Below are 57,487 nucleotides of genomic sequence, written 5' to 3'. Positions count from 1 at the left end.
GGTGTACACCAGCCCGGTGACGGTGATGCCCAGCAGCGCGTCCAGCCGGAGCACCCGCCAGCCGCGGCCGTCCTGGTGGGGGTCGCGGGCCAGGGTGGCGGCCGCGGCGACCACGAGCAGGTTGCTCTGGATGGTGAAGTAGCTCAGGTAGCGGATCACCGGGGTCGCCGAACCGGCGCCGTCGACGGTGCGCACCAGGTCGGTGAGCACTGCCGCGCCCACGACGAGGGCCAGCAGGCCCCACCAGGCCCGGGCGAGGGTGGTGCGCGGATCGGCAGCGGTCACCCCGACATCGTCGGCCGGAGGCACCCCGGACTTCAGGTGAGCAGCGGACGCAGCACCGGCAGGGACGCCGCGAAGCCCGGGTGCAGCTCGGGCAGGGCGTCCAGGCCGAACCAGCCCACGCCCAGGCTCTCCTCGTTCAGCGCCAGCTCCGCCGGGTCCAGCGCGCGGGCCGGCGTGGCCAGCACGGTGGTGTAACGCCAGCCGCCGTGGTCGTCGACCGACTCCCGCCCCAGGACGACGTCGGCGCGGCGCAGCCCCAGCTCCTCCCCCGCCTCCCGCAACGCACCGTCGGACGGGGACTCCTGCGGGTGCAGCGCGCCCCCGGGGGTGCCCCAGGTGCCGCCGTGGTGCGACCACTCGACGCGCAGCTGCAGCAGCACCTCCGGGCCGGTGCCGCCCGGCCGGTGCAGCAGCAGCCCGGCCGCCCCGGCGAGCCCCCAGTGCCGGTGGCCCAGTGCGCAGGTGGTCCAGCCGTCGGTCGGGGAGCGCACGGCCCCAGTCTGCCGTGGGGTTGACCCGCCGCCACCCGGGGCACCGGTCGGGCGGACCGATCCGGACGAGCGAGGAGTGGCTGACGTGGCGAGTGGCGTGGCGAGTGTGTGGGTGCCGGTGGAGGACATGGACCGGGCACGGGCGTTCTACCGGGACACCCTGGGCCTGCGCGAGCAGAAGACCACCGAGGACTGGAGCGAGTTCGAGGCCAACGGCCTGATGATCGGGCTCAACGCGCGGGAGAGCGCCAAGCGCGCCGACGGTGGCGCCGTGCTGACCTTCCAGCCCGACGGGGACCTCGACGCCGAGGTGGCGTCGCTGCGGGACAAGGGGGTGGAGTTCACCGGCGGCATCAGCGACCACCCGTGGGGCCGGATCGCGCCGTTCAAGGACTCCGAGGGCAACGACCTGCAGTTCTACGCCCCGCCGGCCTGAGGCACCGATGCCGAGCGAGGACACCGTGCAGGGGGCGGGCGTGGAGACGGTGCAGCTCCGCCGCTACGTGATGGAGCCGGGCCGGATGGCCGACTTCCTGGCCTGGTTCCCGACGTTGGTGCCGGTGCGGGAGCAGTACGGCTTCCGGCTGCTGTTCGCCCTCGTCGACGACGAGCACGAGACGTTCACCTGGGCGGTCGCGCACGACGGCGACCAGGAGGAGTTCCGCCGGGTGGAGGCCGTGTACAACGACGCGCCCGAACGGGCCCGGGTGTTCGAGACCTTCCCGGCGTGCATCGCCGCCAAGGAGATCGGCTTCGCCACCCCGGCGCTGTGACGGCCTGCTGGGGTGGAGACGGCGCGTCTCCACCCCAGCAGGGTCGGTCAGTGCCCGCCCTCGCAGCAGACGTGCGGGTCCTCGATCTCGAACGGCTGCAGCACTCCCCCGGCTGCCCGCTCGACGAGCAGCGTGAGCCGCCCGCCGGAGAAGGTCGGCCGCAGGAAGCCGTTCGGGCCGGTCTCGACCACGTCGGCGTCGCCCGGCGTCACGCCGATGCCGCTGACCTGCTCGATCGCGGTGCCGGCGATCAGGTCGGCCACCGAGATCCGGCCGGTGACCCCGCCCGAGCCCGGGAACCGGACCGCCCGGCCGGCGGTGCCGGCACCGGCCTCGTCCAGCGCGGCCCGCGCCGGGGCGGTGCTGTCGTCGTCGGCGTCCTCGCCGGTGTCACCGGTGACCACCGGGCCGCCCAGCGTCCGGGCCAGGGCCGATCTGGTCGCCGCCGGGTCGGCCGGTTCCCCGGTCAGCCGCAGCGAGACCCCGGCCCGGGGCGCCGGGCCGGAGCGGTCCACGTGGGTGCAGACCAGCTCCGCCCCGGCGCCCGAGCCGGCCAGCGCCTCGTCGACCGCGGCCAGCAGGTGGGCGTCGGGGACCTCGTCGGCCGCCGGCGCCACACCCCACCAGAGCGCGGTCAGCGCTGCCGTCATCAGATCGCGTCGACGAACACCGGGTTGGCGTAGAACCAGAGGTCCTCCCACGGGTTCGCGTCCCCGACGACGTCCATCAGCGGGTTGCCGTTGCTGTCGAGCTGGTTGCCGTCGCTGCCGCGCAGACGCACGTAGAACGAGCGCTCCACGTTCGTGAAGGTGTGCTCGAAGGTCCACTGCGCCCGGCCGCGGCCCACCTCGAAGGTCTTGACCACCGAGGTCTCCGGGGCGACGAAGACGTCGCGGTCGGCCGCGGCACCGGTGACGGCACCGCTGATCAGGTCGACCTTGGCCAGCTTCGGCACGTCGCCGTTGGCGTTGGCGCCACCGGCCACCTTGACCGTGATGGTCACCGTGACGTCGCCGCCGCGGCGGACCCAGGTGCGGCCGCCGAGCGTCGCGCCCTGCGCGTCACCGTGGGCAGCCGAGCGGACCCGCACGTCCAGGCCCTCGATGATCCGGCCGTGCACGGCGACGACCTTGCCGGCCTGCAGGCCCTGCATGATGCCGACGTAGGAGCGGGAGTCCGACCCCACCAGGGTGCTGCTGTACTCGCCGGGCCAGAAGTCGCCGTAGGCGGTGATCGGCCGGCCGGTGTCGACCGCGTCGCCCCGCGTCCCGTAGGTGTTGAAGTCCAGCGGCCCCTGGACGCGGGTGTCGCGGAAGACCCGGTGCGAGTCGGAGGTGGCGGTGACCCACCACGGCTTCCCCTCGGCCAGCAGCGAGTCCCAGAGCCCGCCGACGGTCGCGGTCATCCAGTCGAAGCCACCGAAGGTGCGGTAGGACTCCGGCGGGTACGGCACGAACCGGTCGGCCCGGGTGCCGGCGTTGTCGTAGTAGCCGCGGGCGCTGCCCGGGCCACCCTGCGAGGTGGGGATGCCGGCGGCCTGGTGACCGGGGGCGCCCTCCATGCCGACGGCGACCTGCGGGGCCGCGTCACGCCAGTTGCGGATCTCGTGCGGGCTGTCGATGCCCTGGCGGCTGGGGTGGTTGGCGAACATCAGCGCCATCTCGACGCGGCGGTTGCGCACCTGGTTGTCCAGGTACTTCAGCGCCTCGATGGCGTAGGGCTCCATGTCGCCCCGGACGCCGTTGGCCGACAGCACGCTGCCGTCGTAGCCGGCCTCGAAGGCCTTGAGGATGTCGACGGTCGCCGGGCCCGGGGGCAGCATGACCGTGGCGTGCTCGGCGCTGGGGATGTTCCACTCCAGGCCCTGGTAGATCATCGTGCCCGCGTACTGGCGGCGGACCTGCTCGATCTCCGGGGTGATCTTGTCGATCGAGAGCTTCTGGTGGGCGACGCCACCGTGGTCGGTGATGACCATCCAGTCCAGACCGAACTGCCGGCCCTTGATGACCTGGGTCGAGACGTCGTACTGCGCGTCCGGCGAGTACTTGGTGTGGATGTGGTGGTCGCCGGCGTAGTACCGGGTGCGGCCGGTCCACGCGTTGGTGGTCGTCCCGGCCTCGGCCGCGGCGGCGACACCCTGGCCCAGACCGCCCGCGACAGAGGCAGCACCGGCAGCGGCACCGGCGACGGCGGCCGCGGTGGCCAGGAAGCCCCGGCGCGAGACCGACAACGGGTCGTCGGCCTGCGGGTCGGCCCAGGTGCCCTCGACCCCGGTGGTCGCGTGGTGGTGGTGGTCGTGGTCGCCGTGGTGGTGGTGGCCGTGCTCGTGGTCGTGGCTCATTCGAGGCGCTCCCGCATCGTCGGTCCTGCATCTGTCGGCAGCGACTCTCCGTTGGGGTCGCCACGAACGGGTGACGTGAAGACGAGCATCGGGCCAACAACAGTTGCTCGTGCGAACGACTCGCAACAGCGTCGTGCGGTCCCGCGAGCGTCGGCCCGCCGCCCGGACGGGCGACACCGATGGCAGGATCGCGGCGCCGGACCCCGTACCCCGAGGAGAACCGATGACCGCATCGACGCGGACCACGACCACCATCGCCGAGCTGCCCTCGCTCAAGGGCCAGGAGCTGGGCACCAGCGACTGGTTCGAGGTCACCCAGGAGCGGGTGAACACCTTCGCCGACGCGACCGGCGACCACCAGTGGATCCACGTGGACGTCGAGCGGGCGAAGGCCGAGAGCCCCTTCGGCGGCCCGATCGGGCACGGGTACCTCACGCTCTCGCTCGTCGTGCCGATGTACTCCCAGGTGCTCAGCGTCAGCGACGCGAAGATGGGCGTGAACTACGGCCTGAACAAGGTCCGCTTCCCCGCCCCGGTGCCGGCCGGCTCCCGGATCCGGCTGACCGCGACGCTCAACGACGTCACCGAGATCGCCGGCGGGCTGCAGCTGACCATCGGCGCGGTCATCGAGCGGGAGGGCGGCGAGAAGCCGGTCTGCATCGCCGAGCTGGTGTTCCGCACCTACGCCTGAGGAAGGACCCCGTCCCCCTCGCCCCTCGCAGGCTCGGGGCGAGCCTCTGGACGGGGCCGGACGGCGGTGCGCATACCGTGCGGTGCGTGCGCATCGCCGTCTTCACCGGGTCCCACGCCGGGCCACCGTCCCACCAGCAGGCTGCCGCCGACTTCGCCACCGCCCTGGCCCGGGCCGGGGTGGGCATCGTCTACGGCGGGGGGAACGTGGGCCTGATGGGCGTGGTGGCCGACGCGGCGCTGGCCGCCGGCGGTGAGGTCGTCGGGGTGATCCCCCAGCACCTCGTGGACGACGAGGTCGCCCACCCCGGTCTGCCCCGGCTGGAGGTCGTGCAGACGATGCACGAGCGCAAGGCGGTGATGGCCGACCTGTCCGACGCCTTCGTCGCCCTCCCCGGCGCCGCCGGCACCCTCGAGGAGCTGTTCGAGGCCTGGACCTGGGGGATGCTCGGGCTGCACGCCAAGCCGACCGCCCTCCTGGACGTCGACGGGTTCTGGCAGCCGTTGCTGCAGCAGCTGCGCCGGATGGTCGACGACGGGTACCTGGCCGCCAACCGGCTCGAGGCCCTCGGCGTGGTGCACGACGCCGCGGAGCTGCTGGCCTTCGTCGAGGGCTACCGGCACCCGGCACGGAAGTGGACGCCCCCGGCGACCTGAGGTTGACGGCCCCGACCCGTGGGCACCGGTCGGGGCATGCGACTGAAGAGGACCCTCGTGGCGCTGGTGATCGCCGGGAGCACCGCCCTCACCGGCTGCGCCGGCGAGAACACCGATCTGCAGCGGGGCGAGACCGACTGCGACGGCGGCAACAACAACAGCCACGACGAGAGCTGCGACCAGACGGGCACCCCCGACCCGGCCGAGAACACCTGACCGGTGGAGCACGCCGACGTCGTCGTGGTGGGGGGTGGGCCCGCGGGCGCGGCCTGCGCCGCCGCCGTCCGCCGGGCCCACCCGGACGCCGACGTGCTGGTGCTCGACCGCGCCGACTTCCCCCGCGACAAGGTCTGCGGTGACGGCATCGCCCCCGAGGCCCTCGACGTGCTCGCCGGCCTCGGCCTGGACGTCGCCGCGCTGACCCACGGGTACCCCGTCGTCCCGAGGCTGCGGCTGCGCGGCCCCCGCGGCACCACGGTCGAGCGGGCGACCGCCCGGCCCTCGGTCGTCGTCCCGCGCGCGGTGCTCGACGGCCGGCTGCTGGCCCAGGTGCTGGGCACCGGCGTCCGGTTCCGCCGGCACACCGTCCGGTCGGTCACCGTGCACCCGGGGCACGTGGAGGTGGACGGCGCCGTCCGGGCCGGCGTCCTGGTGGGTGCGGACGGCGCGGAGTCGGTGGTCCGCCGGGCGCTGGGCGTGCCGGTCAACCGGCCGGACCGGCTGGCGGTGGCGATCCGCGGGTACGCGCCGGTGCTGCCCGGCGCCGACGGCGTGCAGGTGGTGACCACCACCGACCGGCGCTGGCCGGCCTACGCCTGGTCGTTCCCGCTCGGCGACGGCCGGGCCAACGTGGGCTACGGCGAGCTCGTCGCGGGCGGGGTGACCCGGGCGGACCTGGTCGCCGGCCTGCACCGGCTGCTGCCGGGTGTGCAGCCCGAGGGGCTGCGGGCGCACCGGCTGCCGCTGTCGACCGGCCGGCCGGCGCTCCCCGGCGGCCGGGTGCTGCTGGCCGGGGACGCGCAGTCGCTGATCAACCCGCTCACCGGCGAGGGGATCTTCTACGCCGTGCTGTCCGGCGCGCTGGCCGGTGCCGCGGCCGGCGCCGGGGCGCGGGCCGGGCAGGTGCACCGGCAGCTGCTGCGCCGCCGGCTCGGCGGGCACCTGCGCGGTTCGTCGCTGGCCTCCCAGCTGAGCCGGGCACCGGTGCTGATGGACGCCGCGGTGCGCGCGGCGCGGGACGACCAGCGGGTGTTCGACGACGTCGTCGCCCTGGGGCTGGCCGACGGGCGGCTCACCGCCCGCACCCTGGCCGCCACCGTGCGCCGGCTCAGTTGACGGCGACCTCGACCCGGCCGCGACCGGCGCGCTTGGCCGCGTAGAGCGCCGCGTCGGCGGCGGCGTACAGCTCCTCCAGCCCGGTGGCGTGCGACGGGGCGTGCGCCACGCCCAGGCTCACCGAGACCGCCAGCAGGGTGCCGTCGGCCAGCAGCAGCGGCGCGGCCCGGACGGCGTCGAGCACCTCCGAGGCGCGGCGGAGGGCCACGTCAGCGGGGCAGTCGGGCAGCAGGACGGCCAGCTCGTCACCGCCCATCCGGCTCAGCACGGCGTCCCCGGCGCGGACGACGGTGCGCAGCACGTCGGCGACGTGCACCAGGGCGTCGTCCCCGACCGGGTGCCCGTACCGGTCGTTGATGGTCTTGAACGAGTCGACGTCGACCAGCACCAGCGAGGTGCCCCGCGGGGTGAGCGGCGCACCCAGCGCGGAGCCGAGGGCCTCGTCGAGCACCCGGCGGTTGACCAGGCCGGTGAGGGAGTCGACGGTGGCCTGCTGCTGGAGCAACGCGACCAGCCGGTCGGTGGTCTCGGCGGCCCGGACCAGCATCATCGCCATCACCACGAGCACGGCGCCGAAGAAGCTGAGGTCGCTGACCGCGTGGCCGATCGGCTGCAGGTGGAAGAGCACCACCGCGTCGCCGGCGATCGCCGCCGTGGCGACCAGGGCGACCGCGCCCCGCCGCAGGTTGACCCCGGCCCACAGCACCGGGAACGCCAGGAAGGCCTGCCCACCGGCCGAGGGGTCCTCGGTGATCCAGTTCATCCCGCAGCACAGCCCGGCACCGATCAGCGCGATGAGCACGTACCCGCCCCGGGCGTCGATCCGCTCGGGAGGAACGGACCGGTAGACCGCCGCCAGCGCGACGAGGACTGCGGCGGTCACCCAGGAGGCGACCATCCCCGCCCGGGTGACCGAGTTCGGGCCGAACAGCGAGAACACCAGCATGACCGCGGCGCAGACCAGCAGCACCAGGACCGCGGTCCGGGCGGCTCCCCGGGGGTCGCGGGCCCGCATGGCCGCTGGTGTCTGCACCCCCTGATGATCGGCGCGGACCGAGATCGACTGTGCACGACCGACCTCGGTCCCCCTCGGGCGGGTGAGGTGGCTCAGTGGCCGCTCAGCAGGTCGGCGACGACCTCGGTGACCACCCGCGCCGCCCCGTGGCCGGCGACCGCCGGCCCGCCGACCAGCTCCAGGTCGGCCGGCACGCCCAGCGCCACCAGCACGGCGTCGGGGCGCCGGGCGGTCAGCTCGCGCAGCCAGTCGCGCTGCCACGGGCTGCGGTGGGCGTCCCGGACGGCGACCACGAGCGGCGTCCCGGCCGCCTGGGCGACCACCTCGGCGACGGAGGAACCGCCCTCGGTCACCGTGCACAGCCCGGCGAGCAGGCCGTGCCGGTCCAGCGGCTCGGCCAGGCTCCACTTCGCGTCGCCCACGGCGAGGTTCGTGCCGGCCCGCAGCTCCGCCACGGTGGCCGGCCCGGGCAGCGGGGTGACGCCCCGGACGGTGAGCGCGGCGCGGGCCGTGGTCCGGCCCAGCGTGAGGTCGGGCGCCGGCGGCACCGCTCCGGCGTGCGCGGCCAGCCGGTCCCGCAGCGCGGTCACCCGGCCGGCGGCCTCCCGCAGCCGCGCCTCGCTCAGCACCCCGTCGCGGACGGCGTCCCCGACCGCCCGGCGGACCGCCGCGCAGTGCTCCGCGCCGTCCTCGGCGCCGAGCAGCAGCAGGTCGGCCCCGGCGCGCAGCGCCAGGACGGCGGCGCCGGCGATCCCGTGCCCGGCCCGCACCCCGGCCATGTCCAGCGCGTCGGTGACCACCACCCCGGTGAACCCCAGCTCGCCACGCAGCAGGTCGGTCAGCAGCCGCCGGCTCAGCGTGGCCGGCTGGTCGTCGAGGGCCGGGACGACCACGTGCGCGGTCATCACCAGCTCCACGCCGGCCTGCACGGCGGCGGCGAAGGGCGGCAGCTCCCGGGCGCGGGCGGTGGCCTCGTCGGCGTCGATCACCGGCAGCCCGAGGTGGGAGTCGACGCTGGTGGCCCCGTGGCCGGGGAAGTGCTTGGCCGCGGCCGCCACCCCGGTCGACTGCAGCCCACGGACGAACGCGGCGCCGTGCCGCGCGACGGCGTCCGGGTCGGCACCGAAGGCGCGCACGCCGATCACCGGGTTGCGGACGTCGCTGTTGACGTCCACCGACGGGGCCAGGTCGACGTCCACCCCCACCGCGCGCAACTGCGCCCCGATGGCGGCGGCCACCGCCGCCGTCACGGCCGGGTCGTCGACCACCCCGAGGGCGGCGTTGCCCGGCCAGCTGCTGCCCACCGCGTACTCCAGGCGGGTGACGTCCCCGCCCTCCTCGTCCAGCGCGACGAGCGCGTCGGGCCGCGCCGCCCGCACCGCGCCGGCGATGGACCGGACCCGGTCGGTCGCCGGCGTGCCGTCGGTGGGCAGGTTCTGGCCGTACAGGCAGACACCGGCCAGGCCGTCGGCCAGCGCCTCCTCCACCCAGCCGGGCACGGCCGGGCCGGCGAAGCCGGGCATGAGACAGGCGTTGACCAGCTGGTCCAGCTCGGACACGGGCTCTCCTCTCGGTCGTCCCGTCCGGTGGGGCGGGTGGGTGGCGGGCACGGTGGGGCGGGCGGGAGGCGCGCACGGTGGGGCGGCTGGGTGACGAGCACGGCTCGGGCGGGGTGGGTGGTCAGGCGGGCACGGCCCGGGCGGGGTGGGTGGTCAGGCGGGCGCGGCCCGGCGCAGCCGGGGGGCGGCGCGGACGGCCAGCGCCGCCCCGATCGGGGCGACCGGCAGCCCGGCGGGCACCAGCTGCACCCGGTCGGCGATCTCCAGGCTGCGCAGGAACGACGAGCCCGCCGCCTGGGCGTGCAGCTGGTGGGTGACCGCAGCCAGCAGCGGCGCGCCGACCTCGGCCACTCCCCCGCCGAGCACCACGTGCTCGACGTCGCAGGTGAGCACCAGCAGCCGCACCGCCGAGGCGACCGCGGTGGCGAAGGCGTCCCGCACCTCGACCGCCGCGGCGTCGCCTGCCGCGGCGGCCTCGAACAGCTCGACGGCGGCCGGCCGCCCACCGCGGCCGGGCCAGGCGGCCCCCAGCGCGGAGCCGGAGGCGTACAGCTCCAGGCAGCCCCGCTGCCCGCAGGGGCACGTCGGCCCGGCCGGGTCGTACGGCACGTGGCCGATCTCCCCGGCGCCGCCCCGGTGCCCCCGGCGCAGGCCGCCGCCGAGCAGCAGCCCGGCGGCCACCCCGGTGCCCAGGGCAAGGAAGGCGAGGTCGCCGTCCAGGCCGAGCACCCGGGCGGCGCCGACCGCGGCGACGTTCAGGTCGTTCTCCACGGTGACCGGGACTCCGTGCAGCTCGGCGGCGAGCAGCGGGGCCAGCTGTACCGACTCGTCGAAGATGCCGAGGTTCACCGCGTGCGAGACCTCCCCGGTGAGCGGGTCGACGACCCCGGGCACCCCGGCGCCGACCCCGGCCAGGTCCCCCGGGCTGATCGCGGCCCCCGCGCACAGCTGCCGCACCACCTCGGCCGCCGTGGCGACCACGCCCGCGGTGCCCCGGCGGGTCGAGCCGCGGACGGTCGCCCGCACGGCGGCCTGCTCGTCCAGCAGGACGCCGAGCACCTTGGTGCCGCCGATGTCCAGCCCGACCGAGCACCGCCCGGCCGTCGGCAGGAGCACGCTCACCCCTTCACCGCCCCGGCGACCAGGCCCGAGCTCATCCGCCGCTGCACGAACAGGAAGAAGACGACCACCGGCACCGTGATCACCGCGGCCCCGGCCATCACCAGGCCCCAGTCGGTGGCCCGGTTGGCCTCCACCAACCCCTGCAGCCACAGCGGCAGGGTCCGCTGCGCCGGGTCGGTCATCACGACCAGGGCGAGGGTGTACTCGTTCCACGCCTGCAGGAACCCGTACACGCCCGAGGCGACCAGCCCGGGAGCCAGCAGCGGGAAGGTGATCCGGAAGAACGCGCCGGTGCGGGACAGGCCGTCCATCATCGCGGCCTCCTCCAGCTCGATGGGGACGCCGGTGACGAAGCCGCGCAGCATCCAGATCGTGAACGGCAGGACGGCGGCGACGTAGACGATCGACAGGCCGATCACCGAGTTGACCAGGTGCCAGCTGTCCAGCATCCGGTACTGGGAGATGAACAGCCCCTCGGCCGGGATCATCTGCACCACCAGCACGGTGACGATGAACGACTTCCGGCCGCGGAAGCGGAACCGGCTGATCGCCAGCGCCGCGACGAAGGCGAAGAGGATCGCCGCGGCCAGGGTGAGCCCGGTGACGGCCAGGGAGACGGTCAGCGAGTCGAGGAACGTCGGGTCGGTGAGCACCCGGCGGAAGTTCGACAGCGTCCCGCCGAACGGGAGGAACGTCGGGTCGGGGGCCTGCAGCCGGTTCGTCGGCAAGAAGGCGCTGTTGATCATCCAGTAGACCGGGAAGACCCAGACCAGGGCCAGGACGACGGCCAGCGCGCCGAGCAGCCGGCGCCGGGCCGAGCCCCGCCGGGGGCTGCGCCGCTGCGCGGCCGGGTGGGTCACGGCGGTGCTCACGCCTCCTCCTCGCGCAGCATCCGGCGGATGTAGGTGGCGGTGAGGGCGAGGGTGATCGCCAGCATGATCGTGGCCATGGCGCCGGCCATCGAGAACTCCTTGGCCAGTGAGTAGATGTAGGTGCCCAGCAGGTGGGTCTCCCGGGTGGGCGCACCCGCCCGCTGCAGGACGTGGATCTGGGTGAAGACCCGCAGGTCCCAGATGACCTGCAGCAGCGCCACCACGAAGAGCACCGGCTTGATCATCGGGATGGCCAGCTGCCAGAGCCGCTGCCAGCTGCTGGCGCCGTCCAGCTGGGCGGCCTCCATGCACTCGTCGGGCACCTGGAGCAGTCCGGCGTAGACGGTGAAGACGACGAACGGCACGCTCATCCAGACCACGATCACGGTGGCCACGCCGTAGAAGGACAGCGGCTCGATCAGCCAGGAGTGGCCGCGCTGGCCCTCCATCCCCAGCGGCCCTGCGAGCAGCCAGTTGACGACGCCGTACTGGGAGTCGAACAGCCACTGCCAGACCGTCATCGTGGCCAGCACCGGGGTGCCCCAGGCCAGCAGCATGCCGACCTGGAGGGTGATCCGGGCGGCCCGGCCGACCTTGGTCATCAGCACGGCGACGCCGATCCCGACCGCCATCGTCAGCGCGGCGTTGACCAGGCAGAAGGCGATCGACCGGGCGATGACGCCCCACACGTAGGGGTCGGACAGCAGGGTGACGTAGTTGTCCAGCCCGACCCACTCGGCCGGCCGGCCGAACTGCTGGGCGAGGCCGTACTCCTGGAACGACCGGACGAACTGGCGGGCCAGCGGCCAGCCGAGGCCGACGCCCAGCGGGACGAGTGCGGGGACGAGCAGCAGGTAGGGCCACAGCCGGGTGCGCAGCGGCCGGCGACGCGGGCGGACCGGGTCGGGTGCGGGGGCGGACGGCGGCGGCGCGGACCGGGGAGGGACGGCGACGGCGGACGGGAGGGGTGGCGCGGACATGGCGGGGCTCCTGGGTCCGGGCAGGCCCGGGCCGGGGGCGCGGTCGCGACCCGTCAGGGACACGACGGGCCGTGGCGCGGCTGCGCCCCCGGCGACGGGACCAGGTGCGTCAGTTGAGCGTGTCGGTGATCAGCTGGTCCGCCTCCGCCGCCGCGTCGGCCGGGTCGGCCCCGCCGGCGATCTGCTGGAAGAAGTCCTCCAGGATGCGGGCCCCCTCGACGTCGGCCCACTTCTCCGCGGCGGGGGTCAGCTTCGCGTCCAGCGCCGCGGTCAGCGTGGCCTGGGCGTAGACGTCGTCCCCGAGCACGTCGGCGAACTCGCTGTTGCCCGGGATCAGCCCGTTCTCGGCGAGCATCGTCTGGTACTCGTCGCTGAAGATGATCCGCAGCAGGTCACGGGCCAGTTCCTGGTTGCCCGACTTCGCCGGGACGGCGATGTTCGAGCCGCCGGCGAACACCGGCGCGGGCTCCCCCTCGCTCATGCCGGGCAGGGCGAAGACGCCGGTCTTCTCCTCGTTGCAGGCCGCCTGCTCGGCCAGCAGCGCCTTCGCCGCCTCGGACTCGTCGGCGGGGTCGACGCCCTTGTTGCACTCGGGCAGGTCGATGCTCCAGCGGGCCCAGGTGGGGGCGGAGAACATCGCCGCCTGACCGTTGTTGAACGCGACCCACGGCTCGTCGGAGTCCGCGTCCCGGGGTGCGCTGGTGGCGGTGGTGAACAGCTCCTGCACCTCGGCCAGCCCCTTCTGGGACTCCGGGCTGGACAGCGCGCCGACCCACTGGTCGCCCTCCTGGACGGCGAGCTCGCCGCCGTGGGCGTTGACCCAGGCGACGCCGTTGTACCAGTCCTGCCCGGGGAGCCAGAAGCCCGACCAGCCCGGCTGCCCGCTGGGGTTGGCCGCGTGCAGCGTCTTCGCGACCTCGTTGAACTCCGCCAGCGTGGTGGGCACCTCGACCCCGGCCGCCGCGAAGGCCTCCTTGTCGTAGAACACCGCCCGGGCGCCGGAGTAGTACGGCACCGCGTACAGGGTGTCGTCGACGGTGCCCGCATCGACGAAGCCCTGCAGCAGGTCGTCCCCGCCCAGCTCCTCGTACATGTCGCTGATGTCGGAGAACGCCCCGGCGTGGGTGAACGTCGGGCTCTGGGTGTTGCCGATCTCGACCAGGTCCGGCGTCTGCTCCTCCGACGCCAGCGCGGTCTGCAGCCGGGGCACCAGGCCGTTCCAGTCCTGTTCCTCGATGACCAGGCTCGAGCCCGGGTTGTCGGCCTCGAAGGTCTCCACGAGGTAGTCGCGGAGCTCCTGCGGCGTGTCGGAGCCGGCCAACCAGAGCCGGAGCTCACCGCTGCCGCTGCCGCTGTCGGCCTCGGCGCTGTCGCCGCCGCCGCAGGCGGTGAGCGCGAGCAGGCCGACGGCCAGGGTGGCCAGGCCGGTCGTGCGTACCCTCGTCATGTTGGGGTTCCTTCCCGATGCGCGGACGGCGCCGGACAGCGCCGCTCCAGGGGTCGTGCTCTCCCGACGTGCATGAGGTCGGCTCGGGGGCTCGTGCGGGTGCGCCAACACCCGGATCACGTGACCCCGAGCTGACCGGACAGCACGAGCACGGCGGCCCCGGACAGGGCCCCGTGCTCGCCGAGCGAGGTCGTCCGCAGCTGGACGTGGCTGCTGACGACCGGGATGGTGCGCTCGCGCAGGGTGGCCAGGGCCGCCTCGCGCAGAGGTCCGTCCAAGAGCTCCACGGGTCCGCAGAGCACCACCTCGGACAGGTTCAGGGCGCTCACCACGGGGGCGAGCACGATGCCGAGCCGCCGGCCGACCGAGGCGAGGGCGGCGTCGGCGGCGGCCGGCGACAGCCCGGCGACCCGGCGGCGCATGGCCGGCACCGACAGCACGGTCTCCAGGCAGCCCAGGCGCCCGCAGGCACAGGGCTGCGGGCGGCCCAGCGGCGCGTGGTCGTGGTCGTCGCGCTCGTCGACGGCGGTGACGTGGCCCAGCTCGCCGGCGGCGTGCTCGTGCCCCTGCACCAGTGCGCCGTCGAGCACGATGCCCGCGCCCACGCCACCGCCGACGGTGAGCACCAGCAGCCCGCTGCCCGACGCCCCGCCGAAGGTGTACTCGCCCAGGGCGGCGGTGTTGGCGTCGTTGGCCACGTGCACCGGCAGCTCCAGGGCCGCCTGCAGCCGGGCCGCCAGCGGGAGGTCGTACCAGCCGCGGTTGGGGGCCTGCAGCACCCGGCCGGCCGGGTCGATGACCCCGGGCGCGCCGACGCCCACGCCCAGCACCGGGCAGGTCGCGGCCGCGACGAGCTCCGAGCACAGCTCGGTCAGCGCCTGGACGGCGGCCTCGCCGGTGCGGCCACCGACCGGGGCCTCGCGCCGGGACAGCACCCCGCCGGCGAGGTCGAGGACGGCGCCGTGCATCCGCTCGTCGTCGGCGAGGTCGACCGCCACCACCTGGAAGGCGTCGGTGCGCAGGCCGACCAGGGTGCCGGGCTTGCCGACCTTGCCCTCGACCCGCTGGCCGAGCTCGGTGAGCAGCCCCTCGGCCAGCAGCGTGGCGACCAGGTCGGAGATGGTGACCCGGGTGAGCCCGGTGACGCGGGCCAGCTCGGCGCGCGAGCGGGGGCCGGCGTGGAACAGCAGCTGCAGCACCATCGCCCGGTTGTGCGCCCGGGCGTGCTCGGGCAGCACCTTGGACGTCGAGCGCAGCACGCGGCGCTGCTGCTGCGGGGTGTCCGAGACGGCCGTCACATTTGTTAGGCAACCGTCCTTACAAACCAGTTGTCAAGGGGGTGGCGCGCGCGTGAGCAGAACGCAACGTGCCGGTGACGAGTCGGCGGGGACAGCGCCGTCGCACGCCGTGACGGCCCCCACCGTTCCCGTGAGGGCCGCCACCTGGGAGGATGCGGAGGGCGTGGGATTCGAACCCACGAAGAGGGGTTACCTCTTAGCGGTTTTCAAGCTTGCTTCAGGGGCTCTTCAGACCAACGACGATCAATCGTTTTCGCAGGTCAAGGCCGAACTCGCTAAGGCCATTGGTTACCGACAACACCCGCTGCGTGCCCGTACTACGGGCACGCAGCGGGCACGAAGGTTCGGCGGCAGCAGCCGTACCGCCGCCGATTTCCGGCGTCGTTGGGCCGGCAGGGGTCGGGCAGCCTCACGGCGGGACCGGGAGCAGTTGCTCGACCGTTGACGCCCAACCGGCTCGGCCTCGGTGCGATACACCCGGCAGGACGGGCCGACCGGCGCCTCCGTTTCGGCGGACAGGTTCCGCCGGTTCACCATCACCGCCGCGGAGCCTGGGACCGGCCTCGACCTGTTCCGGGGATAGCACCTGGCGGTGCTCCACGTGTCCGTCATGCCGGCCAGCCAGCGCCAGAACTACGCCTTGCAAAATCGACCGAGGGGTGATTCGGCACGGTGGGCTGCGACTGAAGACCCGTTCTGACCAGGGCCTTCGCCTTGGTCGTCGACGGACGGTGTTGGCCGTTTCCGCCGTTTTGCGGACCATCTGCGGACTGTGTGCGGATTGCGGGGCGAGCCGCCGCCCGCGTCGACGCCGCTCCGGGAGGCGGCACCCGCCCCCATCCCCGCGGGAGTGTCTCCGACTGCGCCCGGCCGCCGGAAGGGCGCTTGCGCGTCCCTCCGGGATGGGCCTGCGGCCCACCCTTCCCCCGGCGGGCACAGCCGGAGGCGAGCGGGTTATGGGAAGCGGACGCAGTGTTGGTCAGAACCCGAGAGCGACAGCCACGTGTCAGCAATAGCACGAGGCCGGGTATCCGCTGGCGTCTCGGACGTTTCCGCGGATTGAACCTGCTGGCGTCCGCGGGAGTCAGTGGACGCGCAGATCAAACAGCCGCGCGACTGTCTGGAGGCTCGGCATCTCGGGTGTGATCGGTATGAACTCCACGGGCAGCAGGGGAACGCGGTCGAACACGGCCCAGCATTCCCACTGGCTGTTCAGCCGGGATGCGTAGCGGATCCCGGCGTAGCGGGGTTCGTCGGTCACGGGGTCGGTGGCGTTGTAGCTCCACGAGGAGATGAGTCGTGTGACGCGCCGGTCGCCGCTCCTGACGACCGAGGTGTCCAGGTCATGCACGCCCAGCGAGCCGAGACCGAGCGCGAGCTCGTAGCGCAGAAACTGGAGTGTGTCGACCGCGTCCAGGTCGAGGAAAGGCAACGGCCCCCGCGCCTCGACGACGCGTACGGCGGTTCGGTGAAAACGCCAGTCGGCCGGGATCGCCCCAACCTCCATGAAGCCGTTATCCCGCCAGTCCGCCTGCAGTAGGGCGCGCAGATGTGGCGCAGGGCGAAACCGAGCGAGGGTCTCGCCGAAGCAGCCCTCCAGTGTGGAGGCGAAGTAGAGGACGTTGAAGGTGCCGTCCTGGGAGTCGAACCGGTTATCACCGACCGTGCCATCTGCTGGTCGGCGAGGGAGGTGCGGGGTATCGCCCCGCCCGACGCGCCAAATGCCATCGGGCGGGGCGAACACTGACCCCGGCTCAGCCACCTGCGATGAACGCCCGGGCAGCGGTGAGCGCCTCCTTGAAACGCCCCTCCCGGATGGCATCCGCTGGTGGTTCGTCATTGAGCTGCGGGTTGAGGCCCACGAACCAGGCGCGCACCACGTGCACGCTCTCGTCACCCTGCAGCAGGTGGACGATCATCTGAGCGTGCCGGAGTCGGTCTTCAGCGTCCTGCCGGGGCTTGTTCTGCCCGGTGGCCCATGTTCCCACCGTCCTCGGGTCTTTGATCTTGGCGATGTACGCAGTCAGGCGCTGACCCAGAACGTCCTGCAGAAACCGCGCTGTGTCGGCGATGTTGAACGAGACCGACTGCTCATGCGCACGAGCGATCTTCTCCTTGTTCGTGACGGGCACAGGTCCCTCCTCCGGGGGTGACAGCTCCACCATAGGGCGATCTACGGCAATCCGCACCAGGTTCTACAGCGGAATCACCCCAGTTTTCCCCCCTGGTTTCCCCAACTGTGGATCGCGCTCGTTCCCCACAGACCGCCTGGCGAAACAGGATCTCTACCAGCTGCAAACGTGCGCCGGAGGCTCTCGCGGTTCGGGGTCCCGTCGGCAGAGCCACCGGCGTCCAGGTCACAGCCGCGGGTCGACGGGCTCGGACTCCAGGGCCAGGACGGCGAAGACGCACTCATGCACGCGCCACAGCGGCTCGCCGCGTGCGAGCCGCTCCAGGCCCTCCAGTCCGAGCGCGTACTCGCGGAGGGCGAGTCCGCGCTTGCGGCCGAGGGACCGTTCCCGCAGCCGTTCGAGGTGCTGCGGCTCGGTGTAGTCCGGGCCGTAGATCAGCCGCAGATACTCGCGTCCGCGGACCTTCAGGCCGGGCTGCACCAGACCGCGTCGCCCACGGGTCAGGTTGGCCGCGGGCTTGACGACCATGCCCTCGCCGCCGGCCGCGGTCATCTCCTCCCACCACGCGGTCGCCGCGGCCTCGCTCGTCGGGTCGGTCACATCGACGATGAGTGAGCGGGTGCCGCGGATCAGGTCAGGGTCTGCCTCGGCCAGGCGGTCGGCGTTGGCCAGGTGCCAGGCGTGCGGCCGGTCGGAGTATGTCGCGCCGGCGGAGGCGAGCAGCTGGAAGGGCGCGAAGGCGACGCCGCTCAGCCCGTCGGTGGGCCAGCAGTAGCGCCGGTACACCTGTGTGAACGCCTCGGCATCTGCGACGCGCCGCCGCTGACGGTCGAGGACTTCCCCAAGCTCGAGACCCCGCGCGGCCGCCTGTTCCAGCGCTGCCACGGCGGCGGGGAGGGCCGTCCGCGCGGCAGCACCGACCGCGGCGTACTGGCTGCGGATCAGATCACCGGCCTTGACCGACCACGGCAGGAGCTCGGCGTCGAGCAGCAGCCAGTCGGTGTCGAGCTCCTCGAACAGCCCGGCCTTCTCCGCCGCGGTACCGAGGCGGCCCAGGAACGCGGCGGTGAGCTCGGCGCCGAAGAAGGAGCGGCCGGTGCGGGTGTGCAGCACGCCGCTGCCATCTCGGCGGACCAGCGCGACCGCGCGGGAGCCCATGTGCTTCTCCTGGCAGACGACCTCGGCCACCCCCTCGCCGCGGAAGTAGGCGAACGCCTCGGCCGGGTGCTCCAGCAGCCCTGGCCGGCTGGAGGTGGCGGACGGGCTCATCGTCGGCGGCAGGTACAGCAGCTGCTCCGGCGCCACCGCGAAGCGGCTCATCACCTCGATCGCCGCCGCGGCGTTCTCCTCGCGCACGGTCACCCGGCCGGAGAGCCGGGTCTCGACGACCCGCTTGCCGAGCACGTCGGCGACGTCGAGGACGTCGTCCCGGCGCCGCGGCTCGGACAGCGGAGCGGCCTCCCCCTCGGGCAGGAACGGGCGGGCCGGCTCGTAGTAGGTCTGCGTGGCCGCGACGCTGACCAGCTCCCGCTCGGGGTAGCGCAGCGCGGTGAGCCGGCCACCGAAGACACAGCCGGTGTCAAGGCACAGGGTGTTGTTGATCCACTCCGGCGTGGGGACCGGGGTGTGCCCGTAGAGCACCATCGCGCGGCCGCGGTACTCGGTCGCCCACGGGTAGCGCACCGGCAGACCGAACTCGTCGGTCTCCCCGGTCGTCTCGCCGTAGAGGGCGAAGTCCCGCACCCGGGCGCTGGCGCGGCCCTGCAGCGACTCCTTGAGCCCGGCGTGCGCGACGACCAGCGCTCCGCCGTCGAGCACGTAGTGGCTGACCAGGCTGTAGCAGAAGTCCTCGACCTGGCGGCGGAAGTCGTCGTCCTCTGTCTCGAGCTGGGCCAGCGTGCGCTCCAGACCGTGGGTGATCTGCACGTTGCGCCCGCGCAGGGCGCGCACCAGCTTGTTCTCGTGGTTGCCCGGCACGCACAGGGCGTGTCCGGCGGCGACCATGCCCATGACCAGTCGCAGCACGCCGGGTGAGTCCGGCCCGCGGTCGACGAGGTCGCCGACGAAGACCGCCCGGCGACCGGCCGGGTGCTCGGCGTCCACCGGGCGGCCGTGCTCGTCGCGGCGCAGCTCGTAGCCGAGCTCGCCGAGCAGCTCCTCGAGCTCGGCGCGGCAGCCGTGCACGTCGCCGATGACGTCGAACGGGCCGGTGTCCTCGCGGCGGTCGTTGTAGGCCTTCTCGTAGGTGATGACCGCGCGGTCGATCTCCTCGGTGCCGTCCAGCACGTGCACCTTGCGGAAGCCCTCGCGACCCAGCCCGCGCAGCCCGCGCCGCAGGTCCGACCGCTGCCGCCGGATCACTCCGGGGGCGATGTCGCGGTCCGGCCGGGCGGCGTTGCGGGCCAGGCACTCGCTCTCCGGCACGTCGAGGACGATCGCCACCGGCAGCACGTCGTGCTCGCGCGCCAGCGCCACGAGGGAGGCGCGGTCCTCGCGCTTGACGTTGGTGGCGTCGATCACCGTCAGCCGGCCGGCGCGCAGCCGGACTCCGGCGATGTGGTGCAGCAGGGCGAACGCCTCCGGCGTCGCCGACTGGTCGTTCTCGTCGTCGGCCACCAGGCCCCGGCAGAAGTCGCTGGAGAGCACCTGGGTGCCGCGGAAGTGCCGCCGGGCGAAGGTGCTCTTACCGGAGCCGCTCACGCCGATCAGCACGACCAGAGCGAGCTCGGGAACGACGACGGCGCGCGGCTCGCCGGCCGGGCGCTCCTCGGTCGGCGTGGTCATGCCGCCACCTCCGTCGCCGCATCACGGGTGAACACGGCCATCTGCGTGGGCGTGCCGACGTCCGGGTCGTCGTCACCGACGCCGAGCAGCCGCCCCGTGTACCCGTACCGGTCGCCGACCGCGGCGGCCCAGTCGGCGAACTGTGCACGGGTCCACTCGAACCGGTGGTCCCGGTGCCGGAACGTGCCTGCCGGCAGACCCTCGAAACGGACGTTGTACTCGGAGTTCGGCGTGGTGACGACGACTGTGGTGGGGGCAGCGGCACGGAAGACGGCGTGCTCGAGCGCCGGCAGGCGGTCGAGGTCGAGGTGCTCGATGACCTCCATCAGCACCGCTGCGTCGTATCCCCGGAGTCGGGCGTCGGTGTAGGTCAGTCCGCTCTGCAGCAGCTTGATCCGCGCTCGCTGCCGCTCCGGGAGCCGGTCGAACCGCAGGCGCCGGGCGGCCACCTCCAGCGCCCGGGCGCTGACGTCGACGCCGAGGATCTCGGTGAACGCCGTCTCGGCCAGGAGCGCGGGCAGCAGCGCACCGGCTCCGCAGCCAAGGTCGATGACCCGCTGCGCGCCGGCCGAGCGCAGCGCGGCCAACACCGCCCCGTGACGCTGCAGCGCCAGGGGCACCGGTCGGTCGGCCGAGTCCTCCCCGCCGTCTGCGGTCTGTGGGCCGCCGGCCGCGGCGAGCGGCGGCGCGATCGCGTCGTCCAGCGATTCGGGATCGGCGTCGTCGACCTCGGCGAGCCGCTCGATGGCCCGGCGGCTCAGGGCGGTCCGGTGGCCCAGGTACCGGCGGGTGATCAGGTCACGTGCCGGGTGGGTGGCCAGCCAGCCGCTGCCGGCGCGCAGCAGCTTCTCGATCTCGTCGGTCCCGATCCAGTAGTGCTTCGCATCGTCGAGCACCGGCAGGGCGACGTAGAGGTGGTTGAGTGCGTCCGCGAGCCGGAGCTCCCCCGTCAGCCGCAGGTCGACGTACCGGGACTCACCCCAGTCCGGCAGGGTCTCGTCCAGCGGCACCGCCGTCGCGTCGACCCTCCAGCCCAGCGGCGCGAAGAACCGGTGCGCCATCTCGGCGCCACCGCGGCACGACAACGCGGGAATGTGCACCTCCAGGGGCAGAGCTACGTCGACCAGCTCTGGTCGCTCCTTGCTCACCCCACGGCGAGCGCTGGAGAAGGCCTTGCCGAGCGCGACGGCCAGCAGGCTCGACGCCGCGTACGGCCGGTCGTTGACGTACTGAGCAAGCGCGCCGTCATCCCCGCCGGCCCGAGCCGTGCGCACCAGGCCGATCGGGTCGACCTCCAGCAGCAGCGCCGCGGTGCACCGGTGCTCGTCCGCCTCCGGATAGAACACATGCGCCGTGCCGGTCGAGACCTCGACCTGCTGGGCCCGCGCAGGGTTCTTGTGCAGCAGGAAGCCGAGATCGGTCGCCGGCACGTGCGTGGTGGACAGGGTGACGAGCACGCCGAAGTGTCACCGACCGAAGCCGCAGAGTCGAACACGTTTCCCGGCGGGCCGTCGAGGCGAGACGCGAGTTTCTCCGGCGCTTGGAGCAGCCAAGGTCAGACGGGGGAAGCGGCCGACTGGAGCAACCAGTGCCTTCCCACCGACCAGCCCAGCAGGCGGCGTCCGGTGCCACCGTTGGCCACGCCGGTAGACGAGAAGTGACCGCCGGCGTGCACGTGGGCCAGCCCGTCCACAACGGGCTTCAGCTGGCGAGCTGTGCCGCTGGCCGTAGCGTCGAGGAGACGGTTCACGCTCGCTGCTTGCGACTCGTGGTCGCAGTAGCTGAGCAGGTAGATCGCCTGTCGCCAGGCGTAGGAGACGTTCTTCACGGCCTGGAGTGCCGCGTGGTGCTGGCTCGGCAGGTGAGCATGAGTCTGGAGCACCCAGGCGAGGACCCGCTCGGCTAGGTCCGGCGCTCGCTCGCGGAGTGCGGGCTCCAGGTCGAGGCCGACGATCAGAACGGCCAGGTTGTGGGTGGTGAGGATCTGGCTCTGCTCCAGCACGGCGCCGTTGGCCGCCACACTCCATGAGTGCCCGCTCCGGCCAGCCTCGGCCGCGCGACTCCTGCACAGCGCGGTGAAGTCGGTCGCCGTCTCCTTGCCCCATCGCCGCTGCAGTCTCCGCGCCCAGCCGTTCGGCTCCGGCGCGGAGGACCAGAAGTCAGGGCTGGGCAGGTCGTAGTAGCGGGCGTACAGCGAGCCCTGCAGGCCCTCGCTGGCCACTCGCGCGGCGGTCCGCCACTTCGTCGTGAAGGTCCCCATGAAGATGTCCGCGGCCACGTCCTCGACCAGCGCCAGGCGCACGTCCGCCGCGGTGGAGAGTGCGCCGAACTCGCGCACCAGCGGGTTCGGGAGGATTCGCTCCGGAAACGAGTCGAGGGCCAGCAGGACAGCTCGGTGCAGCGCCTGCCGGGTAGCCTGGGTCGAGCGGCCCCGGGCGCGGAAGCCGGACAGTCCCGCGATCCACGGCAGTTCCTCGAACCGCATCTGGTGCTCGAGGTTGAGGAGCAGCAGGCTGCGTCGGCGCCGGAACGCCGTGTAGGTGCGGGCGTACAGCCCGGCGATCACCGGGTCGTCGATGCTCGCGGAGACGTACTGCGCGGTGACCTGTGGCAGCACCCTGGCGAGGACCTCACCGGATCCGATCACCCCCCGCTCGATCAACTCCTCCACGGGTGCCTCGAGGGCACGGCTCACTGTCCGGACGACGGAGGCCGGCACGGCCACGCCGTCACCGATCGCCGGCGCCTCCGCGTCCGTGACGTCCCCGACGACCGGATCGAGGGCCGGGAGCCCGCCGTCGGCGGGGAAGCGGTCGAGCCGGCCGGCGACGACGTGCGCCAGGGCGGCGTGCGTCGGTCGGCCCGCAATGACGGCCTGCACGGCCCGCAGGGCGGCACGAGCCTCGCTACCCGGGGCGCCGTGCCGGGTGACCGTGTTCGCCAGCGCCCGCCGTACCCAGCCCACGTCACGGCCGGACAGACGGGCGCCGTCATCACCGGCCGACTCCAGCGTGCGCCGGAGCCGGGCGAAGTTGCTCTTTGGGTGCTGGTGCCGGGTGGACGCGGTCGCCTGGTCCACGGTGGCCGCGTAGCGGGTCAGCCACTCGGCGCGCCGCTCCGCCCAGCCGTCCGGGAAGCGGCGGGCCGGCCAGCCGCCCTCGACGCTGACGGCACCGTCGCCGGTGACGAGGTGCGGTAGCTCGCCGTCGACCGTCTCCGCCCACAGGGCGACGAGGTCGTCGTAGAGCGGGTGCCACAGCGTGAGCGTCTCCCGCATGGCGATCAGCTGCGCCGGAGGTGTGGCTGCCCGCAGGGTGGCGGCGACCGCACCGACCGGCTCCAGGTGGACCGAAGTCCCCGTCGGCACCGGACGGTCGGTCAGCGGGGGAGTGAACCGCAGCCGGTGAAGGTACGGCCGCAGGGCTGCGACGAGGTCGAGCGCCGCCTCGGCGTGACCTCGGTCGACGAGCAGAGCGACGACGGCCAGCGCCGCGTGCTCGGGCAGCCCGATCCGGTAACGCTCACCGGTCAGCGCCGCCAGCAGCTCGGCCTGCCCGGCGTCGCCGAGGTACCAGAGGTTGAGCCGCTCGCGCGGCGTCGAACCGGGGCCCGGGGGCAGTTCGGCCAACCGGGCGCGTTCCTCTTCGTCCGGCGGCTGCTCGGCCAGGTACCGCCCGGTCGTGAAACCACCGGTGACCACCTCGAGAGTCACCCAGGCCGGCGTGTCCGCCACCGGCGTGCGGGAGCCGACCGTCAGCTCGCCGCTCGCCATGCCGTCGAGCACCGCCCGCCAGCGGTCGACCTTCGCCGCGGCGCGCGACCGCGTCTCGGCGTCCCCGGACGTGGCAGCCGTGTGGAGCGCGTCCCCCAGCCGCCCCAGCGCGTAGTACGGCGAAGCTTCGGCCCGGGGCTCCTCGTGCATGGGGTTCCTCAACTTCGCGAGATGGACCTGAAGGCGAGGATCGAACTCGCGCCCTCCCGGATACAGCCGGGTGATCTACCACTGATCTACTTCAGGACGGGACGTCAGACATGGAGGCAGGACTCGAACCTGCGCCCTCCCGGTCCGAAGCCGGGCGATCTACCGCTGATCTACTCCATGCAGTGCGACGCGCACGGTAGGCGGAGGGCCAGCCGGCGTCACGCATGTGCTGCGAGACACGCCGCCCATTCGCGGCTGGCCCTCAGCAGTCGCCAGTGTGCGCGATCGATGCCCTTGCTGGCGACCGACTTCCTCAGCGCGACCTTCTTCTGCCCCGCCGACGCTTGACCCGTCCCGCATCGACGCCGACCCCTCCCCTGCAGCGGCCAGCCTCCGCGCTCGCTCAACTTCTTCCGCGACTCAACCATTCAATAGTTTCCAATCCCCACGCCAATCCAGAACGCGATCACTTGTGCACCGACCGGGGACCGGCCAACTCTGTTGCATCGGAGGCCCTCCCAGACAATCGCCAGACAATCGGCACGAATGCTACCTTCGGGGTAGTTCGGGCCCCGCTTCGCGGGGCCCATCGGCGTTTCTAGGGGTGACTTGTTGGTCATTGTCGGGTGGCGTTGAGAATGCACGGTGGAATGAAGATCTACGCCGGCGCGCCGGCGGCTGCCCGGCACTACGTGGAGGCCGACCGCGGCCGGGCGGACGACTACTACCTCACCGAGGGCACCGGCCTCGCCCGCCGCTTCACCGCCACCGACGGTCGGGTGAGGGAGTTGGCGGCGCTGACCGGCGACGGCTACGAGACGTGGGTGGCCGGCTGTGACCCGGAGACGGGTGAGCCGCGGGGGCAGCTGCGCAGCGACGAGCACGCCGTTCGGTTCGCCGAGGTGGTGGTCAACGGCCCGAAGACGTGGTCGCTGGCCGCCGCGCTCCATCCGGACATCGCGAGGGCGTACGAGGCGGCGCAGGACCGCGCCGCCGTCCAGATCATCACCTGGCTGTCGCAGCACGCGACCACCCGGGTCGGGCCGCGCGGCGGGCAGGTGCAGGTGCCGCTGGAGGTGCTGGAGGCGGCCACCGTGCGGCACTACACCTCCCGGGCGAACGACCCACACTGGCACCTGCATCTCCAGTTTCTGTCCCGGGTGTTCGCAGCCGGCAAATGGCGGGGCCTGCACACCGTCGGGGTTCGCGATTTCCTGGGCGCAATCAACGGGATCGGGCATGCGGCGATGGCGTGTGACCCGGAGTTGAACGCCGCCTTCGCCGCGCGCGGGTACCGGAAGGACGGTACGGGAGAAATACGGGAGCTCGCCGAGTACACGGGGCCGTTCAGCGCCCGGCACGCGCAGATCGCCCGGAATGTGGACCGCTATGAACGGGAATGGACCGCGGCGCACCCCGGCGAGCACCCTGGGCCGGTGCTGCGCCGGGTGTGGGACGCCCGGGCGTGGGCGGACGGGCGCCCGGATAAGGTCACTGCCCAGCCCGGGGTCGGGTTGGAGGAACGCTGGCGGGCCGACCTGTCCGCCCTCGGCTACCGCGACCCGGGTAAGCCGGTCACCCTGACCCCCACCCCGGTCGGCGCGCTCGATCGAGACGAGCTGGTGCAGCGCGCGCTGGCCCGGCTCGCGGCCGGCCGGTCGGCGTGGAACGCCGCCGACATCCGCGGTGAGGCCGAGCGGCTGATCGCCGCCGAAGGCGTCGTCGCCGACGACGGGGTGCGGATCGAGCTGGCCGAGGACCTCACCGCCCGCGCCATGGACCGCTGCCTGCCGTTGCTGGACCGCGACGGGGTGCCCGAGCACATCCGGGCCTGGACGTCGCAGCCGGTCCTGGACGTCGAGGCTGACCTGACCGCCCGGCTCGCCGCCCGCGCTACGCACGGCGTACCGGACACCGACCTGGCACTCCCGGTCGAGCGCGCGGGCCCCGCCGGCCGGCTGGATGCCGGCCAGGCCGCGGCGGTGGCCGCGCTGGCCGGTGACCGGCCGCTGGTGGTGGTCGAGGGCGCCGCGGGGGCGGGCAAGACCACCACGCTGGCCGCCACCCGCGGCCTGCTCGAGAACCAAGGCCGCCGGCTGGTGGTGGTCACCCCCACGCGCAAGGCGGCCAAGGTGGCCGCCGGCGAGCTGGGGACGGCCGCCGGGTCGGCGGCGTCCCTGGCCTTCGGGCACGGCTGGCGCTGGAACGACGAGGGGCGTTGGGCCCGGCTCACTGTCGGCGAGATGGACCCGGTGACCGGCGGTGTCTACGCCGGGCCGAGCGAGGCAGCGCAGCTACGGCCCGGCGATCTACTGCTGGTGGATGAGGCCGGGATGCTCGATCAGGACACCGCCCGTGCCCTGCTCACCGTCGCCGACGAGTGCCAGGTCCGGGTGGCGCTGCTCGGTGACCGGCACCAGCTGCCGGCGGTCGGCCGCGGCGGCGTCCTCGACCTCGCCGCCGACGCAGTCGACCCGGCGGCGCATCTGACCCTCGACGGCGTGCACCGCTTCACCCAAACCGACGAGCAGGGCCACACCACACCCGACACCGGCTACGCCGCGCTGACGCTGGCCATGCGCACCGGCGAGGACCCCGGCGCCGTCTTCGACGCCCTGCTCGCCCGCGGCCAGATCCAGCTGCACCCCGACGCCGCCGCGCTGCAGGACACGATCGCGGCGGCCGCCGCCGCCTCGTATGCCGCAGGCCGCCGGGTGGCCGTGGTGGTGGACACCCGCGACCAGGCCGCCGAACTCAACAACGCCATCCGCGAACGGCTGGCCGCCGCCGGCCGGGTCGATGACCGGACGGTGGTCATCACCGGGGCCGGGGAGCGGATCGGCGCCGGGGACCGGATCGCCACCCGCCGCAACGACCGCCACCTCGACGTCGCCAACCGCGACGTCTGGGTCGTCACCGCCGTCGGCCGCCGCGGCGGGCTGCTCGTCACCCCCGCTGTCACCCCCACCGGCACCGACCCCGGTGACGGGTCCGGCGGTGTCACCCCGGCCGGCCCAAGGATCCGGGTACTGCCCGCGGACTACGTCACCGAGCACGTCGAGCTCGCCTACGCCACCACCGCGTACGGCGTGCAGGGCGACACCGTCACGGCGTCGCACGTGATGGTCGGCGAGCACACCGGCGCCTCCTCGGCCTACGTCGGCATGACCCGCGGCCGGGAAAGCAACACCGCCCACCTCGTCGCCGCCGACGCCGATCAGGCGCGGCAGCAGTGGCTCGCCGTATTCGCCCGCGACCGCGCCGACCTCGGCCCCGCCCACGCCGCCCAGCTCGCCGCCGCCGAAGCCGCCCGCTACGCCCCATCCCGACCGCTGGAGCAGGTGCTCGCCGAGCTGCGCGCGGCGTGGACCGTCGAGCAGCGCTGCCTTCAGCAACTCGCCCATTGGGAGCCCCAGCGCGACACACTGCGCGAGGTCATCGCGCTCGAAGCTCCCCACGCCGGCGAACTGACCAACCTCCAGGCCGCCCGTGAGCAGAGGGCGATCACCGCCGAACAGGCCAAGCAGCACGCCGCAGCCAGCGGCGCGGCCGTCACCGCCCACGCCGACCGGGTCCGCGACACCCTGCTTGCGCGCTGGGACGGCGAACGCGACGCCGCACGCGCGGCCGCAAGAGTCGTGCTCGATGGTCCGGGCAGGTTCGGACTCCGGCGAGGCGCGGTGGCGCGGGCCGGCGAGCAGCTCACCGACTGGGCCGAGCGGTGGCGGCCACACGTGCCGTCGCTGCCCACCGAACCCGGTGAACTGGCGCCGGTTGCCGGCTGGTTCGACGACCGGCCCGCACTGTGGAGGGCGCTCGACGCCTCCGCCCGCCACGCGGCCGAACACGCTCACCCAGGACACGCCCAGCTCTGCGCGGCCGCCGACACCGCCCGGCACGCGGCAGAGCAAGCCAGGCGCGCACTGGCCGAGGTCGGCCGCCGGCGCGAGGAGCGGCTCGACCCGTTCGGGCCCGTGGCATGGACCCCCGACCCGGCCGGACGGCTCGCCGACCTGCAGCGCGACATCGCCACCACCCGCCAGGAGCTCACCGACGCCCGGACGCGCATCGCCACCCTCACCGCCGAACCGGCCCTCCGCGCCCAGCCGCCCGACCACCTCACCCGCGCACGCGACGCCTGGCGCACACGGCGCACAGCCGGGCCCGAGCAGCCCGGATCGGCGAGCCCGGGGCCAACCACCCCGGTCCCCGACATCCCCCGGCCCGAAGCAGAGCGGCGCGGACCATCCCTCGCCCGCGGAGGCGCCGCGCCGGGCATCGGCCGATGAACAGGGGCGCCTCCACCGGCCGGCCGCGGGCCCGGACACCAGCAACAGGAGGAAAACCGGAGAATTCCGGAAGCAATCGCTGGTCGGCTGTCACCAATCGCCCCCAAATGGCGCTTTCTCCCGTGACGGAGCACAGCCCACCCAGCCCACCGGAGCCAGCCATGTCCGACGATCCCACCGGCCGCGAGCCCGAACTGCTCACCATCACCGAGGCCGCCGACCTTCTCCGCACTCCGGTGGCCACCCTCCGGTACTGGCGCCACCTGGGCACGGGTCCGCGCAGCTTCCGCCTCGGCCGCCGCGTCCTCTACCGCTCCGACGAGCTGCGCAGCTGGGTCGACGCACAGCACGGCCAGGCCGCCAGCGACTCGGGGAGCCGGCGGTGAACCACCGTCACCGCCGGCGCCCTCACCGGGATGCAGGAGGCGTTGCTCGCTGGGCGACTGCGTCCCTCATCGGTCCGCTCGGGCCTCGCTGGAGGACCTCAGGAGATCATCGGGCCACCCTCTCGGCAGGCGGTCGCTGACCGTGGCTCGTACGCCCGCTGGAGGAGCAATACCACAGGCGGCCGCCTGCGGGTATGCGCCCCTCGTCGACTGCCCTCCGCTGCTCACCATCGACCAGGCTGCCGAGTACCTGGGCACCGGGCAGCGCTTCGTCCGCCGCCTCATCAGCGAACGGCGGATTCCCTACGTCAAGCTCGGCAAGCACGTGCGTCTCGAGCGGTGCGCGTTGGACGCCTTTGTGGCGGCAGGCCGTGTGCCCTGCCGTTAGGACGTCGGCCGCGCGTCCACAGAGGAGTTCCGTGCTGAGCCGAAGGCGGCCAAGGTTGGGTTATGCCAGCAAGCAGCAGTAGAAGGCGCTTCGGTCGTGTGCGCAAGCTGCCCTCCGGCCGGTGGCAGGCCCGCTACCCGGGCCCGGACGGACGGGACCGGGCAGCACCGAGCACATTCGCCACGAAGACCGACGCGGCACGCTTCTTGGCCGCGGTAGAGGTCGACATGGGTCGCGGCGTCTGGCTCGACCCGTTGCGCAGCGGCGTCACGCTCCGCGAATACAGCGAGGCTTGGCTGGCACAGCGGACCGTTCAAGGTCGTCGCCTGGCCGTGCGAACTCGGGAGACCTACCAGCACTCCCTCGACCGCTGGGTGCTCCCCGCGCTCGGGAGCCTGCCACTCGACCGCATAACCCCGGCAGCCGTGCGGCGATGGCATGCCGAGACCAGCGCAGCCACCGGTCCTACGGCGACGAGACAAGCCTATGCCCTCCTCCACGCCGTCCTGGCCACGGCCGTTGCCGATGACGCGCTCCCCCGGAATCCCTGCCGGATCACGGGTGCGGGCCAGGCTCGCAGCGACGAGCGACCGCTGCTGGACCTCGACCAGGTGCAGCACCTATCCGCCAACATGCCGGAGAACCTCCGGGGCTTCGTCGACCTGGCCTTCTGGGCTCACCTTCGCCTCGGCGAGCTGCTGGCTCTCCGCATCGGCGACATCGACATGGACGACGGCACCGTGACCGTGCAGCGGCAGGTCGTCGAGACGGACGCCGGGCCCGTGGAGAGCCCACCGAAGGTGGGTAGCCAGCGCGTCGTCCACCTCCCGCCTCAGGGGGTCTGGGCACTGGCCGAGCACCTGAAGACCCGCTCCCCGGCGCTGCCAACGGCTCGGCTGTTCGTGCGGAGAGACGGGAGAGCTCTCCGCGCCCATCACGTCCACGCCGCCTGGAGCACAGCCCGGCGTGCAGCCGGCCTGCCCGACGTCCATCTGCACGACCTGCGGCATGCGGGCCTCACCCTGGCGGCGCAGAGCGGGGCGACCCTCGCAGAGGTGATGCGGCGCGCAGGCCACTCGTCGTCCCGCGCGGCGATGATCTACCAGCACGCGGCCGAGCGGCGCGATGCCGAGGTCGCGGCCCGCTTCGGACACCTCGCGGCGGGCACGACGCCGAACCGTACGGGCACGTAGCGGGCACGTGGGCGTCTCCTGGCAATGTTCGCCAGCGTTCTTAGCCGTTCAGGGCCGACGAAACCGCAGGTCACAAGCGGAGGGCGTGGGATTCGAACCCACGATGGGTGTTACCCCATAGCGGTTTTCAAGACCGCCGCCATCGGCCACTAGGCGAGCCCTCCTGGCGGCGACGAGCCTAACCCCGGGCCCAGTTCTCCCCGCCGTCCCCGGCATGAACCGCCGCCGGCCGGCGTTGCACCCCCAGATGGTCCGCGAGGCTCGCGTCGACCTCCCACTGCCTGTACGTCAACCGAAGGACACTCCCTGTCTGTGACCGCCCCCCAGCAGTCCCCCGCACGTCGCCGTGAGCGCAGCGCCGCCCGTCAGGCCGCCGCCCGCGACGCCGACCGGGCCGCCGCCCGCGACGAGCAGCGCGCCCAGCAGGTCTGGGTCGACGGCGCCGCTCCCGAGCTGCCCACCCGGGCCACCCGCCCGCAGAAGGTGGTCTTCCACCTCGGCCCCACCAACTCCGGCAAGACCTACGAGTCGCTGCAGGCGCTGGCCGCCCTCGGCTCCGGCGTCTACGCCGCCCCGCTGCGCCAGCTGGCGCACGAGGCCTACGCCAAGCTCTCCGCGCAGCTGCCCCCGGGCACCGTCGGCCTCTCCACCGGCGAGGAGGAGATCGACCCGTTCGCGCCGATCGTCTGCTGCACCGTGGAGAAGGCCCCCGACCGCGGCGAGATGCTGGTCCTCGACGAGTCGCACTGGGTCACCGACCCCGACCGCGGCCACCACTGGGCCCGGCTGCTGCTCACCGGCGAGTACCGCGAGATGCACCTGATCTCGGCCGCCGAGGCCTACCTGGTGCTCAAGCCGCTGGTCACCGACGCCCAGCAGGTGCAGGTCGTCAACCACAAGCGGCTCTCCCGGCTCGACGTCCTCAGGGCGCCGGTGCGCAGCGACGGCGTCCGGCCGCAGACCCTGGTCGTGGCCTTTTCCCGCAAGGCCGTCTACGCCGTCGCCGCCGAGCTCGACCAGCACCGGCCGGGCAAGGTCGGCGTCCTCTACGGGGCACTGCCGCCGGCCACCCGCCGTGAGGTCATCGACCGCTTCACCCGCGGCGAGCTCGAGGTGCTGGTGACCACCGACGTGATCGGCCACGGGATCAACGTGCCGGCCACCACCGTGCTGTTCGCCGAGACGACCAAGTTCGACGGCCAGGAGCTGCGCCCGCTGCGCACCTGGGAGGCCGCGCAGATCGCCGGCCGCGCCGGTCGGTACGGCATCACCGGGCACGGCGCCGTGGGCATCCTCATCGGGGTCTCCGGCCTGAAGCCGGTGGGCGCCCTGGTCGGCGCCGGCGCCGCGGTGGCCCGTGGCGAGGAGATGAGCGACCTCCCCAAGCGGCGTCCGCGGCTGCGCCCGGAGCTGGAGGACCTCGGCGCGTTCGAGCCGGTGGACCTGCCCGAGGCGCTCATGCGCTGGCAGGCCTGGGCCCGGGCGGCCACCAAGGACGAGGGCATGACCGCCGACGACGTCACCAGCCTGGTGCTGCGGGTGCACGCCCTGCTGCCGATGCTGCGCGGCCCGCTCGGCGAGGCCGGTGACCTGCGCACCGTCTGGCGGCTGGTCAACCTGGCCATCGACTACAACCCGCCGCGGCGCACGCGCTGGCTGGTGCTGGCCCGCGCCGCTCTGCAGCACGCGATCGGCCTGCCGGTGCCGGTGGAGACGATCCTGCCGGAGTACCCCGCGAAGGGCACCGTCGAGGACTACGAGCAGACCGCCGCCGCGGCCCGCGACGCGCAGACCCTGTTGCGCCAGTTCCCCGGGGTGGCCGGGCTGGACGCCGAGGACGCCGCCGAGCTCGAGGAGGCGTGCGCCACCACGATCACCGAGCTGCTGCCCGACGCCATCTCGATCGGCCGCTCCGGCACGTGCGTCGAGTGCGGGACGTCGATCGCCCCGTGGTTCAGCACCTGCCGCCCCTGCAGCTCCGGGCCCACCGGCGGGCGCGGCCCCGGCCGTGAGGGCGCCAAGCGCGAGGGCGCCGGCCGCAACGGCCGCGGTGGCCGACCGGCGTCCCGGTCGGGCTCGCGGCAGGGGCGCCGTCCCAGCCGCAGCGGCCGCTGACCGCCTGAGACGAGGGCGGGCTCCCACCGGGAGCCCGCCCTCGCTGCGTCCCTGCCAGAGTGGGCCGATGGGACCTCTCGACGGGCTCCGCGTGGTCGAGCTGGCCGGCATCGGCCCCGGCCCGTTCGCGGCCATGCTGCTGGCCGACCTGGGCGCCGACGTGCTGCGCGTCGACCGGCCGGGCGCCCCACCGACGTTCGGCCGGCCCGAGGTCGACCTGCTGGCCCGCGGCCGCCGGTCGGTCGCCGTCGACCTCAAGCACCCGGACGGCGTCGCCACCGTGCTGGCCCTGGCCGAGCGGGCCGACGTCCTGCTGGAGGGCTTCCGGCCCGGGGTGACCGAGCGGCTGGGGATCGGACCCGAGGAGTGCCTGGCCCGCAACGGGCGGCTGGTCTACGGCCGGATGACCGGCTGGGGGCAGGACGGCCCGCTGGCGCACACCGCCGGGCACGACGTCGGCTACATCGCCGTCACCGGGGCGCTGCACGCCATCGGCCGGGCCGGCGGGCCGCCGCAGGTGCCGGTGAACCTGCTCGGCGACTTCGGCGGCGGGGCGGTGTACCTGGTCGTCGGCGTGCTGGCCGCGCTGCTGGAGAGCCGCACCAGCGGTCGCGGGCAGGTGGTGGACGCCGCGATCGTCGACGGCACCGCCCACCTGTCCACGATGCTGCTCGGCATGCTCGCCGGCGGGCTGTGGCAGGACCGGCGCGGGGTGAACCTGCTCGACACCGGCGTCCCCTGGTACGACGTCTACGAGACCGCCGACGGCGGGCACCTGGCCGTCGGGGCGCTGGAGCCGCGGTTCTTCGCCGAGCTCACCGACCGGCTGGGCATCCCCGGCGCCTCCCGCGACGACCCGGCCGCGCTGCGGGCACTGCTCACCGAGACCATCCGCACCCGGACCCGGGACGAGTGGGCCGCGGTGTTCGACGGGTCCGACGCCTGCGTGGCCCCGGTGCTGTCCTACACCGAGGCGCGCGAGCACCCGCACCTGAAGGCGCGGGGCACCTACGTGGAGGCGCACGGGGTCACCCAGCCGGCGCCCGCACCGCGCTTCTCCCGCACCCCCGGTGCCCTCGACCGGCCGCCCCCGAGCCCGGGTCAGCACACCCGCGAGGCGCTCACCGACTGGGGCGTGCCCAGCGTCGACGCCCTCCTGGCCACCGGCGCCGTCCACCAGCCCTGACGCGCGGTGCGGAGAGCCGGTCAGGCGGGGCGGACGGTGCCGATCAGGTGCTCGGTCCCGGCCTTCGCGTTGCGGACGGCGAGGTCCCAGCCGCCGCCGGTCTCCTCGGTGGAGAGCGTGACCGTCGAGGGCAGGAACAGCGGCTTGCGGAACGCGACGTCCACGGCGACCGCGTCCGGGAGCCGGCCGGACAGCGCGGCCAGCGCGCGGGCCTTCACCCACATGCCGTGCGCGATCGCCCGCTTGAAGCCGAACGCCTTCGCGGTCAGCCCGGACAGATGGATCGGGTTCACGTCGCCGGAGACCCTGGCGTAGCGGCGGCCGGCGTCGTCCGGCACCCGCCACTGCGCGGCCGGCCGCTCCAGCTCGCCGACCTCGACGTCGACGTCCGACGCCGGGGCGCCCTCGGGAGCCGACGCCCCGCGGGCCAGGTAGGTCGACCGGCTCCGCCACACCTCCGCACCGCCGGCGGAGACCGACGCGCACAGGTCGACGGTGGCGCCGCTGCGGTGGGTGGCGAACCGCTCGGCCCAGACCTCCAGGTCCAGCTGCTCGGCCACGCCGATCGGGCGGTCGGCCTCGATCCGGTTGCGCACGTGCACCAGGCCGGGCAGCGCCAGCGGGAAGGCCCGGTCGGTCATCAGCGCGACCTGCAGCGGGAAGGCCAGCACGTGCGGGTGGGTCAGCGGCAGCACGTCGGCGAGCGGGAACCGGCAGACCTGCGCGTAGTCGGCCAGGGCCGCCGGGTCGACCGGCACCCCGGTGCGGGCCAGCCGGGTGTCGGGGAGGTCGCCGCCCCGGCCGCGCGCGGTGAGCGCGGCCCGGGCGAACAGCGCCGGCATGGCGGGCGCGGCGTCGAGCACGGTGCGGGCCATCTCAGGCACCCAGCACCGACTGGCCGCAGACCCGCACGACCTGGCCGCTGACCCCGGCGCTGCCGGGCTGGGCGAGGAAGGCGATCGTCTCGGCGACGTCGACCGGCAGCCCGCCCTGCTGCAGCGAGTTCAGCCGGGAGCCGACCTCGCGGGTGCCCAGCGGCATCTTCGCGGTCATCTCGGTGACGATGAAGCCCGGCGCGACCGCGTTGATCGTCGCCCCGCGCTCGGCGAACTGCGGCGCCCAGGCGCGCACCATGCCGATGATCCCGGCCTTGGACGCGGCGTAGTTGGTCTGCCCGCGGTTGCCGGCGATGCCCGACTGGGAGCTGACGCTGACCACCCGGGCGCCCGGCTTCAGCGCGCCCTCGGTGTCCAGCAGCGCCTGGGTGATGTCCAGCTGCGCCTGCAGGTTCACTGCCATCACCGAGTTCCAGCGGGCGGCGTCCATGTTGACCAGCAGCTTGTCCCGGGTGATGCCGGCGTTGTGCACGACGACGTCCACCCCGCCGTGCCGGGCGATCAGCTGCTGCGCCAGCCGGGTGCCGGCGTCGGCACCGGTGATGTCCAGCGCCACCGCCGTCCCGCCGATCTCGTTGGCCACCTGGGCCAGCTGCTCCCCCGCCGCCGGCACGTCGACGGCGACCACGTGCGCGCCGTCCCGGGACAGCACCGTCGCGATCGCGGCGCCGATGCCGCGCGCGGCACCGGTGACCACGGCGACCTTGCCGGTCAGCGGCCGGTCGCGGTCCTCGCCGGCCGGGACGTCCGCGGCGGTCACGGTGAGCACCTGGCCGTCGACGTAGGCGGCGCGGCCGGAGAGGAAGAAGCGCACCGGGCCGGCCAGCGACGCCTCGGCACCGGCGGGCACCTGCACCAGGTTGGCCGTCGACCCGCCGCGCAGCTCCTTGGCCAGCGAACGGACCAGTCCGTCCAGCGCCTGCCGGGCCGCGGCCTGGGCCGGGGAGGTGGCGCCGGCCGGCGGGTCGGCGAGCACCAGCACCCGGCCGCCGGACGCCAGCCGCTTGACCGCCGGGGCCAGGAAGTCGTGCGCCGCGGCCAGGTCGGCCGGCCCGGTCAGCCCGGTGGCGTCCAGCAGGACGGCGGCCAGCCGCTCGCCGTCCGTGCCGCCGTCGACGGTGACCGGGGAGACGACGGTGACGCCGTCGTCCTTGAGCAGCCGGGTGAGCTCGTCGCGCAGCCGGCCCTCGCCGGCCGAGCCGATGACGGCGGGGCCGGGCAGCAGCGGCTGGCCGGGCTCGTACCGGCGCAGCACCGCCGGGCGGGGCAGGCCGAGCTGCTTGGTGATCGTCGCGCCGACGCCGGAGTTGGCGAAGTCGCGGTACCAGTCGCTCACGTGGATTCCTTCCGAACGGAGAGGGCGATTCGGTCGTGCGGCCCCGAACTGGAGCGGGTTGACCCAGATGAGGCGGGGTTGAGCCGGGTGCGCGCGCGGCTCAACCCCGCCGTCCCCGGGTCGACCCGGGAACGGCGGGCCGGGCGGGCAGCCGCCGGGGGCCTCAGGACTCGAGGATCGCGACGACGCCCTGGCCGCCGGCGGCGCAGATCGAGATCAGGCCGCGCTTGCCCGGGCCGGCCTCGTGCAGCAGCTTGGCCAGCGTCGCCACGATCCGGCCGCCGGTGGCGGCGAACGGGTGCCCGGCGGCCAGCGACGAGCCGTTGACGTTGAGCTTCGACCGGTCGATCGAGCCCAGCGGAGCGTCCAGGCCGAGCTTCTCCTTGCAGAACGCCGGGCTCTCCCACGCCTTCAGGGTGGCGAGCACGGTCGAGGCGAACGCCTCGTGCACCTCGTAGAAGTCGAAGTCCTGCAGGGTCAGGCCGTTGCGCTCCAGCAGCACCGGGACGGCGTAGGCGGGGGCCATCAGCAGGCCCTCGCCACCGTGCACGTAGTCGACCGCGGCGGTCTGGGCGTCGACCAGGTGGGCGAGCACCGGCAGGTCGCGCTCGGCGGCCCACTCGTCGCTGGCCAGCAGCACGGCCGACGCCCCGTCGGTGAGCGGGGTCGAGTTGCCCGCCGTCATCGTGGCGCCCTCACCCTGCCCGAACACCGGCTTCAGCGTCGCCAGCTTCTCGACCGAGGTGTCCGGCCGCAGGTTCGCGTCGCGGGACAGGCCCAGGAACGGCGTCACCAGGTCGTCGAAGAACCCGCGGTCGTAGGCGGCGGCGAGCGCCTGGTGCGAGCGGACGGTCAGCTCGTCCTGCTCCGCGCGGCCGATCTCCCACTCCCGGGCGGTGATCGCGGCGTGGTCGCCCATCGCCAGGCCGGTGCGCGGCTCGGCGTTGCGCGGGATCTCCGGGGCCAGCTGACCCGGGCGCAGGCCGGCCAGCGCCTTGAGCCGCTGCTGCACGGTCTTCGCCCGGTTGAGCTCCATGAGCACCCGGCGCAGGTCCTCGTTCAGCGCGACGGGGGCGTCGGAGGTGGTGTCGGTGCCCCCGGCGATGCCGGACTCGATCTGCCCCAGCGCGATCTTGTTGGCGACCAGCACGGCCGCCTCGAGCCCGGTGCCGCACGCCTGCTGGACGTCGTAGGCCGGGGTGGCCGCCGACAGCCGCGAGCCGAGCACGGCCTCCCGCGTCAGGTTGAAGTCACGGGCGTGCTTGAGGACGGCGCCGGCGACGACCTCCCCCACCTGCTGACCCTGCAGCCCGAAGCGGGCGACCAGCCCGTCGAGGGTGGCGGTGAGCATGTCCTGGTTGCTGGCGCGGGCGTAGGCGCCGTTGGACCGGGCGAACGGGATGCGGTTGCCGCCGACGATCGCGGCCTTCCGGGTCTGTGCAGCCATGCGGGGGCCTCCAAGAACCCCCTGAGGGGCCAAAGTCGCGACTTTGGCCCCTCAGGGGGAGTCGTTGCGGGAGTGGCTAATCGATACCAAGAGTATCAGGTACCGTCGGTTGCGTGAACACGGAGACGGCCCCCGCACCGCGGGACCGGCGCGACTCGCGCTGGGACGAGCACCGCCGCGCCCGGCGCGAGCAGCTGGTCACGGCCACCCTCGCCGCGGTCGGCAGGCACGGCGCCGGCGTGGGCATGGACGAGATCGCCGCCGAGGCCGGCACCAGCAAGACCGTCGTCTACCGGCACTTCGCCGACCGCAGCGAGCTGCACGTCGCCGTGTGCGCCCGGGTCGCCGAGCAGCTGACCCGCAAGCTGCGCGAGGCGATCGGCAGCAGCGACCACCCGCGGCAGATGGTGACCGCGGCCGTGGAGACCTACCTGGTGTTCATCGAGGCCGACCCGGAGGTGTACCGGTTCGTCGTCGGCCACGCGGCGGTCGACCGCCCGGCCGGCCTGGTCACCGACGACGACAGGGACCCGATCAGCAACCTCTCCGACCTGGTGGGTGACGAGGTCGGCGCGCTGGTCGGCGCCGCGCTCACCCGCGCCGGCCAGGACACCTCGGCGGCCGCCCCCTGGGGCCACGGCGTCATCGGCCTGGTGCGGGCCGCCGCCGACTGGTGGCTGCGCGCCGACCGGCCCATGCCGCGCGCCCAGCTCGCGGCCCACCTCACCGACCTGGCCTGGACCGGGTTGCGCGGCGTCGTGACCCCCGGCCCCTCAACCCAGACCCCCGCGAGTCCGATGGAGGAAGCGTGACCAGCACCCCGACCCCCCTCACCCCGGTCGACCCGGCCCGGCTCACCGAGGTCCTCGACGGCCGCTGGGCGCACGTGCGCCGCGACGCGCGCGAGCAGCTCGGCACCGCCCGCTACGCCACCGTGCACGGCGAGACGATGGCCGAGGCGCGTGAGCGGGTGACCCGGCTGGCCGCCGAGCTCGCCACCACCGGCAGCGTCGGCCTCGGCTACCCGCGGGCGTACGGCGGGTCCGACGACAGCGGCGGCTCGGTGGTCTCCATCGAGATGCTCGCCCAGGCCGACCTCTCGCTGATGGTCAAGGCCGGCGTGCAGTGGGGGCTGTTCGGCGGGGCTGTGCAGGCGCTGGGCACCCAGCGGCACCACGACGAGTTCCTGCCGGCGATCATGAGCTTCGAGCTGCCCGGCTGCTTCGCGATGACCGAGACCGGCCACGGCTCCGACGTCCAGCAGCTGCGCACCACGGCAACCTACGACCCGGCGACGCAGACCTTCGACCTGCACACCCCGCACGAGGCCGCCCGCAAGGACTACATCGGCAACGCCGCGAAGGACGGCCGGATGGCGGTCGTCTTCGCCCAACTGGTCACCGGCGGGCAGCGGCACGGGGTGCACGCCTGGCTGGTGCCGATCCGCGACGCCCAGGGCGACCCGCTGCCCGGGGTGACCATCGGCGACGACGGCCCCAAGGCCGGGCTGCTCGGCGTGGACAACGGCCGGCTGAGCTTCGACCACGTCACTGTCCCGCGGGAGATGCTGCTCGACCGGTACGGCCAGGTGGCCCCCGACGGCACCTACTCGTCGTCCATCGAGAACGAGACCCGGCGCTTCTTCACCATGCTCGGCACCCTGGTGCGCGGGCGGGTCAGCGTCGGCGGCTCGGCGTCGTCGGCGACGAAGGTGGCCCTGGAGATCGCCGTCCGCTACGGCGACGTGCGCCGCCAGTTCTCCGCCCCCGGCGAGGAGCGCGAGGTCGTCGTCAACGACTACCTGGTGCACCAGCGCAAGCTGCTGCCGGCCCTGGCGCGCAGCTACGCCTTCTCCTTCGCCCAGGAGGAGCTGCTCGGCACCATGCACGACGTGCTCGGCGCCGAGACCGTCGACGAGGCCGCGCAGCGCGAGCTGGAGTCCCGGGCCGCCGGGCTCAAGGCACTGCAGACCTGGCACGCCACCCAGACCATCCAGCTGTGCCGCGAGGCGTGCGGCGGCGCCGGCTACCTGCAGGAGAACCGGCTGCCCGGGCTGAAGGCCGACACCGACGTCTTCACCACCTTCGAGGGCGACAACACGGTGCTGATGCAGCTGGTCGCCAAGGGCCTGCTCACCGGCTACCGGGACGCCTTCGGCTCCCTCGACGGCTGGGGCAAGGCCGCGTTCGTCGCCGAGCAGGTGCGGGAGACGGTGCTCGAGCGCACCGCGGCCCGCGCGCTGATCCAGCGACTGGTCGACGCCGTCCCCGGCCGGGAGGACGACGTCCCGTTCACCGACCGCGGCTGGCAGCTGAAGATGCTGGAGGACCGGGAGGAGCACGTCCTGGCGGGCGTGATCAAGCGGCTGCGCAAGAACGCCGCCACCCACCGGGACGGCCGGCAGTTCGACGTCTTCAACGACGTGCAGGACCACGCGCTCAAGGCCGCCGAGGCGCACATGGAGCGGGTCGTGCTGGAGGCGTTCGTCGCCGGCATCGAGCGGACGACGGACCCGGCGGCGCGGGCACTGCTGTCCCGGGTCTGCGACCTGTTCGCGCTGACCACCATCGAGGCGGACAAGGGCTGGTACCTGGAGCACTCGCGGATCAGCCCCACCCGGGCCAAGGCGCTCACCGGCGCGGTGAACGAGCTGCTGGGCGAGCTGCGCCCGCACATGCGCACCCTGGTCGACGCCTTCGCGATCCCCGAGGCGTGGCTGAACTGCGCGATCCTGGCCGAGGAGCCCGGCCGCCAGGAGACGATGGCCGCGCACGACGCCGCGCTGCGCGCGCGGGGCACCGAGCCGCAGGCCGGCGAGACCGCCACCGACCTGGAGCTGGCCCCCGCCCAGTGACCCGAGGCGGCCATGTCGGCCGACACGGCCGCGCACCGGAGGGGACGGCGGACGGGCCGGGGCCGGATGATGTGCGGTCGTGGAGATCGTGGCCGCTGCGGCGGAGACGCTGCGGGTGCCGGCCGTGGTCGACCTCGCGGCGGTGGTCGTCGGCGCGCTCACCGGTGGCCTGCTCGCCGCCCGGGAGGGCTTCGCCGTCTCGGGGGTGCTGCTGCTGGCGGTCAGCACCGGGCTGGGCGGGGGGCTGATCCGGGACGTGCTGCTGGCCGGTCCGCCGCCGGTCGCGCTCACCAACCCCGCCTACCTGCCGACCGTGGCGGTCACCGCGATGGTGACGTTCTTCTTCTCCGGGTGGCTGTCCCGGCTGACCGGCCTGCTGGTCGGGCTGGACGCGCTGACGCTGGGCTTCTTCACCGTGATCGGGGCGCAGAAGGCCGAGCTGGCCGGGCTGCCCAGCGCCTCGGTGGTGTTCATCGGCACCCTCACCGGGGTCGGCGGCGCGGTCATCCGCGACGTGCTGCTCGCCCAGCGGGCCGACATCGTGCAGCCCGGCCCCTACAACGCCGTCGCCGCCCTGCTCGGCGCCACCGCGCTGACCGTGCTCGCCGGGCCGGTGGGCCTGCCACCACTGCCGGTCGCCGCGCTGGTCATCGGGCTGGTCGCGGTGCTGCGGGTGGTCTCGGTCTGGCGTGGGTGGGAGGCCCCGGTCGCCGTCGACCTGCCGCAGCGGGCCCGCAGCCGGCTGGTGCGCCGCACCCCGCGCCGTCGCCGCCGCGGCTGACCCTCAGCCGCGCGCCGTCCCCGCGCCGGGCACCACCGGCGGCGACGGGCTGATGCCCGGGGGCACCCGCTGCGGGCCGGCCTCCGGTGGGCGCAGCCGGTCCTGCGGGTGCACCCGGACGGCGAGCAGGGCGACGTCGTCCTCGGTGTCGGGGAGGTACATGCGCTCCAGCAACCGGTCGCACAGCTGCTGCAGCGGCAGCTCGGTGAGCCCGTCCAGCACCCGGCACAGCTCGGCGATCCCGGCGTCCAGGTCGCGGTCGCGGCGCTCCACCAGGCCGTCGGTGTAGAGCAGCAGCGTGCCGCCGCGCTCGATGACCGCGACCCGGTCGTGCCGGGGGCGGCGGGGCTCGACGCCGAGCAGCAGGTCCGGGTGGTCGCCGTCGAGCAGGGTGACCGTGCCGTCGCCGCCGATGAGCACCGGCGGCGGGTGCCCGGCCGTCGACCAGCGCACCCGGGTGTCGGCGAGGGCGAGCTCCGGGTCGTCCTGCTCCAGCCGGGCGACCAGCGCGGTGGCCATGGTGTCCAGGTCGAGGCCGAAGCTCGCCCGGTCCAGGCCGGTGAGCACCTCGGCGGGGGTGCCACCGGTGTGGTGGCCGATGCCGCGCAGCAGCCCGCGCAGCTGGCCCATCGCCGCCGCCGCGCGGCTGTCGTGGCCCACCACGTCGCCGATCACGAGCATCGTCGCCCCGTCGGGCTGCACGAACGCGTCGTACCAGTCGCCGCCGACCTCCGCGCCCGCCGCCGCCGGCACGTACCGGACGGCGATCTCGCAGTGGTCCGGCGCCGGTGGGGCGGTGAGCATGCTGCGCTGCAGGGTCTCGGCGAGCTGGCGCTGCTGGCCGAACAGCTGCGCCTGCTGCAGCGCGACCCCGGCCCGGCGGCCCAGTTCCAGTGCCGTGCCGAGCTCGGCGTCGGTGTGCCGGCCGCGCTCGGCGCCGGCGTAGAGGCCCAGGGCCCCGAGCGTGACACCGCGGGCGACCAGCGGGACGACGATCCCCGACCCGGGGGCCAGCCGGGCGAGCAGCTCCTGGGCCCCGGCGTCGGGCAGCGCGCGTTGCACGTACCCGGCGTCCAGGTCGGTGACGACCATCGGCCGGCCGCTGCGGATCACCCCGCGGGCCGCCGCCTCGTCGGTCATCCCGGCGACCATGGCGCGCACGTACTCGGCCAGCTCGGCGGCGCGGGCGGGGTCCCGGTGGGCGGAGGCCACGTCCCGCATCCGGCCGTGCTCGTCGGCGACCACGACCCAGCACCAGTCGCCGAGCCCGGGCACCACCAGCTCGGCCAGCCGGCCCAGCTGCTCGGTGATGTCCAGCGTCCCGGACAGCACCCGGCCGGCCTCGGCGAGCAGCTCGAGCCGTGCGTTGGCCGCGGCCATCTGGGCCACGGCGGCGTCGCGCTGGGCGTCGGCCTGCAGGCGGGAGACGGTCAGCCCGATCTGGGCGGTCAGGGCCTCCAGCAGCGACGCGTCGTCCTCGTCCAGCGTGTGGTCCTCGGCCCAGACGACGACGAAGCTGCCGAGCACCCGGCCCTCCACCCGCAGCGGCAGCGCGGCCAGCGCGCGCACGCCCACCAGGTCGCCGACCTCGGCCATCCGGGGGAACCGGGCCACCGCCGCGTCCCGGTCGGCGAGCAGCACCGGGACGCCGTGCCGGGCCACGTACTGGGTGGGCAGCGCGTCGTCCAGGGGCAGCTCGACCCCGCTGCTGGGCAGGTCGACGTCGGCGCCGGACTCGACCGCGTCGACCAGCCGGCGGGTCATGTGCAGCCGCAACGGGCCACCGTCGGGGTCGAAGACGGCCAGCGCACCGGCGTCGACCCCCAGCACGGCCGAGCAGCCCCGCAGCGCCAGCTCGGCGAGCTCGGACGTCCGGGTCGCGTTGGCCAGCTCCGCGGCCACCCCGCTGATCGCCGCGGCCCGCTGCACGGCGGCCAGCCGCCGCTGCGCCTCCTCACGCGCACCGGTCACGTCCACCGTCGTCCCCAGGACGCGCACCGGCTCGCCCCGCTGGTCCCGGAGCACCCGGCCCCGGGAGACGGTCCAGCGCACCGCGCCGTCGGCCCGCAGCGCGCGCATCTCCACGACGAACTCACCGGCGTCCCCGCGCAGCGCGGCCTCCATCGCCGTCCTGGCGGGGAGACGGTCGTCGGGGTGGATGCGGGCCGCGAGCTCGTCGGCACCGTCGAGCACCTGCGGCCCGGGCAGCCCGAAGATCGCCGCGTTGCGCTCGTCCCAGTGCACCGAGCCGGTGCGCAGGTCGTGCTCCCAGATGCCCACCGCCCCGGCCTCCAGCGCAACCTCCAGCCGGGCGGTCGAGGCGCCGACGGCGGACTGCGCGGCGGCGAGCTCCAGCTCGGCGACGACCGAGGCCGCCAGCTGCGCGACCAGCTGGGCGTCGTCGTCGGACCAGCTGCGCGGCTGGTCGTCGTAGACCGCCAGCACGCCCACGACCTGCCCGGACGCCGCGGTCAGCGGGGCGCCCAGGTACGCCTGCACCTGCCCGGAGGTCACCGCCGGCAGGTGGGCCACCCGCTCGTCCGCGGCGGCGACCGGGACGTTGAGCGGCAGACCGAGGCGGACCGTGATCGCCGACAGCGAGCCGGTCAGCAGGGCCGGCCCACCGACCGTGCCCTCGGGCAGGCCGTGCCCGCCGATGACGACGTCCCGGTCGGTGAAGATCGTGACCTTCGCCTGGCCGGCGCCGACCAGCCGCGCGGCCAGACCGGAGAGCCGGTCGAACGGCGCGCCGGCGGAGGCCTCCTCCAGCAGCCGGCGCGCAGCGGCGACCCGCTGCGGGTCGGTCAGCGGGTCGGCACCGGTCGCCGCGCTCGCTGGAAGCACGCTGGTCGACCTCCCCCGTCCACCGCACCGACCGCCCCGGGCCGGCCGCCCACCACGCGGCGGGCGGCACCATGCTGGCACGCCGACGCCGCGTCCCGCGGGACCGCCGGACGAGCGGTGGCCACCCGACCGGGCGGCGGGCCCTCAAGGACCGGCCGCGGCCGACCGATCTGGAGGAGGTGACGTCGACCCTCTCGGACCGCTGGGACTGCCGGCCGCTGCTGTCCGGCGCCGATGACCTGACGATCGTCTTCCAGCCGATCGTCGACCTGGCCTCCGCCTCGGTGGCCGGCTACGAGGCCCTCGCCCGCTTCCCAGGGACGGCCACGCCGGACGTGTGGTTCGCCGCCGCCCACGAGGCCGGTCTGGGCGCCGAGCTGGAGGGCCTGGCCCTGCGCAAGGCCCTCGCCTCGTTGCCCGACCTCCCGCCGAACACCTTCCTCACCGTCAACGTCAGCCCGCACCTGCTGGGCTCGGCTCCGGTCGCCGCCGCCCTGGCCGAGCCGGCGACGTTGCGCCGGGTCGTGGTCGAGCTGACCGAGCACATGCCCACCCCCGACCTGACCCGGCTCCGCGCGCAGACCGCCGCGCTCCGCGGCCGCGGTGCGCTGATCGCCATCGACGACGCCGGCTCCGGCTACGCCGGGCTGCAGCAGCTGGCCGAGGTCCGCCCGCAGCTGGTCAAGCTCGACCGCGCGCTGGTCAGCGGCGCCGACACCGACCCGGTGAAGACGGCGCTGGCCGAGATGGTCGGCGCCTTCGCCAGCCGGATCGACGCCTGGTTGCTGGCCGAGGGCATCGAGACCCCCGGCGAGCTGGCGGCCTTCGCCCGGCTCGGCGTCCCGCTGGCCCAGGGCTGGCTGCTCGGCCGCCCCGCACCGCACTTCGCGCCGCTGTCGGCCGAGGCCGCCCAGCTGGTGCGCACCCAGGTCGCCCGCGCCCAGCTGTCGGAGTCGGTGGCCAGCCTGCTCAGGCCGCTCCGGCAGCACGGCGCCGGGGACGACGACGGCGCCCCGCCGCCCTACGTCGTGCTGGACGACGCCGAGGTGCCGGTCGAGCTGGTGCTCGCCGACCCGCGCACCGGCGCGGCCTACCGGGCGCCGGTGTCGCTGCGGGTCCCGCCGTCGGCCGGCGTGACCGAGACGCTGCAGCGCGCCCTCACCCGCCCGCCGGTGCACCGCTTCGACCCGGTGCTGTGCACCGACCGCACCGGGACCGTCGTCGGTCTGCTGCGGGTCGAGGACCTCGCCTCGGCCGCGGCCGCCGGCCGCTGACCACCGGGCCGCCCCGACCCGCGGCCCGGCCACCCCGACCACCGAGCACAGGAGCCGCCATGAAGACCTTCGCCTGCGGGGACGTCGTCCCCGGCTGCACCAGCACGTTCACCGGCCCCGACGAGGACGCCGTCCTGACCCAGGTCGCCGCCCACGCCGCCGCCGACCACGGGCTGGGCAGCGTGCCGCCCGAGCTCGTGGCCCAGGTGCGCGCGCACATCGTCACGGCCTGAGGGAGGGCCGCGCTGCCCCGGCGGCGGCGCGGAGCCGGGTGGGCCGCCTGCCGGCGGCCCGCCCGGCTCAGGCGCTGGCGTCGGTGAGGCGCCGGCGCTGCTCGTCGGTGAGCACCAGGTCGAGCATCGGCAGCAGGTCGGCCAGCTGCTCGACCGAGCGGCCACTGGCGATCGGCGCGGTGACCGCGGGCTGGTCGGCCAGCCAGCGCAGCGCCACGGCCGGCCCGGTCACGCCGTGCTCCTCGGCGACCTCGGCCAGCGCCGACAGCACCCGGTCACCCTTCTCCCCCACGTACTTCGCCGCGCCCTCGGCCCGCGGCGAGTCGATCGTCTCCCCGGCCCGGTACTTGCCGGTCAGGAAGCCGCGCGCCAGCCCGAAGTAGGGCATCGAGCCCAGCCCGCGCTCGGTCACCACCGCGGCCAGCTCGGCCTCGTAGACCTCGCGCTCCATCAGGTTGTAGTGCGGCTGCAGCGCCACGTACCCGGTGACCCCGAGCTGCTGGGCGGTGTCCAGCGCCTCGGTCAGCCGCTTCGCCGAGTAGTTCGACGCCGCGGCGTAGCGGACCTTGCCGGCCTGCACCAGCTCGTCGAAGGCGGTGAGCGTCTCCTCCAGCGGCGTCGTCTCGTCGTCGTAGTGCGCGTAGTAGAGGTCGATGGTGTCGACCTGGAGGTTGCGCAGCGACCGCTCCGCGGCCGCCCGGATCTCCGGGGCCGACAGCGGGTGCTCCTTCTCCCCGGGCGAGGCCTTGGTGGCCACGACCATCCGGTCGCGCACGCCGCGCTCGGCCATCCAGTTGCCGAGGATCGTCTCGGAGACGCCGTTGCCGTACATCTCGGCGGTGTCGACGAACGGCGACTGGGTGCTGGGGACGGCGTCGAGGAAGCGGTCGAGCAGGGCGAAGGACGTCGGCTCGTCGGCCGTCCACCCGAACACGTTGCCGCCCAGGCAGAGGTCGCTGACGGTCAGGTCGGTCCCGGGGAGCTGAGGCATGGGCTCCACGCTAGGCGGGCTCCCGGGACGTCGCGCGGCGGGCGCCGGGGTGCCGGCGGGGCCGGAATCCGTGACGCTTGTGACCAACGAGCAGGAAAACCCCGGAAATCCGGGGGTACGGCTCGCCAACACCCAGGTCGGCATGGCAACGTGCCCGCCGTTGCTGGTCGACGACGGGGTCGGCCAGATCCGCCCACCGGGCCCCCGCCGCGCTGTTCGTCCGCGGCGAGTCGGCACGGTGGAGGCCCCGGATGTCCGCCAGGTCGGCCGGGGGACGCGACCGGCCAGCCGGACGCGACACCAGACTGCGCCCGCCCCGCACCGGGGCAGGCTGCTGATCACACCGTGAGAGGAACACCATGAACAAGGCTGAACTCGTCTCCGCCATCGCCAAGCGCGCCGACGTCCCCTCGTCGACCGTCGACTCGGTGCTCAACGGCCTCCAGGAGGAGCTCGTCGAGGCCATCACCCGCGGCGAGAAGGTGGCCGTCCCCGGCCTGCTGACCGTCGAGCGCTCGCAGCGTTCCGCCCGCACCGGGCGCAACCCGCAGACCGGTGAGTCGATCGAGATCGCCGCTGCGCACACCGCCAAGGTGACCGCCGGCTCCAACCTGAAGAAGGCTGCTGCCGCCGTCCCCGTCGACTGACGCGGGGCCCCGTCCCGGGGCCGCACCCTCCGGCGCCCCCGTCGCGCTCCTGGCACCCCGTGCCAGGATGCGCGGCGGGGGCGTCGTTCATCGTCGAACGAGCCGGCGAGGAGGACCCGTGACCGCAGTGCAGACAGACCTGTCGATCACCACCGACCCGGCCGAGGTCGGGCTGGACGCCGGCCGCCTGCAGCGGTTGGACCGCCGCCTGGCCCGGTACGTCGACGAGGGCCAGCTGCCCGGCTTCCTGGTCACCGTCGCCCGGCACGGCCGGCTGGTGCACGTCGGCATGGGCGGGCAGCGCGACGTCGAGGCCGGCCGCCCGGTCACCGCCGACACCCGCTGGCGCATCTACTCGATGACCAAGCCGGTCACCTCCGTCGCGGCGATGTCGCTGTACGAGGAGGGCGCCTTCGAGCTCACCGACCCGATCAGCCGCTGGCTGCCGGAGTTCGCCGAGACCCGGGTCTGGGCCGCCGGCCCGGCGCAGAAGCCGGTCACCGTGCCGCTGATGGAGCCGATCCGGGTCTGGCACCTGCTCACCCACACCTCCGGGCTGACCTACGGCTTCCACCACGCCCACCCGGTCGACGGCGCCTACCGGCTGCGCGGCCACGAGTGGGGCACCCCGCCGGGCGCGGACTCCGCCGAGGTGGTGGGCCAGTTCGCCGAGCTGCCGTTGCTGTTCCAGCCCGGCACCGAGTGGAACTACGGGGTGTCCACCGACGTCCTGGGCCGGCTGGTCGAGGTGATCGCCGGCAAGCCGCTGGACGAGGTGTTCGCCGAGCGGGTGTTCGGGCCCCTGGGCATGACCGAGACGTCGTTCGGGCTGCGCCCCGAGGACGACGTCGACTCCCTCGCCCAGCTCTACGGCCCCGGCGTGACCCTGCTGCCGGCCCCGTTCGCGCAGGCCGCGCACCGCAAGCCCACCTTCCTCGCCGGCGGCGCCGGGCTGGTCTCCACCGCCGGTGACTACCTGCGGTTCGTCGAGATGCTGCGGGCCGGTGGGGTGGCGCCGTCCGGGGAGCGGGTGCTGGGCCCGCGGACGCTGGCGCACATGCTGCGCAACCACCTGCCCGGCGGCCTGGACCTGGAGACCGCCGGCCGGCCGCTGTACGCCGAGACCCCGCTGCGCGGCGTCGGGTTCGGGCTCGGCTTCTCGATGGTGCTCGACCCGGTGCGCTACGGCGGGGTGGCCAGTGTGGGCACCTACGGCTGGGGCGGGGCGGCGTCCACGGAGTTCTACGTCGACCCGGTCGAGGACCTGACGGTCACCTTCTACACCCAGCTGCTGCCCTCCAGCACCACGCCGGTGCGCAACCACCTCCGCCCCCTGGTCCAGCAGGCCCTGGTCTGACCATGGAGGGGCCGAAGTCGCGACTTCGGCCCCGCCAGCGAGGATGAGGACATGGAGCCCAGCCACGTCCTGCTGCCCGACGAGCGCACCCTGCACGGGCACTGGGACCGCTCGCTCCCGCCGGCGCTGACCGTCGAGCCGGGGACGACGGTGCGCATCGGCACCCTGGACTCCGGCTGGTGGACCGGCGCGCACACCGACGAGCACGGCCTGGACATGGTCGGCCGCCCGCGGCACCCGGTGCACGACCCCGCCTACGGGCACGCGCTCACCGGCCCGGTCGCGGTCGCCGGCGCGCAGCCCGGTCAGGTGCTCAGCGTGCGCATCGACGACGTCGTCCCGGCGGCGTTCGGGACGACGTACGTCGGCCTGCGCTCGACGCCGCTCAACGAGCGGCTGGGGGTGACCGCGGAGCCGGTGGTGCACAGCTGGCGCCTCGACCCGGTCGCGGGGATCGGCCGCAACCAGGCCGGGCAGTCGGTCGCGCTGCGGCCGTTCCTCGGGGTCATGGGGGTGCCGCCGGCCGAGCCGGGTGCGCACTCGACCATCCCGCCGTACTGGCACGGCGGGAACATCGACTGCCGCGAGCTGGTCGCCGGGTCGACGCTGTACCTGCCGGTGACGGTGCCCGGCGGGCTGCTGTCGGTGGGCGACGGGCACGCCGCGCAGGGCGACGGAGAGGTCGGCGGGACGGCGATCGAGTGCCCGATGGACGCCGTCGACCTGACCCTGGACGTGCTGCCCGACCTCTTCGGCGCCCCCGTCACCACACCGGTCGCCCGGACCCCCGCCGGCTGGGTCACGATGGGCGTCGCCGACGACCTGGACGAGGCGATGGCGATCGCGCTGGACGCGATGCTCGACGTGATGGCCGCGCTGCACGGCATCGGCCGCTCCGACGCCCTCGCCCTGGCCAGCGTGGTGGTCGACCTGCGGGTCACCCAGGTCGTCAACCAGGTGGTCGGCGTGCACGCCGTCCTCCCCTGGGGCGCGCTCCGCTGAGGCCCCTGGGCCTCAGCGGGTCGGCCCCGTCGCAGGGGCCCGCCGCGAGCCGGCGAGTGGTGGGGGGCGACGGGGTCCTTCCTCACTCGCCGGCGGTGCCGTCGATGCGCTCGCGGAGCAGGTCGGCGTGGCCGTTGTGCCGGGCGTACTCCTCGATCATGTGCAGGTACACCCAGCGCAGTGAGACCTGCTCGCGGCTGCGGCTGGTGCGGCCCCGGCTCAGGTCGTCCAGCGACCCGAACCCGTCGGCGATCGCCCGGCTGCGCTCGCACTCCTCGGCGAACCTGGCGAACTCCCCGGCCACGACCTCCGGCCCGCCCGCGTCCCGGCCCACCCCGTCGAAGTCGCCGTCCGGGTCGTCGGGCGAGCAGTACACGTCCGGGAGGTCCTCGCCGTCGAGCACGTGCCGGAACCAGCCCTGCTCCACCTCGGTCATGTGCCGCACCAGCCCGCGCAGGCTCATCGACGACGGCGGCACGGACCGCTCCCCCAGCTGGTCGGGTCCCAGCCCCGCGCACTTGGTCAGCAGCGTCGCCCGGTGGTACTCCAACCAGGCCTGGACGGCGGCCCGCTCACCGTCCAGGTACGGCGGGTCGATGCGCACCGGCGTGTCCACGAAGTCGTCCATGACCGCAGATCATGGCGGCTGACCGGCCCCCGGGGCGCGCGTCGGCGCCCGCCTCACAGCAGGGACAGCCCCAGCCGCTCGCTGAGCAGGTGCAGCGCGGCGCGGCCGGCCCGGGAGTTGCCGGCGCGGTCCAGCGGGGGCGACCAGGCACAGACCCCGAACCGGTTCGGCACGTCGCCCATCACCGCGCCGGCCACCCCGCTCTTGCACGGGAAGCCCACGTCGTAGGCGAACTGCCCGGCCGCGTCGTAGGTGCCGCAGGTGAGCATCACCGCGCTGACCCGCCGGGCCAGGGGCTCGGTGAGCACCCGCCGGCCGGTGCGTGGGTCCACCCCGTCGTGCGCCAGGAAGCGTGCGGCGCGGGCGAGCTGCCGGGTGGTCACGGTCAGCGCGCACAGCTGCGCGTAGGCGTCGACCACCTCGTCCACCGGGTGGGTGAAGTTGTCGAAGGAGCTCATCAGGTGGCCCATGGCCGTGTTCATGGCGGCGCTGGCGCGCTCCTCGGCGAGCACCTCGGCGTCGGGCTCGAGCCGCTCGCCGACCAGGTCGGACAGCAGGTCGGTGACCGCCTCGACCGCCGCACCGGGTGACCCCATGGCCTCCACCAGCACGTCGCACACGACGACCGCGCCGGCGTTGATGAAGGGGTTGCGGGGCACCCCGTGCTCGCGCTCGAGCTGGACCAGGGAGTCGAAGGGGTCGCCCGAGGGCTCCCGGCCGACCCGCTGGAAGAGGTCCTCGCCGACCAGGCGGAGCGCGGTGGTCAGCGTGAACACCTTGACCACGCTCTGCACGGGGAAGCCGACGTCGGCGTCCCCGGCGACGTGCTCGGTGCCGTCGAGCTCGCACAGCGCCAGGGCGAACCGCTCCGGCCCCTCCCCGGGCTGGGCGACCTCGTCGTCCTCGGCGAGCGGCCGCGCCTCGGCGGCCACCCGGTCGAGGACCTCGGTGAGGTCGTCGGGCAGGTCGGCGGGGGTGGTGGACACCTCCGCACGGTGTCACGGCGCGCCCGAGCGGGCTGGTTGAGTGGGCGCGTGCTGCGCATCGGTGCCCTGGACGTCCCGGACGGCGGGCTGGTCGTGATGGCGATCGTCAACCGCACCCCCGACTCGTTCTACGACCGCGGCTCCACCTACGAGCTGGACGCCGCGCTGGCCCGGGTGGACCGGGTGGTGGCCGAGGGCGCGGACATGGTGGACGTCGGCGGGGTGAAGGCCGCGCCGGGCGCGGAGGTCGACCCGGCCGAGGAGATCCGCCGCACCGTCGACCTGGTCGCGGCCATCCGGGCGGCGCACCCGAGCCTGCCGATCTCCATCGACACGTACCGCGCCGAGGTCGGCCGGGAGGCGCTGGCCGCCGGCGCCGACGTGGTCAACGACGCCTGGGGCGGGGTCGACCCGCAGCTGGCCCACGTGGCCGCCGAGGCCGGTGCGGGCATCGTCTGCACCCACGCCGGTGGGCTGCCGCCGCGGACCCGGCCGCACCGGGTCACCTACGACGACGTGGTCGCCGACGTCGTCCGGCGGACGACGTCGCTGGCCGACGCCGCGGTGGCCGCCGGGGTGGACCGCGAGCGGGTGCTGATCGACCCCGGGCACGACTTCGGCAAGAACACCCGGCACTCGCTGGAGGCGACCCGGCGGCTGGACGAGCTGGTCGCCACCGGCTGGCCGGTGCTGGTGGCGCTGTCGAACAAGGACTTCGTCGGGGAGACCCTCGACGTGCCGGTCGACGGCCGGCTGACCGGCACCCTGGCGGCCACCGCGGTGAGCGCCTGGCTGGGCGCCCGGGTGTTCCGCGCGCACGACGTCGCGGCGACCCGGCAGACGCTGGACATGGTGGCCTCGATCCGCGGCGACCGCCCACCGGCCCGCACCACCCGCGGCCTGGCCTGACCGACCGCGGCCGGGACCGCCGAGCCGGGGCCGGCTACGACCGACCGGCGAACGTGTCCGCGGCGGCCTGGACACGGGCACGGTGGGCGGCCCGCCCGCCGAGGTCGTCGGTCCGGAGGTTCGGGACCGTCGGCAGCAGCCCCACCGCGCCGTCGACCAGCTCGCGGACGACGTCGGCCTGCCCCGCGTGCCGCTGGGTCTCCGCCACCAGGTGCACGAGCACCCGGTGGAGCGTCGGGTGCCGCCGCTCCTCCGGCCACCAGGGCACCGTGCCGGTGGCGGTGAGGTCCAGCTCGGTGATCGTCGCGTCACCGTGGACCCACACCCGGCGGTAGAGCGCCAGCAGGTCCGCCCGGGACTCGTCGGCAGTGGCCCACATGTCCGCCTCCGGCTCGGCGTCCTCCGCGGCCCACGGCATCGGCTCGGGGAAGGGCCGGCCGAAGACCTCGCCCAGGTAGCCCGCGTCGACGGCCGCCAGGTGCTTCACCACGCCCAGGAGGTTGGTGCCGCTGGGCGTCAGCGGCCGCCGGACGTCGTGCTCCGACGCCCCGTCCAGCTTCCAGACCACTGCGTCCCTGGCGCGCTGCAGGTAGATGCGGAGGTCGTCCTTCAGCTCGTCCACACCGGCAGCATGCTCGTGACCTCCGACAGGAGCGAGCTACGTTCACCCGCATGGCCGCCACCGGGTTCCTCACCGCCGACGAGCTCAACGCGATCCTGCCGGGCACCCTCCCCGGGCTGCTCGGGATCGTCGTGGACACCCACGAGCCGGGCCGGCTCACCTCGCACCTGGACGTGCGCCCCGAGCTGCTGGCGCCCAACGGCTACCTGCACGCCGGCACCGTGGTCACCCTCGCCGACACCAGCTGCGGTCTGCCCACCCGGGCGCTGCTGCCCGAGGGCTCGACCGGCTTCACCACCATCGAGCTGAAGAGCAACCACCTGGGCACCGCCCGCGAGGGGCGCATCACCGCGGTCGCCACCAACGTGCACGCCGGCCGGACGACGCAGGTCTGGGACGCCGTGGTGACCGCCGAGGCCACCGGGAAGACGCTGGCGCTGTTCCGCTGCACCCAGTCCGTCCTCTGGCCGCGGTGACCCTCTCGCCTCCGGCGGTGACGACCTCTCGACTCCAGCGGTGGTGACCCTCCCGGGCTACCGACGGGTAGCCCGGCTGTGGCGCACGACACGCCGGGTGTGAGACTGGCGTCACCGCACCTGAGTCGAGGAGGACCCCGTGCCGCTGGCCAGCCGCTATCCCGATGTCGAGATCCCGGAGCTGTCCGTCCCGCAGTTCGTGCTGGCGGGCGCCGGCGAACGCGCCGACCGCCCTGCCCTGATCGACGGCCTCTCCGGCGAGACGATCACCCACGGTGAGCTCGCCTACTACGTCGAGCGCGTGGCCGCCGCGCTGCACGCCCGCGGCCTGCGCAAGGGCGACGTCGTCGCCGTCTTCAGCCCGAACACGATCTGGTACCCGGTGGTCTTCCACGGCACCGCCGCGGCCGGCTGCGTGATCAGCCCGGTCAACGCGCTGTACACGCCGGAGGAGATCGCCTTCCAGCTGAAGGACTCCGGCGCCAAGGTGCTGGTCACCGTCTCCCCGTTCCTGGACCGCGCGCTGGCCGCGGTGGAGAAGTCGCCGGTCGACGAGGTCATCGTGATGGACGGCGCCGAGGGCCACGCCTCGCTGCGCGACCTGATCACCGCCGACGCCCCCGCCGTGCAGGTCGACATCGACCCGGCCGACGACCTGATCACGCTCCCCTACTCCAGCGGCACCACCGGGCTGCCCAAGGGCGTCATGCTGACCCACCGCAACCTGGTGGCCAACGTGACCCAGTCGCGCCCGCTGGCCGGGGTCGACGAGGGCAACGAGCGGATCATCGCGGTGCTGCCGTTCTTCCACATCTACGGCCTGACCGTGCTGATGAACCAGGGCCTGCAGTGGGGCGGCGCCGTCGTCACCCTCCCCCGCTTCGACCTGGAGCAGTTCCTCCGGGTCATCCAGGACCAGAAGATCACCCGGGCGTTCGTCGCCCCGCCGATCGTGCTGGCGCTGGCCAAGCACCCGCTGGTCGACCAGTTCGACCTCTCCTCGCTGCGCAGCATCACCTCCGGCGCCGCGCCGCTGGACGAGTCGCTGGCCCAGGCCGCGCAGGACAGGCTGCGCAAGGGCGCGAGCGAGGGGGTCAGCGTCGGGCAGGGCTACGGCATGACCGAGCTCTCGCCGGTCTCGCACACCACCCCCGAGGTGGGCCTGGAGCCGGCCGGCGCCGGCCCCACCCCCAAGGGCACGGTCGGGTACGCGCTGCCCAACACCGAGTGCCGGCTCGTCGACCCGGCCACCGGGGAGGACGCCGCCCCCGGCGAGCGCGGCGAGCTGTGGGTGCGCGGGCCGCAGGTGATGAAGGGCTACCTGAACAACCCGCAGGCCACCGCCGAGACCCTGGACGCCGACGGCTGGCTGCACACCGGCGACGTGGCGATCGTCGACGACGAGGGCCGCTACACCGTGGTCGACCGGGTCAAGGAGCTGATCAAGTACAAGGGCTACCAGGTCGCCCCGGCCGAACTGGAGGCCGTGCTGCTGAACAACCCGCAGATCGCCGACGCCGCGGTGATCGGGGTGCTGGACAAGGAGAGCGGCGAGGAGCTGCCCAAGGCCTTCGTCGTCCGGGCGCCGGGATCGGAGATCACCGAGGACGAGATCAAGGCCTACATGGCCGAGCACGTCGCCCCGCACAAGAAGATCCGGCTGGTCGAGTTCATCGACCAGGTGCCCAAGTCGATGGCCGGCAAGATCCTGCGCAAGGACCTCAAGGCCCGCTGACTCGCGACCTCGGGACGACCAGGGGTGCCGCCACCGGCGCCCCTGGTCGTCCAGGGGCGGGTCGACCTGCGTCCTCCTAGGGTCGGGGCATGCGTGCGGTGACGATCTCCTCCCCCGGTGGCCCCGAGGTGCTCGGCTGGGGTGAGGTGTCCGACCCGGTCTGCGGGCCCGGCGAGGTGCTGGTCGACGTCGCCGCGGCTGCGGTGAACCGGGCCGACCTGCTGCAGCGGCAGGGGCACTACCCGCCCCCGCCCGGCGCCAGCGAGGTGCTCGGCCTGGAGTGCAGCGGCGTGATCAGCGAGGTCGGCGAGGGTGTCACCGGCTGGTCGGTGGGCGACGAGGTCTGCGCGCTGCTGTCCGGCGGCGGGTACGCCGAGCGGGTCGCCGTCCCTGCCGGTCAACTGCTCCCCCGCCCTGCCGGCGTCGAGCTGACCACCGCGGCGGCGCTGCCGGAGGTCGTCTGCACGGTGTGGTCGAACGTGTTCATGCTCGCCGGGCTGCGCACCGGCGAGGTGTTCCTGGTGCACGGCGGCGGCAGCGGCATCGGCACCATGGCCGTCCAGCTCGCCGTGCGGGCCGGGGCACGAGTGGCGGTCACCGCCGGCAGCCCGGAGAAGCTGGCGTTCTGCCGCGAGCTGGGCGCGGAGGTGCTGGTCGACTACCGGGAGCAGGACTTCGTCGAGGTGGTGCGCGAGGCCACCGGCGGGCACGGCGCGGACGTCGTCCTGGACATCATCGGGGCCAAGTACCTGGCCCGGAACGTCGACGTGCTGGCCACCGGCGGCCGGCTGGTCGGCATCGGCATGCAGGGCGGCACCAAGGCCGAGCTCGACCTCGGCAAGCTGATGCGCAAGCGGGCCTCGGTGGCCGCCACCACCCTGCGCTCCCGCCCGGCGACCGGCCCCGGCGGCAAGGCCGAGATCGTCACCGCCGTCCGGCACGACGTCTGGCCCGACGTCGAGCGCGGCGTCATCCGCCCGATCGTGGACCGTCGCCTGCCGATGTCCCGCGCCGCCGAGGCCCACGCCCTCCTGGAGTCCAGCGGCGCCATCGGCAAGGTCCTGCTCGTCCCCTGAGCACCCGGCCCCGGACGCCGACTCGAACCTCGGCCTGCTCGCAGGGCCCCGCGGCGAGTTCGCGAGTCCGGCCCCGGTCGGAGGCTCGTCACCAGCCTGCGAGTGATGAGGGGACCGGGGTCCTTCCTTCAGCGGAGGGCGGAGACGTGGTCGATCAGGTGACCGACCTCCTCCGGGGTGTTGTAGTGCATCAGCCCCAGCCGCACCGCCCCGCCGGTCTCGTTGACCCCGATCGCGTCGAACAGCTCCCGGGAGTAGAAGTCGCCGTCCCAGGCGCAGACGCCGCGCCGGGCCAGCTCGCTGACCACCTGCCGGGGGCGCATCCGGGAGACGGTGAACGACAGGGTCGGCGTGCGCTGCAGGGGTGAGCCGAGCACCTGCACGTGCGCCATCGACCGCAGCGCGTCGTCCAGCCAGCCGAACACCCCGGCCTCGTAGCGGTCCACGGCCGCCATCGAGGTGACCAGCCGCTGCCGCCGCGTGCCGCCGGCGTCCGGGCACAGCGCGGCCAGGTGGTCGACCGAGGCGGCCACCCCGGCGTACAGCTCGAAGGCCGGCGACCCCACCTCGAACCGGTCGGGCACCCGGTCGGGGGCCGGGGCGAGCTTGTCCGGGTGCAGCTCTCCCAGCAGGCCGGGGTGGGCGACGACCGCGCCGACGTGCGGGCCGCACCACTTGTAGGCCGACAGCGCCAGGAAGTCCGCGCCCAGCTCGTCGGCGTCCAGCAGCACGTGCGGCGCGGCGTGCGTGCCGTCGACGTACACCAGCGCCCCCACCCGGTGTGCCCGGACCGCGATCGCCGGGACGTCCGGGCGGGTGCCGATGGCGTTGCTGGCGGCGGTGACGGCGACCAGCCGGGTGCGGCTGGTGACCAGCTCGTCGTACTGCCAGTCGGGCAGCTCGCCGGTCTCGATGTCCACCTCCGCCCAGCGCACCACCATGCCCACCTCGGCGGCCACCTGCAGCCACGGGCGGATGTTCGCGTCGTGGTCGAGCCGGCTGAGCACGATCTCGTCGCCGGCCCGCCAGTGCTTGGCCAGCGCGCGGGCGAGCGTGTAGGTCAGCGTCGTCATGTTCGGCCCCAGGACGACGCCCGACGGCGTGCCCCCGACGAGGTCGGCCACCGCGGACCGGGCCCCGGACACCAGCGCCTCGGCCCGCGCGGAGGCGGCGAAGACCCCACCGCGGTCGGCGATCGGCACCCGCATGGCCTGGGAGACGGCCCTGATGACGCTCTCCGGGACCAGCGCACCGCTGGGGCCGTCGGCGTGCAGCAGCCCGTCGGACAACCCGGGGAAGAGCCCCCGGACCCGGGCCACGTCCAGCTGGCCCCCGCCCGACGACATGCCGGGAGCCTAGTTCGTCCGGCTGCGGCCCGGCCGGTCAGCGGGGTACCGGGCGCTCGGCGGCTCGTGCCCGGCGCGAGGCAGGATGGAGGGCATGACAGCACCAGGCACCGGTGAGCCGCGTCCGCAGCAGGTCCTCGTCGTCGGACCCGACGGTCAGCCGGTCGGGGCCGTGCCGATGCCGCAGGACGGGGTGGACGGCGACGACGGGGCGATGGCCGGGGTCGGCGACCTGGTCGAGCAGCCGGCCAAGGTCATGCGGATCGGCACGATGATCAAGCAGCTGCTCGAGGAGGTGCGGGCGGCGCCCCTGGACGACGCCAGCCGCAACCGGCTGCGCGACATCCACGCCTCCTCGATCCGCGAGCTCGAGCAGGGCCTCGCCCCCGAGCTGCGCGAGGAGCTGGCCCGGATCACCCTGCCGTTCACCGAGGGCGAGACGCCCTCCGACGCCGAGCTGCGGATCGCCCAGGCCCAGCTGGTGGGCTGGCTGGAGGGCGTCTTCCACGGCATCCAGACCGCGCTGTTCGCCCAGCAGATGGCCGCCCGGGCCCAGCTGGAGGAGATGCGCCGTAAGGCCCTGCCCGGCGGTGCCCCGGCTCCCGAGCAGCGCCACGGCGGCGGCCAGTACCTCTGAGCGCCGGCAGCAGTGATCAGGTCACCCGGTGTCAGGGGGTCGTCGCATCACCCCAGCTGAGGGGTGCTGTCGATGGTGGCGACGCGGGCGAACATGCGGGTGTTCTGGGCGGGAATTGCTGAGGGGCTGCCGACGGCGGCGGCTTCTGCG

Annotated in this window: 50 protein-coding genes and 3 tRNA genes (1 of these 53 cut by a window edge); 25 read left to right on the top strand and 28 right to left on the bottom strand. The window is 74.2% G+C overall.

Annotated elements, in window-relative coordinates:
* Positions 1–285, bottom strand: partial view of a Pr6Pr family membrane protein gene (locus tag ACJTNH_RS01805; protein ID WP_458172538.1) — the beginning only. It extends 372 nt beyond the left edge of the window; 285 of the gene's 657 nt are visible here — the first part of the coding sequence; its start codon is at positions 283–285; the stop codon falls past the left edge of the window.
* Positions 286–317: 32 nt separating this feature from the next.
* A complete protein-coding gene (locus ACJTNH_RS01800) occupies positions 318–776 on the bottom strand; it encodes an NUDIX domain-containing protein (RefSeq protein ID WP_458172537.1) in 459 nt (152 codons plus the stop codon).
* An 85-nt stretch (positions 777–861) separates the two neighbouring features.
* On the opposite strand from ACJTNH_RS01800, the gene ACJTNH_RS01795 reads away from it, so the two are divergent.
* Both ACJTNH_RS01795 and ACJTNH_RS01790 read left to right on the top strand, forming a co-directional pair.
* Positions 862–1,212 carry a VOC family protein gene (locus tag ACJTNH_RS01795; protein WP_458172536.1) on the top strand — a complete coding sequence of 117 codons (351 nt, stop codon included), beginning with the start codon at positions 862–864 and terminating at the stop codon, positions 1,210–1,212.
* 7 nt (positions 1,213–1,219) lie between these two features.
* On the top strand, positions 1,220–1,549 hold the full coding sequence (locus tag ACJTNH_RS01790) for a hypothetical protein (protein ID WP_458172535.1): 330 nt from the start codon (positions 1,220–1,222) through the stop codon (positions 1,547–1,549).
* A 47-nt stretch (positions 1,550–1,596) separates the two neighbouring features.
* Here ACJTNH_RS01790 and ACJTNH_RS01785 read toward each other — a convergent pair whose 3' ends face one another.
* Together ACJTNH_RS01785 and ACJTNH_RS01780 are read right to left on the bottom strand one after the other, a co-directional pair.
* Positions 1,597–2,199 carry a hypothetical protein gene (locus ACJTNH_RS01785; protein ID WP_458172534.1) on the bottom strand — a complete coding sequence of 201 codons (603 nt, stop codon included), beginning with the start codon at positions 2,197–2,199 and terminating at the stop codon, positions 1,597–1,599.
* Positions 2,199–3,890: a hypothetical protein gene (locus ACJTNH_RS01780; RefSeq protein ID WP_458172532.1), complete on the bottom strand. Its 1,692-nt coding sequence runs from the start codon at positions 3,888–3,890 to the stop codon at positions 2,199–2,201. Before ACJTNH_RS01780 ends, ACJTNH_RS01785 begins: the two co-directional genes overlap by 1 nt.
* Positions 3,891–4,113: 223 nt before the next feature.
* Here ACJTNH_RS01780 and ACJTNH_RS01775 point away from each other — a divergent pair, with 223 nt between their 5' ends.
* The 4 genes from ACJTNH_RS01775 (at position 4,114) to ACJTNH_RS01760 (ending at position 6,572) form a co-directional block, all read left to right on the top strand.
* Positions 4,114–4,581 (top strand): MaoC family dehydratase, encoded by a 468-nt coding sequence (locus ACJTNH_RS01775; protein ID WP_458172531.1) that lies wholly within the window; start codon positions 4,114–4,116, stop codon positions 4,579–4,581.
* Positions 4,582–4,667: 86 nt separating this feature from the next.
* Positions 4,668–5,237, top strand: a complete 570-nt coding sequence (locus ACJTNH_RS01770; protein WP_458172529.1) for an LOG family protein — start codon at positions 4,668–4,670, stop codon at positions 5,235–5,237.
* Positions 5,238–5,273: 36 nt separating this feature from the next.
* Complete coding sequence (locus ACJTNH_RS01765) at positions 5,274–5,453, top strand: hypothetical protein (protein ID WP_458172528.1); 180 nt, start codon at positions 5,274–5,276, stop codon at positions 5,451–5,453.
* A gap of 3 nt (positions 5,454–5,456) precedes the next feature.
* Positions 5,457–6,572: an NAD(P)/FAD-dependent oxidoreductase gene (locus tag ACJTNH_RS01760; protein WP_458172527.1), complete on the top strand. Its 1,116-nt coding sequence runs from the start codon at positions 5,457–5,459 to the stop codon at positions 6,570–6,572.
* Here ACJTNH_RS01760 and ACJTNH_RS01755 read toward each other — a convergent pair.
* From ACJTNH_RS01755 to ACJTNH_RS01690, 14 genes are all read right to left on the bottom strand, one after another.
* Entirely contained in the window at positions 6,565–7,605 is a 1,041-nt protein-coding gene (locus ACJTNH_RS01755; protein WP_458172526.1) for a GGDEF domain-containing protein, read from the bottom strand. The two genes, ACJTNH_RS01760 and ACJTNH_RS01755, sit on opposite strands and share 8 nt — an antisense overlap.
* Positions 7,606–7,679: 74 nt before the next feature.
* Positions 7,680–9,146, bottom strand: a complete 1,467-nt coding sequence (locus tag ACJTNH_RS01750; RefSeq protein ID WP_458172525.1) for a glycoside hydrolase family 3 protein — start codon at positions 9,144–9,146, stop codon at positions 7,680–7,682.
* A gap of 153 nt (positions 9,147–9,299) precedes the next feature.
* A complete protein-coding gene (locus ACJTNH_RS01745; protein WP_458172524.1) occupies positions 9,300–10,268 on the bottom strand; it encodes an ROK family protein in 969 nt (322 codons plus the stop codon).
* Entirely contained in the window at positions 10,265–11,140 is an 876-nt protein-coding gene (locus ACJTNH_RS01740; protein ID WP_458172522.1) for a carbohydrate ABC transporter permease, read from the bottom strand. Before ACJTNH_RS01740 ends, ACJTNH_RS01745 begins: the two co-directional genes overlap by 4 nt.
* Entirely contained in the window at positions 11,137–12,120 is a 984-nt protein-coding gene (locus tag ACJTNH_RS01735) for a carbohydrate ABC transporter permease (RefSeq protein WP_458172520.1), read from the bottom strand. Before ACJTNH_RS01735 ends, ACJTNH_RS01740 begins: the two co-directional genes overlap by 4 nt.
* Before the next feature lie 109 nt (positions 12,121–12,229).
* Positions 12,230–13,567, bottom strand: coding sequence for an extracellular solute-binding protein (locus ACJTNH_RS01730; protein ID WP_458172519.1), 1,338 nt, complete (start codon positions 13,565–13,567; stop codon positions 12,230–12,232).
* 116 nt (positions 13,568–13,683) lie between these two features.
* Positions 13,684–14,865: an ROK family protein gene (locus tag ACJTNH_RS01725; protein ID WP_458172518.1), complete on the bottom strand. Its 1,182-nt coding sequence runs from the start codon at positions 14,863–14,865 to the stop codon at positions 13,684–13,686.
* A gap of 1,084 nt (positions 14,866–15,949) precedes the next feature.
* Positions 15,950–16,609, bottom strand: coding sequence for an RES family NAD+ phosphorylase (locus tag ACJTNH_RS01720; protein ID WP_458172517.1), 660 nt, complete (start codon positions 16,607–16,609; stop codon positions 15,950–15,952).
* Positions 16,610–16,619: 10 nt separating this feature from the next.
* Entirely contained in the window at positions 16,620–16,997 is a 378-nt protein-coding gene (locus tag ACJTNH_RS01715) for an XRE family transcriptional regulator (protein WP_458172516.1), read from the bottom strand.
* Between the two features lie 225 nt (positions 16,998–17,222).
* Complete coding sequence (locus tag ACJTNH_RS01710) at positions 17,223–19,781, bottom strand: polynucleotide kinase-phosphatase (RefSeq protein ID WP_458172515.1); 2,559 nt, start codon at positions 19,779–19,781, stop codon at positions 17,223–17,225.
* A complete protein-coding gene (locus ACJTNH_RS01705; protein ID WP_458172514.1) occupies positions 19,778–21,238 on the bottom strand; it encodes a 3' terminal RNA ribose 2'-O-methyltransferase Hen1 in 1,461 nt (486 codons plus the stop codon). The genes ACJTNH_RS01710 and ACJTNH_RS01705 overlap by 4 nt, the downstream gene beginning before the upstream one ends.
* Before the next feature lie 98 nt (positions 21,239–21,336).
* Positions 21,337–23,703, bottom strand: a complete 2,367-nt coding sequence (locus tag ACJTNH_RS01700) for a hypothetical protein (RefSeq protein WP_458172513.1) — start codon at positions 23,701–23,703, stop codon at positions 21,337–21,339.
* A gap of 22 nt (positions 23,704–23,725) precedes the next feature.
* Positions 23,726–23,799 (bottom strand) — tRNA-OTHER (locus ACJTNH_RS01695).
* A 12-nt stretch (positions 23,800–23,811) separates the two neighbouring features.
* Positions 23,812–23,883: transfer RNA gene (locus ACJTNH_RS01690), tRNA-Arg, on the bottom strand.
* Between the two features lie 470 nt (positions 23,884–24,353).
* Between ACJTNH_RS01690 and mobF the strand changes: the two genes are divergently transcribed.
* From mobF to ACJTNH_RS01670, 4 genes are all read left to right on the top strand, one after another.
* Positions 24,354–27,992 (top strand): MobF family relaxase, encoded by a 3,639-nt coding sequence (gene mobF, locus ACJTNH_RS01685; protein ID WP_458172512.1) that lies wholly within the window; start codon positions 24,354–24,356, stop codon positions 27,990–27,992.
* 161 nt (positions 27,993–28,153) lie between these two features.
* Positions 28,154–28,378, top strand: a complete 225-nt coding sequence (locus ACJTNH_RS01680; protein WP_458172511.1) for a helix-turn-helix transcriptional regulator — start codon at positions 28,154–28,156, stop codon at positions 28,376–28,378.
* 142 nt (positions 28,379–28,520) lie between these two features.
* The gene (locus tag ACJTNH_RS01675; RefSeq protein ID WP_458172510.1) at positions 28,521–28,766 is read left to right on the top strand and encodes a helix-turn-helix domain-containing protein; all 246 of its coding nucleotides are present in this window, start codon (positions 28,521–28,523) and stop codon (positions 28,764–28,766) included.
* Between the two features lie 98 nt (positions 28,767–28,864).
* Positions 28,865–29,959, top strand: coding sequence for a site-specific integrase (locus ACJTNH_RS01670; protein ID WP_458172509.1), 1,095 nt, complete (start codon positions 28,865–28,867; stop codon positions 29,957–29,959).
* Positions 29,960–30,036: 77 nt separating this feature from the next.
* Here ACJTNH_RS01670 and ACJTNH_RS01665 read toward each other — a convergent pair.
* Positions 30,037–30,123, bottom strand: a tRNA-Ser gene (locus tag ACJTNH_RS01665).
* Between the two features lie 148 nt (positions 30,124–30,271).
* Between ACJTNH_RS01665 and ACJTNH_RS01660 the strand changes: the two genes are divergently transcribed.
* Positions 30,272–32,074, top strand: coding sequence for a helicase-related protein (locus tag ACJTNH_RS01660; RefSeq protein WP_458172508.1), 1,803 nt, complete (start codon positions 30,272–30,274; stop codon positions 32,072–32,074).
* A 67-nt stretch (positions 32,075–32,141) separates the two neighbouring features.
* Positions 32,142–33,260 (top strand): CaiB/BaiF CoA transferase family protein, encoded by a 1,119-nt coding sequence (locus tag ACJTNH_RS01655; RefSeq protein WP_458172507.1) that lies wholly within the window; start codon positions 32,142–32,144, stop codon positions 33,258–33,260.
* 20 nt (positions 33,261–33,280) lie between these two features.
* Here the strand turns inward: ACJTNH_RS01655 and ACJTNH_RS01650 are convergent, their stop codons facing one another.
* From ACJTNH_RS01650 to ACJTNH_RS01640, 3 genes are all read right to left on the bottom strand, one after another.
* Positions 33,281–34,135, bottom strand: coding sequence for a MaoC family dehydratase (locus tag ACJTNH_RS01650; protein WP_458172506.1), 855 nt, complete (start codon positions 34,133–34,135; stop codon positions 33,281–33,283).
* Position 34,136: 1 nt separating this feature from the next.
* Positions 34,137–35,492 (bottom strand): 3-oxoacyl-ACP reductase, encoded by a 1,356-nt coding sequence (locus tag ACJTNH_RS01645; RefSeq protein WP_458172505.1) that lies wholly within the window; start codon positions 35,490–35,492, stop codon positions 34,137–34,139.
* A gap of 163 nt (positions 35,493–35,655) precedes the next feature.
* The gene (locus ACJTNH_RS01640) at positions 35,656–36,939 is read right to left on the bottom strand and encodes an acetyl-CoA C-acetyltransferase (protein ID WP_458172504.1); all 1,284 of its coding nucleotides are present in this window, start codon (positions 36,937–36,939) and stop codon (positions 35,656–35,658) included.
* 113 nt (positions 36,940–37,052) lie between these two features.
* Here ACJTNH_RS01640 and ACJTNH_RS01635 point away from each other — a divergent pair, with 113 nt between their 5' ends.
* The 3 genes from ACJTNH_RS01635 to ACJTNH_RS01625 all read left to right on the top strand — a co-directional run bounded on the left by ACJTNH_RS01635 (position 37,053) and on the right by ACJTNH_RS01625 (position 40,574).
* Entirely contained in the window at positions 37,053–37,751 is a 699-nt protein-coding gene (locus tag ACJTNH_RS01635) for a TetR family transcriptional regulator (protein WP_458172503.1), read from the top strand.
* The gene (locus ACJTNH_RS01630) at positions 37,748–39,793 is read left to right on the top strand and encodes an acyl-CoA dehydrogenase family protein (RefSeq protein WP_458172502.1); all 2,046 of its coding nucleotides are present in this window, start codon (positions 37,748–37,750) and stop codon (positions 39,791–39,793) included. Before ACJTNH_RS01635 ends, ACJTNH_RS01630 begins: the two co-directional genes overlap by 4 nt.
* A 79-nt stretch (positions 39,794–39,872) precedes the next feature.
* Entirely contained in the window at positions 39,873–40,574 is a 702-nt protein-coding gene (locus ACJTNH_RS01625) for a trimeric intracellular cation channel family protein (protein ID WP_458172501.1), read from the top strand.
* A 3-nt stretch (positions 40,575–40,577) separates the two neighbouring features.
* Here ACJTNH_RS01625 and ACJTNH_RS01620 read toward each other — a convergent pair whose 3' ends face one another.
* Positions 40,578–43,418 carry a SpoIIE family protein phosphatase gene (locus ACJTNH_RS01620; RefSeq protein ID WP_458172500.1) on the bottom strand — a complete coding sequence of 947 codons (2,841 nt, stop codon included), beginning with the start codon at positions 43,416–43,418 and terminating at the stop codon, positions 40,578–40,580.
* 179 nt (positions 43,419–43,597) lie between these two features.
* Between ACJTNH_RS01620 and ACJTNH_RS01615 the strand changes: the two genes are divergently transcribed.
* Both ACJTNH_RS01615 and ACJTNH_RS01610 read left to right on the top strand, forming a co-directional pair.
* Complete coding sequence (locus ACJTNH_RS01615) at positions 43,598–44,692, top strand: EAL domain-containing protein (RefSeq protein ID WP_458172499.1); 1,095 nt, start codon at positions 43,598–43,600, stop codon at positions 44,690–44,692.
* A gap of 59 nt (positions 44,693–44,751) precedes the next feature.
* Positions 44,752–44,925 (top strand): DUF1059 domain-containing protein, encoded by a 174-nt coding sequence (locus ACJTNH_RS01610; RefSeq protein ID WP_458172497.1) that lies wholly within the window; start codon positions 44,752–44,754, stop codon positions 44,923–44,925.
* A gap of 67 nt (positions 44,926–44,992) precedes the next feature.
* Here ACJTNH_RS01610 and ACJTNH_RS01605 read toward each other — a convergent pair whose 3' ends face one another.
* Complete coding sequence (locus ACJTNH_RS01605; protein ID WP_458172496.1) at positions 44,993–45,916, bottom strand: aldo/keto reductase; 924 nt, start codon at positions 45,914–45,916, stop codon at positions 44,993–44,995.
* Positions 45,917–46,275: 359 nt separating this feature from the next.
* On the opposite strand from ACJTNH_RS01605, the gene ACJTNH_RS01600 reads away from it, so the two are divergent.
* From ACJTNH_RS01600 to ACJTNH_RS01590, 3 genes are all read left to right on the top strand, one after another.
* Positions 46,276–46,563 carry an HU family DNA-binding protein gene (locus ACJTNH_RS01600; protein WP_458172494.1) on the top strand — a complete coding sequence of 96 codons (288 nt, stop codon included), beginning with the start codon at positions 46,276–46,278 and terminating at the stop codon, positions 46,561–46,563.
* A gap of 118 nt (positions 46,564–46,681) precedes the next feature.
* Complete coding sequence (locus tag ACJTNH_RS01595; RefSeq protein ID WP_458172493.1) at positions 46,682–47,920, top strand: serine hydrolase domain-containing protein; 1,239 nt, start codon at positions 46,682–46,684, stop codon at positions 47,918–47,920.
* Between the two features lie 51 nt (positions 47,921–47,971).
* The gene (locus tag ACJTNH_RS01590) at positions 47,972–48,922 is read left to right on the top strand and encodes an acetamidase/formamidase family protein (RefSeq protein WP_458172492.1); all 951 of its coding nucleotides are present in this window, start codon (positions 47,972–47,974) and stop codon (positions 48,920–48,922) included.
* Between the two features lie 82 nt (positions 48,923–49,004).
* Here the strand turns inward: ACJTNH_RS01590 and ACJTNH_RS01585 are convergent, their stop codons facing one another.
* The gene (locus ACJTNH_RS01585; protein ID WP_458172490.1) at positions 49,005–49,550 is read right to left on the bottom strand and encodes a DinB family protein; all 546 of its coding nucleotides are present in this window, start codon (positions 49,548–49,550) and stop codon (positions 49,005–49,007) included.
* A gap of 53 nt (positions 49,551–49,603) precedes the next feature.
* Entirely contained in the window at positions 49,604–50,536 is a 933-nt protein-coding gene (gene glsA / locus ACJTNH_RS01580; protein ID WP_458172488.1) for a glutaminase A, read from the bottom strand.
* A gap of 48 nt (positions 50,537–50,584) precedes the next feature.
* Between glsA and folP the strand changes: the two genes are divergently transcribed.
* Positions 50,585–51,445, top strand: coding sequence for a dihydropteroate synthase (gene folP / locus ACJTNH_RS01575; protein WP_458172486.1), 861 nt, complete (start codon positions 50,585–50,587; stop codon positions 51,443–51,445).
* A 34-nt stretch (positions 51,446–51,479) separates the two neighbouring features.
* On the opposite strand, the gene ACJTNH_RS01570 is transcribed toward folP, so the two are convergent.
* Complete coding sequence (locus ACJTNH_RS01570; protein ID WP_458172484.1) at positions 51,480–52,067, bottom strand: DinB family protein; 588 nt, start codon at positions 52,065–52,067, stop codon at positions 51,480–51,482.
* Between the two features lie 50 nt (positions 52,068–52,117).
* Here ACJTNH_RS01570 and ACJTNH_RS01565 point away from each other — a divergent pair, with 50 nt between their 5' ends.
* The 3 genes from ACJTNH_RS01565 (at position 52,118) to ACJTNH_RS01555 (ending at position 55,354) form a co-directional block, all read left to right on the top strand.
* Positions 52,118–52,543 (top strand): PaaI family thioesterase, encoded by a 426-nt coding sequence (locus ACJTNH_RS01565; protein WP_458172483.1) that lies wholly within the window; start codon positions 52,118–52,120, stop codon positions 52,541–52,543.
* Between the two features lie 139 nt (positions 52,544–52,682).
* Entirely contained in the window at positions 52,683–54,278 is a 1,596-nt protein-coding gene (locus ACJTNH_RS01560; RefSeq protein WP_458172482.1) for a 4-coumarate--CoA ligase family protein, read from the top strand.
* 89 nt (positions 54,279–54,367) lie between these two features.
* Positions 54,368–55,354, top strand: coding sequence for an NAD(P)H-quinone oxidoreductase (locus ACJTNH_RS01555; RefSeq protein ID WP_458172481.1), 987 nt, complete (start codon positions 54,368–54,370; stop codon positions 55,352–55,354).
* 128 nt (positions 55,355–55,482) lie between these two features.
* Here ACJTNH_RS01555 and ACJTNH_RS01550 read toward each other — a convergent pair whose 3' ends face one another.
* Positions 55,483–56,700, bottom strand: a complete 1,218-nt coding sequence (locus tag ACJTNH_RS01550; protein ID WP_458172480.1) for a cysteine desulfurase-like protein — start codon at positions 56,698–56,700, stop codon at positions 55,483–55,485.
* A 94-nt stretch (positions 56,701–56,794) separates the two neighbouring features.
* On the opposite strand from ACJTNH_RS01550, the gene ACJTNH_RS01545 reads away from it, so the two are divergent.
* Positions 56,795–57,337, top strand: coding sequence for a bacterial proteasome activator family protein (locus ACJTNH_RS01545; RefSeq protein WP_458172479.1), 543 nt, complete (start codon positions 56,795–56,797; stop codon positions 57,335–57,337).
* The last annotated feature ends 150 nt before the right edge of the window (positions 57,338–57,487 follow it).

The sequence above is a fragment of the Modestobacter lacusdianchii genome, assembly GCF_054177765.1.
This window is presented reverse-complemented; position numbering and strand designations above follow the sequence as displayed.

Coding starts and splice junctions, on each gene's coding strand:
- ACJTNH_RS01590 (WP_458172492.1), top strand. CDS start 47,972: ATGGAGCCCAGCCACGTCCTGCTGCCCGACGAGCGCACCCTGCACGGG.
- ACJTNH_RS01775 (WP_458172531.1), top strand. CDS start 4,114: ATGACCGCATCGACGCGGACCACGACCACCATCGCCGAGCTGCCCTCG.
- ACJTNH_RS01565 (WP_458172483.1), top strand. CDS start 52,118: ATGGCCGCCACCGGGTTCCTCACCGCCGACGAGCTCAACGCGATCCTG.
- ACJTNH_RS01610 (WP_458172497.1), top strand. CDS start 44,752: ATGAAGACCTTCGCCTGCGGGGACGTCGTCCCCGGCTGCACCAGCACG.
- ACJTNH_RS01585 (WP_458172490.1), bottom strand. CDS start 49,550: ATGGACGACTTCGTGGACACGCCGGTGCGCATCGACCCGCCGTACCTG.
- ACJTNH_RS01730 (WP_458172519.1), bottom strand. CDS start 13,567: ATGACGAGGGTACGCACGACCGGCCTGGCCACCCTGGCCGTCGGCCTG.
- ACJTNH_RS01765 (WP_458172528.1), top strand. CDS start 5,274: ATGCGACTGAAGAGGACCCTCGTGGCGCTGGTGATCGCCGGGAGCACC.
- ACJTNH_RS01700 (WP_458172513.1), bottom strand. CDS start 23,703: ATGCACGAGGAGCCCCGGGCCGAAGCTTCGCCGTACTACGCGCTGGGG.
- ACJTNH_RS01545 (WP_458172479.1), top strand. CDS start 56,795: ATGACAGCACCAGGCACCGGTGAGCCGCGTCCGCAGCAGGTCCTCGTC.
- ACJTNH_RS01680 (WP_458172511.1), top strand. CDS start 28,154: ATGTCCGACGATCCCACCGGCCGCGAGCCCGAACTGCTCACCATCACC.
- ACJTNH_RS01550 (WP_458172480.1), bottom strand. CDS start 56,700: ATGTCGTCGGGCGGGGGCCAGCTGGACGTGGCCCGGGTCCGGGGGCTC.
- ACJTNH_RS01710 (WP_458172515.1), bottom strand. CDS start 19,781: ATGACCACGCCGACCGAGGAGCGCCCGGCCGGCGAGCCGCGCGCCGTC.
- ACJTNH_RS01650 (WP_458172506.1), bottom strand. CDS start 34,135: ATGGCCCGCACCGTGCTCGACGCCGCGCCCGCCATGCCGGCGCTGTTC.
- ACJTNH_RS01640 (WP_458172504.1), bottom strand. CDS start 36,939: ATGGCTGCACAGACCCGGAAGGCCGCGATCGTCGGCGGCAACCGCATC.
- ACJTNH_RS01605 (WP_458172496.1), bottom strand. CDS start 45,916: ATGCCTCAGCTCCCCGGGACCGACCTGACCGTCAGCGACCTCTGCCTG.
- ACJTNH_RS01655 (WP_458172507.1), top strand. CDS start 32,142: ATGGGACCTCTCGACGGGCTCCGCGTGGTCGAGCTGGCCGGCATCGGC.
- ACJTNH_RS01780 (WP_458172532.1), bottom strand. CDS start 3,890: ATGAGCCACGACCACGAGCACGGCCACCACCACCACGGCGACCACGAC.
- ACJTNH_RS01600 (WP_458172494.1), top strand. CDS start 46,276: ATGAACAAGGCTGAACTCGTCTCCGCCATCGCCAAGCGCGCCGACGTC.
- ACJTNH_RS01785 (WP_458172534.1), bottom strand. CDS start 2,199: ATGACGGCAGCGCTGACCGCGCTCTGGTGGGGTGTGGCGCCGGCGGCC.
- mobF (WP_458172512.1), top strand. CDS start 24,354: ATGAAGATCTACGCCGGCGCGCCGGCGGCTGCCCGGCACTACGTGGAG.
- ACJTNH_RS01555 (WP_458172481.1), top strand. CDS start 54,368: ATGCGTGCGGTGACGATCTCCTCCCCCGGTGGCCCCGAGGTGCTCGGC.
- ACJTNH_RS01790 (WP_458172535.1), top strand. CDS start 1,220: ATGCCGAGCGAGGACACCGTGCAGGGGGCGGGCGTGGAGACGGTGCAG.
- ACJTNH_RS01735 (WP_458172520.1), bottom strand. CDS start 12,120: ATGTCCGCGCCACCCCTCCCGTCCGCCGTCGCCGTCCCTCCCCGGTCC.